61 protein-coding genes and 1 pseudogene (2 of these 62 only partly in view) are annotated in these 54,075 nt (G+C 66.1%); 33 read left to right on the forward strand and 29 right to left on the reverse strand.

The window, feature by feature from the left end; all coding sequences use genetic code 11:
* Positions 1-867, forward strand: the 3' portion of a protein-coding gene (locus FG91_RS06950) for a DNA recombination protein RmuC (RefSeq protein WP_037513588.1). The gene continues 489 nt to the left of window position 1, outside the view; the window shows 867 of its 1,356 coding nt (coding positions 490-1,356); the start codon falls outside the window, past its left edge; its stop codon occupies positions 865-867.
* Between the two features lie 94 nt (positions 868-961).
* Here FG91_RS06950 and FG91_RS06955 read toward each other — a convergent pair whose 3' ends face one another.
* Genes FG91_RS06955 through FG91_RS06990 form a run of 8 tightly spaced genes read right to left on the reverse strand, consistent with a single transcriptional unit; the run spans position 962 to position 6,570 of the window.
* Positions 962-1,222, reverse strand: a complete 261-nt coding sequence (locus tag FG91_RS06955; protein WP_200878414.1) for a hypothetical protein — start codon at positions 1,220-1,222, stop codon at positions 962-964.
* 52 nt (positions 1,223-1,274) lie between these two features.
* The gene (locus tag FG91_RS06960; protein ID WP_037513589.1) at positions 1,275-2,090 is read right to left on the reverse strand and encodes a TrmH family RNA methyltransferase; all 816 of its coding nucleotides are present in this window, start codon (positions 2,088-2,090) and stop codon (positions 1,275-1,277) included.
* A gap of 4 nt (positions 2,091-2,094) precedes the next feature.
* Positions 2,095-2,373: an HPr family phosphocarrier protein gene (locus tag FG91_RS06965; RefSeq protein ID WP_037513592.1), complete on the reverse strand. Its 279-nt coding sequence runs from the start codon at positions 2,371-2,373 to the stop codon at positions 2,095-2,097.
* The gene (locus FG91_RS06970) at positions 2,370-2,798 is read right to left on the reverse strand and encodes a PTS sugar transporter subunit IIA (protein ID WP_037513594.1); all 429 of its coding nucleotides are present in this window, start codon (positions 2,796-2,798) and stop codon (positions 2,370-2,372) included. The genes FG91_RS06965 and FG91_RS06970 overlap by 4 nt, the downstream gene beginning before the upstream one ends.
* 14 nt (positions 2,799-2,812) lie before the next feature.
* Complete coding sequence (gene rapZ, locus FG91_RS06975; RefSeq protein ID WP_037513595.1) at positions 2,813-3,751, reverse strand: RNase adapter RapZ; 939 nt, start codon at positions 3,749-3,751, stop codon at positions 2,813-2,815.
* A 10-nt stretch (positions 3,752-3,761) separates the two neighbouring features.
* Positions 3,762-4,208, reverse strand: coding sequence for an HPr kinase/phosphorylase (locus FG91_RS06980; RefSeq protein ID WP_052187377.1), 447 nt, complete (start codon positions 4,206-4,208; stop codon positions 3,762-3,764).
* A gap of 54 nt (positions 4,209-4,262) precedes the next feature.
* The gene (locus FG91_RS06985; protein ID WP_037513596.1) at positions 4,263-5,894 is read right to left on the reverse strand and encodes an ATP-binding protein; all 1,632 of its coding nucleotides are present in this window, start codon (positions 5,892-5,894) and stop codon (positions 4,263-4,265) included.
* On the reverse strand, positions 5,860-6,570 hold the full coding sequence (locus FG91_RS06990) for a response regulator transcription factor (RefSeq protein ID WP_037513598.1): 711 nt from the start codon (positions 6,568-6,570) through the stop codon (positions 5,860-5,862). The genes FG91_RS06985 and FG91_RS06990 overlap by 35 nt, the downstream gene beginning before the upstream one ends.
* A 279-nt stretch (positions 6,571-6,849) precedes the next feature.
* Between FG91_RS06990 and FG91_RS06995 the strand changes: the two genes are divergently transcribed.
* The gene (locus FG91_RS06995) at positions 6,850-8,451 is read left to right on the forward strand and encodes a phosphoenolpyruvate carboxykinase (RefSeq protein WP_037513599.1); all 1,602 of its coding nucleotides are present in this window, start codon (positions 6,850-6,852) and stop codon (positions 8,449-8,451) included.
* 49 nt (positions 8,452-8,500) lie between these two features.
* Positions 8,501-8,950, forward strand: coding sequence for a hypothetical protein (locus tag FG91_RS07000; protein ID WP_052187378.1), 450 nt, complete (start codon positions 8,501-8,503; stop codon positions 8,948-8,950).
* Here FG91_RS07000 and FG91_RS07005 read toward each other — a convergent pair.
* The 3 genes from FG91_RS07005 to FG91_RS07015 all read right to left on the reverse strand — a co-directional run bounded on the left by FG91_RS07005 (position 8,947) and on the right by FG91_RS07015 (position 12,253).
* The gene (locus FG91_RS07005) at positions 8,947-9,873 is read right to left on the reverse strand and encodes a DUF2268 domain-containing putative Zn-dependent protease (protein WP_235211973.1); all 927 of its coding nucleotides are present in this window, start codon (positions 9,871-9,873) and stop codon (positions 8,947-8,949) included. The two genes, FG91_RS07000 and FG91_RS07005, sit on opposite strands and share 4 nt — an antisense overlap.
* 11 nt (positions 9,874-9,884) lie before the next feature.
* Positions 9,885-11,729, reverse strand: a complete 1,845-nt coding sequence (locus tag FG91_RS07010; RefSeq protein WP_037513600.1) for a DUF885 domain-containing protein — start codon at positions 11,727-11,729, stop codon at positions 9,885-9,887.
* A 125-nt stretch (positions 11,730-11,854) separates the two neighbouring features.
* Entirely contained in the window at positions 11,855-12,253 is a 399-nt protein-coding gene (locus FG91_RS07015; RefSeq protein WP_037513601.1) for a DUF3597 domain-containing protein, read from the reverse strand.
* A gap of 179 nt (positions 12,254-12,432) precedes the next feature.
* Here FG91_RS07015 and FG91_RS07020 point away from each other — a divergent pair, with 179 nt between their 5' ends.
* Positions 12,433-13,014, forward strand: a complete 582-nt coding sequence (locus tag FG91_RS07020) for a DUF937 domain-containing protein (protein ID WP_037513602.1) — start codon at positions 12,433-12,435, stop codon at positions 13,012-13,014.
* A gap of 34 nt (positions 13,015-13,048) precedes the next feature.
* On the opposite strand, the gene FG91_RS07025 is transcribed toward FG91_RS07020, so the two are convergent.
* From FG91_RS07025 to rplU, 3 genes are all read right to left on the reverse strand, one after another.
* Positions 13,049-13,645, reverse strand: coding sequence for a GNAT family N-acetyltransferase (locus FG91_RS07025; RefSeq protein ID WP_037513603.1), 597 nt, complete (start codon positions 13,643-13,645; stop codon positions 13,049-13,051).
* Positions 13,646-13,885: 240 nt separating this feature from the next.
* Positions 13,886-14,155 carry a 50S ribosomal protein L27 gene (gene rpmA / locus FG91_RS07030; protein WP_037513604.1) on the reverse strand — a complete coding sequence of 90 codons (270 nt, stop codon included), beginning with the start codon at positions 14,153-14,155 and terminating at the stop codon, positions 13,886-13,888.
* A 52-nt stretch (positions 14,156-14,207) separates the two neighbouring features.
* Complete coding sequence (gene rplU / locus FG91_RS07035; protein ID WP_037513605.1) at positions 14,208-14,687, reverse strand: 50S ribosomal protein L21; 480 nt, start codon at positions 14,685-14,687, stop codon at positions 14,208-14,210.
* Between the two features lie 228 nt (positions 14,688-14,915).
* On the opposite strand from rplU, the gene FG91_RS07040 reads away from it, so the two are divergent.
* Positions 14,916-15,425, forward strand: coding sequence for a hypothetical protein (locus tag FG91_RS07040; RefSeq protein ID WP_037513606.1), 510 nt, complete (start codon positions 14,916-14,918; stop codon positions 15,423-15,425).
* A 90-nt stretch (positions 15,426-15,515) separates the two neighbouring features.
* Here the strand turns inward: FG91_RS07040 and pspF are convergent, their stop codons facing one another.
* Complete coding sequence (gene pspF, locus FG91_RS07045) at positions 15,516-16,547, reverse strand: phage shock protein operon transcriptional activator (protein WP_037513607.1); 1,032 nt, start codon at positions 16,545-16,547, stop codon at positions 15,516-15,518.
* A 179-nt stretch (positions 16,548-16,726) separates the two neighbouring features.
* Between pspF and FG91_RS21985 the strand changes: the two genes are divergently transcribed.
* The 10 genes from FG91_RS21985 (at position 16,727) to FG91_RS07090 (ending at position 20,400) form a co-directional block, all read left to right on the forward strand.
* A complete protein-coding gene (locus FG91_RS21985) occupies positions 16,727-16,897 on the forward strand; it encodes a hypothetical protein (protein ID WP_156419602.1) in 171 nt (56 codons plus the stop codon).
* 111 nt (positions 16,898-17,008) lie between these two features.
* Positions 17,009-17,671, forward strand: a complete 663-nt coding sequence (gene pspA, locus FG91_RS07050) for a phage shock protein PspA (RefSeq protein WP_037513608.1) — start codon at positions 17,009-17,011, stop codon at positions 17,669-17,671.
* Positions 17,672-17,683: 12 nt separating this feature from the next.
* Positions 17,684-17,962, forward strand: coding sequence for an envelope stress response membrane protein PspB (gene pspB / locus FG91_RS07055; protein WP_037513609.1), 279 nt, complete (start codon positions 17,684-17,686; stop codon positions 17,960-17,962).
* A 1-nt stretch (position 17,963) separates the two neighbouring features.
* On the forward strand, positions 17,964-18,344 hold the full coding sequence (pspC, locus tag FG91_RS07060) for an envelope stress response membrane protein PspC (protein WP_037513610.1): 381 nt from the start codon (positions 17,964-17,966) through the stop codon (positions 18,342-18,344).
* Between the two features lie 30 nt (positions 18,345-18,374).
* Positions 18,375-18,674 (forward strand): hypothetical protein, encoded by a 300-nt coding sequence (locus FG91_RS07065; protein WP_037513611.1) that lies wholly within the window; start codon positions 18,375-18,377, stop codon positions 18,672-18,674.
* A gap of 13 nt (positions 18,675-18,687) precedes the next feature.
* Positions 18,688-19,005, forward strand: coding sequence for a hypothetical protein (locus FG91_RS07070; RefSeq protein ID WP_037513612.1), 318 nt, complete (start codon positions 18,688-18,690; stop codon positions 19,003-19,005).
* A gap of 23 nt (positions 19,006-19,028) precedes the next feature.
* Complete coding sequence (locus FG91_RS07075) at positions 19,029-19,292, forward strand: hypothetical protein (RefSeq protein ID WP_037513613.1); 264 nt, start codon at positions 19,029-19,031, stop codon at positions 19,290-19,292.
* A gap of 31 nt (positions 19,293-19,323) precedes the next feature.
* Complete coding sequence (locus FG91_RS07080) at positions 19,324-19,587, forward strand: hypothetical protein (RefSeq protein ID WP_037513614.1); 264 nt, start codon at positions 19,324-19,326, stop codon at positions 19,585-19,587.
* 23 nt (positions 19,588-19,610) lie between these two features.
* Positions 19,611-19,859 (forward strand): hypothetical protein, encoded by a 249-nt coding sequence (locus FG91_RS07085; RefSeq protein WP_037513615.1) that lies wholly within the window; start codon positions 19,611-19,613, stop codon positions 19,857-19,859.
* Positions 19,860-19,989: 130 nt separating this feature from the next.
* Positions 19,990-20,400: a SufE family protein gene (locus FG91_RS07090; RefSeq protein ID WP_037513616.1), complete on the forward strand. Its 411-nt coding sequence runs from the start codon at positions 19,990-19,992 to the stop codon at positions 20,398-20,400.
* A gap of 99 nt (positions 20,401-20,499) precedes the next feature.
* Here FG91_RS07090 and FG91_RS07095 read toward each other — a convergent pair whose 3' ends face one another.
* From FG91_RS07095 to FG91_RS07120, 6 genes are all read right to left on the reverse strand, one after another.
* Positions 20,500-23,154, reverse strand: a complete 2,655-nt coding sequence (locus FG91_RS07095) for a TonB-dependent receptor (RefSeq protein WP_037513617.1) — start codon at positions 23,152-23,154, stop codon at positions 20,500-20,502.
* Between the two features lie 271 nt (positions 23,155-23,425).
* Positions 23,426-24,697 carry an ATP-dependent Clp protease ATP-binding subunit ClpX gene (gene clpX, locus FG91_RS07100; RefSeq protein ID WP_037513618.1) on the reverse strand — a complete coding sequence of 424 codons (1,272 nt, stop codon included), beginning with the start codon at positions 24,695-24,697 and terminating at the stop codon, positions 23,426-23,428.
* A 169-nt stretch (positions 24,698-24,866) separates the two neighbouring features.
* Positions 24,867-25,517, reverse strand: a complete 651-nt coding sequence (gene clpP, locus FG91_RS07105; RefSeq protein WP_037513619.1) for an ATP-dependent Clp endopeptidase proteolytic subunit ClpP — start codon at positions 25,515-25,517, stop codon at positions 24,867-24,869.
* 154 nt (positions 25,518-25,671) lie between these two features.
* Positions 25,672-26,010 carry a ferredoxin FdxA gene (fdxA, locus tag FG91_RS07110; protein ID WP_037513620.1) on the reverse strand — a complete coding sequence of 113 codons (339 nt, stop codon included), beginning with the start codon at positions 26,008-26,010 and terminating at the stop codon, positions 25,672-25,674.
* 115 nt (positions 26,011-26,125) lie between these two features.
* Positions 26,126-26,485 carry an RNA-binding S4 domain-containing protein gene (locus FG91_RS07115; protein ID WP_037513621.1) on the reverse strand — a complete coding sequence of 120 codons (360 nt, stop codon included), beginning with the start codon at positions 26,483-26,485 and terminating at the stop codon, positions 26,126-26,128.
* Positions 26,485-29,268, reverse strand: coding sequence for a helicase-related protein (locus tag FG91_RS07120; RefSeq protein WP_037513735.1), 2,784 nt, complete (start codon positions 29,266-29,268; stop codon positions 26,485-26,487). Before FG91_RS07120 ends, FG91_RS07115 begins: the two co-directional genes overlap by 1 nt.
* 302 nt (positions 29,269-29,570) lie before the next feature.
* Between FG91_RS07120 and FG91_RS07125 the strand changes: the two genes are divergently transcribed.
* The 4 genes from FG91_RS07125 (at position 29,571) to FG91_RS07140 (ending at position 35,105) form a co-directional block, all read left to right on the forward strand.
* The gene (locus FG91_RS07125) at positions 29,571-31,088 is read left to right on the forward strand and encodes a M23 family metallopeptidase (protein WP_235211970.1); all 1,518 of its coding nucleotides are present in this window, start codon (positions 29,571-29,573) and stop codon (positions 31,086-31,088) included.
* Between the two features lie 216 nt (positions 31,089-31,304).
* The gene (hemB, locus tag FG91_RS07130) at positions 31,305-32,303 is read left to right on the forward strand and encodes a porphobilinogen synthase (RefSeq protein WP_037513623.1); all 999 of its coding nucleotides are present in this window, start codon (positions 31,305-31,307) and stop codon (positions 32,301-32,303) included.
* Between the two features lie 4 nt (positions 32,304-32,307).
* Complete coding sequence (locus FG91_RS07135) at positions 32,308-34,560, forward strand: spermidine synthase (protein WP_037513737.1); 2,253 nt, start codon at positions 32,308-32,310, stop codon at positions 34,558-34,560.
* Positions 34,557-35,105 carry a gamma carbonic anhydrase family protein gene (locus tag FG91_RS07140; RefSeq protein ID WP_037513624.1) on the forward strand — a complete coding sequence of 183 codons (549 nt, stop codon included), beginning with the start codon at positions 34,557-34,559 and terminating at the stop codon, positions 35,103-35,105. The genes FG91_RS07135 and FG91_RS07140 overlap by 4 nt, the downstream gene beginning before the upstream one ends.
* A gap of 197 nt (positions 35,106-35,302) precedes the next feature.
* Here FG91_RS07140 and FG91_RS07145 read toward each other — a convergent pair whose 3' ends face one another.
* The 6 genes from FG91_RS07145 to FG91_RS07170 all read right to left on the reverse strand — a co-directional run bounded on the left by FG91_RS07145 (position 35,303) and on the right by FG91_RS07170 (position 41,272).
* Complete coding sequence (locus FG91_RS07145; protein WP_037513626.1) at positions 35,303-35,875, reverse strand: urate hydroxylase PuuD; 573 nt, start codon at positions 35,873-35,875, stop codon at positions 35,303-35,305.
* 81 nt (positions 35,876-35,956) lie between these two features.
* Positions 35,957-36,628, reverse strand: coding sequence for an inner membrane-spanning protein YciB (locus FG91_RS07150; protein ID WP_037513627.1), 672 nt, complete (start codon positions 36,626-36,628; stop codon positions 35,957-35,959).
* Positions 36,625-37,551: a signal recognition particle-docking protein FtsY gene (gene ftsY / locus FG91_RS07155; protein WP_037513628.1), complete on the reverse strand. Its 927-nt coding sequence runs from the start codon at positions 37,549-37,551 to the stop codon at positions 36,625-36,627. The genes FG91_RS07150 and ftsY overlap by 4 nt, the downstream gene beginning before the upstream one ends.
* Complete coding sequence (locus tag FG91_RS07160; protein ID WP_037513629.1) at positions 37,548-38,786, reverse strand: MiaB/RimO family radical SAM methylthiotransferase; 1,239 nt, start codon at positions 38,784-38,786, stop codon at positions 37,548-37,550. Before FG91_RS07160 ends, ftsY begins: the two co-directional genes overlap by 4 nt.
* Positions 38,783-39,589: a diaminopimelate epimerase gene (dapF, locus tag FG91_RS07165; RefSeq protein WP_037513630.1), complete on the reverse strand. Its 807-nt coding sequence runs from the start codon at positions 39,587-39,589 to the stop codon at positions 38,783-38,785. Before dapF ends, FG91_RS07160 begins: the two co-directional genes overlap by 4 nt.
* Before the next feature lie 51 nt (positions 39,590-39,640).
* Positions 39,641-41,272, reverse strand: coding sequence for a putative bifunctional diguanylate cyclase/phosphodiesterase (locus FG91_RS07170; RefSeq protein ID WP_037513739.1), 1,632 nt, complete (start codon positions 41,270-41,272; stop codon positions 39,641-39,643).
* Positions 41,273-41,520: 248 nt separating this feature from the next.
* On the opposite strand from FG91_RS07170, the gene ffh reads away from it, so the two are divergent.
* From ffh to FG91_RS07190, 4 genes and pseudogenes are all read left to right on the forward strand, one after another.
* The gene (ffh, locus tag FG91_RS07175) at positions 41,521-42,969 is read left to right on the forward strand and encodes a signal recognition particle protein (protein ID WP_037513631.1); all 1,449 of its coding nucleotides are present in this window, start codon (positions 41,521-41,523) and stop codon (positions 42,967-42,969) included.
* 41 nt (positions 42,970-43,010) lie between these two features.
* Positions 43,011-43,448 (forward strand): annotated as a pseudogene (gene rpsP, locus FG91_RS07180) (30S ribosomal protein S16); the annotation flags it as partial.
* A gap of 213 nt (positions 43,449-43,661) precedes the next feature.
* Positions 43,662-44,156 (forward strand): ribosome maturation factor RimM, encoded by a 495-nt coding sequence (gene rimM / locus FG91_RS07185; protein ID WP_037513634.1) that lies wholly within the window; start codon positions 43,662-43,664, stop codon positions 44,154-44,156.
* A 58-nt stretch (positions 44,157-44,214) separates the two neighbouring features.
* Complete coding sequence (locus FG91_RS07190) at positions 44,215-45,732, forward strand: serine hydrolase domain-containing protein (protein ID WP_037513635.1); 1,518 nt, start codon at positions 44,215-44,217, stop codon at positions 45,730-45,732.
* 81 nt (positions 45,733-45,813) lie between these two features.
* Here the strand turns inward: FG91_RS07190 and FG91_RS07195 are convergent, their stop codons facing one another.
* Positions 45,814-46,014, reverse strand: a complete 201-nt coding sequence (locus FG91_RS07195) for a hypothetical protein (RefSeq protein WP_037513636.1) — start codon at positions 46,012-46,014, stop codon at positions 45,814-45,816.
* A 101-nt stretch (positions 46,015-46,115) separates the two neighbouring features.
* On the opposite strand from FG91_RS07195, the gene FG91_RS07200 reads away from it, so the two are divergent.
* Entirely contained in the window at positions 46,116-47,048 is a 933-nt protein-coding gene (locus FG91_RS07200) for a LysR substrate-binding domain-containing protein (protein WP_037513637.1), read from the forward strand.
* Here the strand turns inward: FG91_RS07200 and FG91_RS07205 are convergent.
* The gene (locus FG91_RS07205; protein WP_037513638.1) at positions 47,045-47,629 is read right to left on the reverse strand and encodes a bifunctional transcriptional activator/DNA repair enzyme AdaA; all 585 of its coding nucleotides are present in this window, start codon (positions 47,627-47,629) and stop codon (positions 47,045-47,047) included. The two genes, FG91_RS07200 and FG91_RS07205, sit on opposite strands and share 4 nt — an antisense overlap.
* A 125-nt stretch (positions 47,630-47,754) precedes the next feature.
* On the opposite strand from FG91_RS07205, the gene FG91_RS07210 reads away from it, so the two are divergent.
* The 9 genes from FG91_RS07210 to FG91_RS07250 form a co-directional block, all read left to right on the forward strand.
* Positions 47,755-48,165, forward strand: a complete 411-nt coding sequence (locus tag FG91_RS07210) for an SRPBCC family protein (RefSeq protein WP_037513639.1) — start codon at positions 47,755-47,757, stop codon at positions 48,163-48,165.
* Positions 48,166-48,203: 38 nt separating this feature from the next.
* The gene (gene trmD, locus FG91_RS07215) at positions 48,204-48,941 is read left to right on the forward strand and encodes a tRNA (guanosine(37)-N1)-methyltransferase TrmD (RefSeq protein ID WP_037513641.1); all 738 of its coding nucleotides are present in this window, start codon (positions 48,204-48,206) and stop codon (positions 48,939-48,941) included.
* Between the two features lie 5 nt (positions 48,942-48,946).
* A complete protein-coding gene (gene rplS / locus FG91_RS07220) occupies positions 48,947-49,324 on the forward strand; it encodes a 50S ribosomal protein L19 (RefSeq protein ID WP_037513643.1) in 378 nt (125 codons plus the stop codon).
* A gap of 98 nt (positions 49,325-49,422) precedes the next feature.
* On the forward strand, positions 49,423-50,034 hold the full coding sequence (locus FG91_RS07225) for a DUF1287 domain-containing protein (RefSeq protein ID WP_081940468.1): 612 nt from the start codon (positions 49,423-49,425) through the stop codon (positions 50,032-50,034).
* A gap of 47 nt (positions 50,035-50,081) precedes the next feature.
* Entirely contained in the window at positions 50,082-51,107 is a 1,026-nt protein-coding gene (locus FG91_RS07230; RefSeq protein ID WP_037513646.1) for an aspartate-semialdehyde dehydrogenase, read from the forward strand.
* A 149-nt stretch (positions 51,108-51,256) separates the two neighbouring features.
* Positions 51,257-52,066: a dimethylarginine dimethylaminohydrolase family protein gene (locus tag FG91_RS07235; RefSeq protein WP_235211971.1), complete on the forward strand. Its 810-nt coding sequence runs from the start codon at positions 51,257-51,259 to the stop codon at positions 52,064-52,066.
* A gap of 142 nt (positions 52,067-52,208) precedes the next feature.
* Positions 52,209-52,838, forward strand: a complete 630-nt coding sequence (locus FG91_RS07240) for a DUF2238 domain-containing protein (protein WP_037513647.1) — start codon at positions 52,209-52,211, stop codon at positions 52,836-52,838.
* A gap of 2 nt (positions 52,839-52,840) precedes the next feature.
* Entirely contained in the window at positions 52,841-53,446 is a 606-nt protein-coding gene (locus FG91_RS20925; protein ID WP_052187381.1) for a hypothetical protein, read from the forward strand.
* 6 nt (positions 53,447-53,452) lie between these two features.
* On the forward strand, positions 53,453-54,075 hold the 5' portion of the coding sequence (locus FG91_RS07250) for a DUF4336 domain-containing protein (RefSeq protein ID WP_037513648.1). It continues 109 nt past the right edge of the window; the window shows 623 of its 732 coding nt (coding positions 1-623); the start codon lies at positions 53,453-53,455; the stop codon falls past the right edge of the window.

The following is a 54,075-nucleotide window of genomic DNA, read 5'->3' on the forward strand; positions in this document are numbered from 1 at the left end:
CAGATCGCGGCGATGCGCGAGGGCACCGAACGTGTGTCGAGCGAGGCCGCGAAACTCGTCAACGCGCTGCGCAACGCGCCGAAGGCGCGCGGGCGCTGGGGCGAACAGCAGCTCAAGAATGTACTCGAAAGCTGCGGCCTCTCCGAACATGCCGATTTTCAGACCGAGGTCAGCGTCAACGACGGCGACGGCGGGCGACTGCGCCCCGATGTGGTGGTGAAGGTGCCCGGCGGGCAGAGCCTCGTGATCGACGCCAAGGTCTCCTTGAACGCCTATCAGGACGCGTTCGGCGCGGTCGACGAGCGTGAGAAGGCGGCGCACCTCGCGGCGCATGCCGCGGCGATGAAGGCGCATGTGAACACGCTCGGCGCCAAAGCCTATTGGAACCAGTTCGACGATACCCCCGACTTCGTCGTGATGTTTGTCCCCGGCGAGCATTTCCTCGCCGCCGCGCTCGATCAGGACCATGAGCTTTGGGATTATGCGTTCGACCGCAAGGTGCTGCTCGCGACCCCGACCAACCTCATCGCGATCGCGCGCACCGTCGCGGCCGTGTGGCGGCAGGAAAAGCTCGCCAATCAGGCGCGCGAGATCGCCGCGCTCGGCAAGGAGCTTTACGCGCGCATGTCGGTGATGGGCGCGCACATCGCCAAGGTCGGGCGCAACCTCGATCAGGCGACGGGGGCGTACAACGCCTTCGTCGGCAGCTTCGAAAGTCAGGTGCTGACGCAGGCGAAGCGCTTCGAGGCGCTCGATATCGAAACCGGCGACAAGGAAATTCCGGTGCTGCTCGTTGCAGAGCAGTCGGCGCGCCCGCTGGCGAAGTTGGCGGCGGCGCCGGCGGCGGTCAACGACGCGGGCGAATAGCAGAAAAGCAAACGTCGCCCCTGCGAAGGCAGGGGCCGCTATCGGCGTAGCGCATGGTTGCCTGCGGCCCCTGCCTTCGCAGGGGCGACGAGCCCTAAATCACCCGCCGCAACACCGCGGTCCGCCCGTTCGTCAACGCTTTGGCGCCGGGGTTCGGCACCATGATCTTGGTCTCGCCATAGTCGCCGTCGTAATTGAGCCGCGACGGCGTGATCTCGAGCGTCCAGCCGGGCTCGGTGCCGAGCGCCATATAGGCGGCGGGCTGATCGCCGGGCCCTTGCGGCGGCGTTTCGGCGGCGGGTGCACAGGCGGCGAGCGCGAGAAGCGAAGCGGCGGGGAGGGCGATCCTGATCATGCGGCATCTCCTGAACGCTATATGCTGATCGATCGATGAACCGCGCGGACGGCTATTGGTTCCGCTGCTGGTTCAGCACCTCATATGCCATCACCGCGGTCGCGACGGCGGCGTTGAGGCTGTCAGCCTTGCCCATCATCGGCATCTTCACGCGCACATCGGCCGCCTCGGCATATTCGCTCGGCATGCCCTGCGATTCATTGCCGGTGAGGATGAAGGTCGGCGCGGTGTAGCGCACCGCCTGATAATCCTGCGTGTCGTCGCCGAGCCAGGTCGCGACGAGCTGGCCGGCGCCTTGCCGCAGCCAGGGGAGAAATTCCTCCCACCGCGCGACCACCAGCTTCTGGGTGAAGATCGCCCCCATGCTCGCGCGCACCGCCTCGACCGCATAGGGATCGGTCGATTCGTCGAGCAGAATCAGCCCGCCCGCGCCGACCGCGTCGCCGGTGCGCAGCATCGTGCCGAGATTGCCGGGGTCGCGCAGCCGTTCGGCCACAAGCCAGATCGGCGCGGCATCGCGGTCGAGATCGGCGAGGGCGGTTTTCGGTTCGGCATAAATGCCGACGACGGTTTGCGGATTATCCTTGCCTGACAATTTCGAGAGGATTGCCCCCGTCGTGTCGATCACCTCGCCGCCCGCCGCGAGCGTGTCGGCGGCGAGCGCCGCGGCGAGGGGGTGTGTGTCGCCCTCGGGCCCGAGGAACAGCCATTGCGGAAGCACGCCCGCCTCGCGCGCCTCGGTCGCGATGCGCAGCCCTTCGGCGAGGAACAGCCCCTCGGCGCGGCGATGGCGCTTTTCGCGCAGCAATCGCATCCGCTTGATCAGCGGATTCGACAGGCTTTCGATTTGGGAACGGCGACCGGTCATCCGGTCAATCCTCGCCGAAGCTGTCCTTGACCAGCCCGACGAGTTTCAGCAGCGCCGCGTCGGCGCCGTCGCCGCGCGTGTGGATGGTGATCGAATCGCCCTTTGCGGCGCCGAGCATCATCAGGCCCATGATCGAAGTTCCGTTGACGCGCGATCCGCCCTTTTCGACCTCGACCGAGACGCTTTCGGGCAGGCGGCTGACGAACGTCACGAACTTGGCGCTCGCGCGCGCGTGCAGGCCGCGCTGGTTGGTGATTTCGACCGTCTCGGAATTTTCGTTCAAGGGCCCACTCCCAGCATTTCCGACGCGACCGAAATATATTTCTGGCCGGCTTCCTTCGCGGCGATCACCGCGGCGCGCAGCTCCATCGTCTTGCGCGCGCTTTCGAGGCGGATCAGCATCGGCAGGTTGACGCCCGCGATCACTTCGGTGCGCCCCGATTCGAGCAGGCTGATCGCAAGGTTCGACGGCGTGCCGCCGAACAGGTCGGTGAGCATCACGACGCCGCGGCCTTCGTCGACCTTGCGAATCGCGTCGGCGATTTCCTTGCGGCGCATTTCCATATTGTCGTTGGGGCCGATGCACACGGTCGCGATCGCCCTTTGGGGACCGACGACATGCTCCATCGCGCGCACCATTTCCTCGGCGAGGCGGCCGTGGGTGACGAGCACCATTCCCAGAAGCGGCAGAGCCTTATCGTTCGGCATGCAGTCGTCGACCCTTATGTTTTGCCGCCGGGCGCGGAAGCCGCGGGCGGGGGCCTGCCCTCAAGCCCATCTTGCGGGGCAGAGTCAAGATTGCGGTGGGTCAGCGTTGGCTCATATCCGGATTCGCGTAGCGTTTGGGCAACACGCGCCGCGACATGGACCGACCGGTGGCGGCCGCCGGTGCAACCAAAAGCAATGGTGACATAGCTTTTGCCCTCGGCGCGGTAGCGCGGCAGCAGGGTCAGGATGAGTTTCTCGATCTGCGCGACGCTGTCCTCATAGGCGGGGTCGGCGATGACATAGGCGGCGACATCGGCGTCGAGCCCGGTGCCGGGTTTCAGCTTCGGGTCCCAGTGCGGATTGCGCAGATAGCGCATGTCGAAGACGAGGTCGGCGTTGCGCGGCAGCCCGCGCGCGAAGCCGAAGCTCATGACGTTGAGCACGGGCTCGCCGTCGCCGGCATCGCCGAAGCGCTGGCGGATTTCCTGCTGCAAATCATTGCTGCTGTAGTTGGTCGTATCGACGACATGCTCGGCCCAGCGGCGGAGCGGCTCCATCATCTCGCGCTCGCGCGCGATGCCGTCGGCGGCGGGGCGGTCCTCGGCCATCGGGTGGCGGCGGCGCGTTTCGGAAAAGCGGCGTTCAAGCTCGGCGCCCGCGCAGTCGAGGAACAAAGTCTGGATGTCGCGGCCGCCCGCTTCGCGCAAATCCTTGATCCGGCGCACGAGCAGCGCGGGACGGAAACCTCGACTACGACTGTCGATCCCGATCGCGAGCGGGCGACCCGCTTCGCTGCGCTGCATCGGCGCGTCGATCAGCGTTTCGAGCAGCGCGAGCGGCAGATTGTCGACCACCTCCCAGCCGAGGTCTTCGAGCACCTTGAGCACGGTCGATTTGCCCGCGCCCGACAGGCCGGTAACCAGCAACAGGCGCGATTCGGCGGCCGGACTCATCGTCGAAACATCATGCGCCGGGCGCCAGCCGTTCGAGTGCGAGCAGGATCTTGATCGGCGCCGACGCCTCGAACGCCGACAGCAGCAGCGCGGGCAGCGGGCGGCCCGCGACCGTCTCGAACTGGTTGATCGACGGCATGCGATCGTAACGGTCGGTCAGGCGCACCGCGAGCGCGAGCGGCACGGGCGCCGTCCATGCGCGTTCGATGATCCCGATGCCGCGGACTTCCAGCTTGCCCGCGAGATTTTCGGGCGGGCGGCACCACAGGCGATCGCGCTCGAACCAGATATCGCAGCGATCGTCGGCGACCAGCTTGGCGCCGCGGTCGATCAGCCGCAGCGCGAGGTCCGACTTGCCCTGTCCCGAATTGCCGAGGATCAGCACGCCGCCATTGCCCGCCGCGACGCAGCTGGCATGGATATTGACGATATCGGTTCGGGTCCGGCTCGGAAGCATGGCGCATGGCTTACCGGCGACGATGCGGTGCCGCAAGGCGATAGGATGACGGCGTCAGCCTGCCGCGTGCCCGCCTTCGCGCGCGGGGAGGGTGATGAGCAGGCTCGCGCCGGGTTTGCCGTCGTCGCGATCCTTGGCGCTGATCGTCCCGCTATGCCCCTCGACGATCGTCCGCGCGATCGCGAGACCCAGCCCGCTGTGGCGGCCAAAGGCTTCGCCGGTGGGGCGTTCGCTGTGAAAACGGCGGAAAATGGCGTCGCGCTGCGCGGGGTCGATCCCGGGGCCATCATCGTCAACCTTGATGTGAACCTCGTCGCCGAGGCGCGTTGCCGAGACGCACACGAGCCCGGCGTCGGGCGAAAAGCTGATCGCATTGTCGATCACATTGTCGATCGCGCGTTCGAGCCGGTGGCCGTCGCCCATCACGACCGTCGTGCCTTTGCGCGGGCGCGCGAAGGCGACGCGCGGCTGCGGCACATTCGCATCAACGCGCGCCGCGCGCGCCGCGAGCATCGATTCGATCATGATGCCGACATCGATCGGTTCGAACAAAGTGCGCGACAATTGCGCGTCGACGCGGCTCGCCTCGCTAATGTCATTGACCAGCCGGTCGAGCCGGCGGACGTCCTCGTCGGCGATGGCAAGCAATTGCGCGCGCTGCTCGTCGGTCTTGACGCGCCCCAGCCCCTCGATTGCCGAACGGACCGAGGCGATCGGATTCTTGAGTTCGTGCGTCACGTCGGCGGCAAAATGCTCGCCCGCGTCGATGCGTTCGCGCAGCGCTTGCGTCATGTCGCTGAGCGCGCGCGCGAGCGTGCCGATCTCGTCGCGGCGGCTCGGCAGGCGCGGGACGACGACTTCGCGTGCGCGGCCGAGCCGGACGCGCACCGCGGCGCGCGCGAGGCGGCGCAAGGGGCGGACGATCGTGCGCGCGAGGAACAGCGAGAGCAGCACCGAAGCCATCAGCACCATCGCGACGACGACCGCGATGCGGAACCGCTCGGCGCGCACGGTGCGCGTGATGTCGCGCGCGTTGAGCGTCATCAGCACCGTCTGCGGCGTCTCTAGGTCGACGACGCGCGCGGCGCTGAGCAGCGGGGTGCGTTCGGGGGCAAAGCGGAAGCGGCTCGCGGCGACCCCGCCGGTCTGGGCCTCGACGACTTCGGGCCAGGACTGCGCCCGGTCGACGCGGGGTTCCTCGAAATCGGGATAGGTCGGCGCGCCGACGACCCAGTCGATACCGCGGTCCATCGCGCGCGCGGCATCGCGTTTCCATGGCTGGAGATCGGGATCGCGCAGCGTATAGGTCGGCGGACCGTTCTGGAAACTGTCGGAGATGCGCCGGCCGTCGGGGGCATAGAAACGCAGCCGCGATTCGGTCGCCGTAGCAAATTCTTCGATCAGCCGCGTCCGCTCCTCGGGGCGTGCCGCCTCGAGCGCGCTGTCGAGCATCGCGAGCTGGTCCTTCATCACCTCGATGCGCGTATCGACCAGGCGGCTGCGGTAGGTGTCGAGATAATAGAAGCCGCCTGCGAGCAGCGCGATTGCGAGGATGTTCACCGCAAGGATGCGCGTCGTCAGCGACCAGCGCGCCGACCAGACGAGCGGCGATTCCTCCTGCTCGGCGACGCTGCCGTCGGGCTTGTTCGCGTCAGCTTTCATCGGCAAAGCGATACCCCGCGCCATAGAGGGTGGCGATCGCGTCGAATTCGGGATCGACCTCGCGGAACTTGCGGCGCAGGCGCTTGATGTGGCTGTCGATCGTGCGGTCGTCGATATAGACGTCGTCCTGATAGGCGGCGTCCATCAACTGGTTGCGGCTGCGCACGATGCCGGGGCGGCTGGCCAGCGTTTCGAGGATCAGGAATTCGGTGACCGTCAGCGTGACGTCCTTGCCGTCCCATGCGACCTTGTGGCGCGCCGGGTCCATGCTCAGCCGGCCGCGGGTGATCGGTTCGGCGACAGGCTCGTCGCCCTCTTCGGCCGCGCTTTTGTTGAGCTCGACGCGGCGCAATATGGCGCGAATGCGCGCGATCACTAAGCGCTGCGAAAAGGGTTTGGCGATATAATCGTCGGCGCCCATCGCCAGTCCCAGCGCCTCGTCGATCTCGTCATCCTTGCTGGTCAGGAAAATGACCGGAAGCTGGCTCTTTTCGCGCAAGCGGCGCAGCAGTTCGAGCCCGTCCATGCGCGGCATCTTGACGTCGAACACCGCAAGGTCGGGCGGATTGTCGATGAGCGGCTTCAGCGCCGCTTCGCCGTCCGAATAGACGCGCGTCACGAAACCCTCGGCCTGCAGCGCGATGGAAAGGGATTGCAGAATGTTGCGGTCGTCGTCGACCAGCGCGATAGTTGCCGTCATGCTCTTTCCGTTGGGCGGGCCCGGACAAGCGATTAGCCTATCCGGGGCGCAGCGACAACCGCGCGCATGGTCACCGGTTTCCCGCTTTGCGCGTTCGTCGCAAGTGCGGCGCGGCCCCGCTTTAATCTTTTGACCTCCCCCGCCAAGCGAGCTAACGCGGCCGGGATTTCGGAATCGGCGGTCACGTCGGCACCCATGCAAATGCGGGCCAACCCATTAGTGCGCTAAGCATTGCATAGGTATGCAACGACGCCGCCGGACAAGGAAAGGCGAAGGCAGATGACCAAGATATTGATCGGCGCGAACACCGTCGAGACGAAGGCGGAGGTCGCCGAAAACTGGGGCACCCCGGCGCTGATCGAGGATGCCGTGCGCCATGGCGAAGGCCTGCTCGCCAAGGACGGCCCGCTGGTCGTCGAAACCGGCAAGCACACCGGGCGCAGCGCCAAGGACAAGTTCATCGTCCAGGACGCCGAGACCGCCGACACGATCTGGTGGGGCAAGACCAATGTCCCGATGACCCCCGATCATTTCGCGGCCTTGAAGGCCGACTTCTTCGCGCACCTCGCCGAGCGCCCGCGCCTCTATCGCCAGCAGCTGTTCGGCGGCTCGCAGCCCGAGCATCGCGTTGCGGTCCAGGTCGTCACCGAATTCGCCTGGCACAGCCAGTTCATCCGCACGCTTCTCGTCCGCCCGACGGCCGAGGAGCTGGCGGCGTTCGCGAGCGAATATACGATCATCGACCTGCCGAGCTTCCGCGCCGATCCCGCGAAGCACGGCACGCGCACCGAAACCGTCGTCGCGGTCAATTTCACCGAAAAGCTGATCCTGATCGGCGGCACCGCTTATGCCGGCGAGATGAAGAAGTCGGTGTTCGGCATTCTCAACTATCTGCTCCCCGTCGATGGCGTGATGCCGATGCACTGTTCGGCGAACATCGGACCCAAGGGCGATACCGCGGTCTTCTTCGGCCTGTCGGGCACCGGCAAGACGACGCTCTCGGCCGATGCCTCGCGCACGCTGATCGGCGACGACGAGCATGGCTGGTCGGACACCGCGGTCTTCAACTTCGAGGGCGGCTGCTATGCGAAGATGATCCGCCTCTCGCCCGAGGCCGAGCCCGAGATTTTCGCGACGACGAAGCGCTTCGGCACCGTGCTCGAAAATGTCGTGATCGACGCGCAAACGCGCGAGCTCGATTTCGACGACAACAGCCTCGCCGAGAACAGCCGCGGTTCGTACCCGATCGATTTCATTCCGAACACGTCGGAGCATAATATGGGTCCGGTGCCCAAGACGGTGATCATGCTCACCGCCGACGCCTACGGCGTGCTGCCCCCGATCGCGAAGCTGACCCCCGATCAGGCGATGTATCATTTCCTCTCGGGCTATACCGCGCGCGTTGCGGGGACCGAGATCGGCGTGACCGAGCCCGAGGCGACCTTCTCGACCTGCTTCGGCGCGCCGTTCATGCCGCGTCACCCGTCGGTGTACGGCAATCTGCTCAAGGAGCGCATCGCCAAGGGCGGCGTCCAGTGCTGGCTCGTCAACACCGGCTGGACCGGCGGCATGGCGACGATGGACGGGATCAAGCGCATGCCGATCAAGGCGACGCGCGCGCTGCTCAACGCCGCGCTCGACGGCAGCCTCAATGACGCCGAATTCCGCAAGGACCCGAATTTCGGTTTCATGGTCCCCGTCGCGGTTCCGGGCGTCGACAGCGGCCTGCTCGATCCGCGCGAAGCGTGGGCCGACAAGGCGGCCTATGACCGCACGGCGCAGGTGCTCGTCGGACAATTCATCGACAATTTCGCGCAATTTGCGGACCATGTCGACGAAGGCGTCCGCCAGGCCGCACCGCAGGCCGCCGTCGCAGCATAATTGACCCGGATATCTTCCGGGTGGCAGATCACCCGGAAGGACCGGACCCATGACCACCGAATATAAACCGCGCCTGTTCGCGCGCGACGACGAAATCCGCATGCTCGGCGAGGGCCTGCTGGCGTGCGCGCTACCGCGCGAAGCGTGGACGCACGAGGCGCATCTCGGCGCGTGCCTCTGGCTGCTGACCGAGCGACCCGACGTCGATATCGATGCCGAGATCGCCACCATCATCCGCCGCTTCAACGAAAGCGTCGGCGGCGTGAACGACGACCATGGCGGCTATCACGATAGCATTACCCGCGCCTATGTCGCAGGCGTGCGCCTGTTCCTGTCGGAGACGGCGGAGACCGGGCTCGCGGCGCGCGTCAACGCGCTGCTACGCTCCGACGTGGGCCGCCGCGACTGGCCGCTGCGCTTTTACAGCCGTGAGCTGCTCTTCTCGGTCGCGGCGCGGCGCGCGTTCGTCGAACCCGATCTGGCGCCGCTGCCCTCCTAAAGCTTCATTCCGGGCGTCCAGCCGCTCTCCGCGAGGAAGGCGGCGGGATCGCGCATCTCGATAATCGCCTTGATCGCCGCGGCCTTGTCTGGGGTCCGGTCGTAGTAGCTTTTCGCCACGCGATAGCCGACCCAATAGCCAAGGTCGCCGGGCCATCCGTCGGTGCCTCGCTGGTTGTAGAGCCAGCGCGACCCCATCGCCTTGCCGTCCTTTTCGGCAAGAAAGGCCGTCTCCAGCTCCTTCTCGCGCCCCTTGGCCCATTGATGGAGCAGCGGATAGCCGACCGAACCCGACATCTGTTCGGCGACAAATTCGGCGGCGCCTTCGACGAGCGCGGCGCGCAGCACCGATTCTTCGCGATCCTCGATTTGCGCGATCGGCTGCTGCGCGTGGACATATTCATGCGCGATGACATGGACGAAGCGGTCCTCGTCGTCGGCTTCGATGAATTTTGCGGCGCACAGGGCTTCGAGGCCGATATAAAGCCCCTTCGCATTGGCGGTCCCCGCCGTCGTGGCGCGGCCGATGGCGATGGTGATCGGCGGGAATTTCGCCGCGGGATAAAGCCGGGCGAGGCGATCGGTCGCGGCGACGAGGCGGGTGCGAACATCGGGAAGCTTGGTCGCGCAACCGCGCGCGTCGTCAAAGACCTGGCGTTTGTCGCGCAGCGCGACAGCGAGCTTTTCGGGGGTGATCCGGCGCATCACCATGAATTCCGCCAGTCCCGGCGTGGGGGCGGCGAGATAGCGCGTCGCCACCACATCGGGCTGACTTGCGAGTGCGGGGTCATCATAAAGCGCGTAAAAGCGATCGATGTCGCTCGTCACGATGGCCACGCGCGCGCCGCCGTGCGGCGGGGCCGATTCGGATGCCTGCCCCGGAATCGCCGCGAGCAGCGCCACGCCGAACAGGCTTTGCATCATGCGCCGCACCGTCACGCCTTCTTCTCCGCCACATAGGCCGCGACATTTTGCGCCAGCACGTCGAGCGGGACATTGCCGCCCTCGACGACGACATTGTCGAAATCGCGGAGGTCATATTTTGCGCCGAGCGCCTTTTGCGCGAGCCCGCGCTGGCGGACGATCTCGCTATGCCCGACCTTGTAGCCGCACGCCTGTCCGGCCCAGCTGCAATAACGGTCGACCTCGCTCGCGACCTCGAGCGGGTTCGATCCATTCTCCTTGACGAAGAATTCGACTCCCTGCTCGCGCGTCCAGCGTTTCGCGTGGAGGCCGGTGTCGACGACGAGGCGGCAGGCGCGGAACGCCAGCGACTGGAGGTAGCCCAAACGCCCGACCTCGAAATCGTCATAAAGGCCAAGCTCATCGGCGAGCTGTTCGGCGTACAGCGCCCACCCTTCCGAATAGGCGTTGAACGCCAGCATCGTACGGATCAGCGGCATCTGGTTGGCATATTCGCCCTGCCACACATGGCCCGGAATCGCCTCGTGCATCGTGAGGTCGGGGAGAGAATATTTGCTGTGGAGCTCGGTGGTGCGCAGGTTGATCCAGAATTTGCCCGGAACGCTGCCATCGATCGACCCCGCGCCGCCATAGGCCGCGGGCGCGCCGGGTTCCTCGGCGAGCGGCAGGCGCTTCACCTCGACATTGCCCTTCACCAGCGTGCGGAAGGCGCGCGGCAACTCGGCGCGGATCTTGCCGAGCCAGGTCTGGATATAGGCGTGGATTTCGGCGCGGCCGGCATCATTGTCGGGGAATTTAAAGCGCGGGTCCTTGGCGAGCGCGTTCATCCGGTCGCCGACCGAGCCTTGGGTATAGCCGAGTTTCTTGAGGATCGGGTCCATGCGGCCGTGGAGTTCGGCGAGTTCTTCGCGGCCCATCGCGTGGATTTCGTCGGGCGTCATGCGCGTGGTCGTCGAGGCGCGGAGCCCCCACGCATACCATTCGTCGCCGCCCGGCCGTGCCCACATGCCCGCGTCCATCGTCGCCTTCGCGCGCTGCGCCTTCATCGCGGCGAGCTGGCGTTCAAGCGCCGCCGCGACGGGACCCTGGACGATCTTCGCCGAGCGCGCGCTCCAGTCGCCCGCGACCTTCGCCGCGCCGGTGCGGCGGACGAGGCTTTCGACCATCGAGCCGCCCGCCTTGGCATCGGCGAGGCTCGCCTCCATCTGCTTCACCGCCTTGTCGATCAGGAAGGCGGGGGCGACCAGCCCCTGTCCGCCCGCGGCCTTCAGCCGGTCGGTTTCGCCGTCGAGCGCGCCGGGAAAAGCATTGAGGCGCGACAGATAGGCTTCGGCGTCGGCGGCATTCTTCACCGGATGGTCGCTATCGAGGAATTTGGGGACGTCGAGATAGGCGCCGACATTCTGGATCACGACATAGGGCGTGTTGCGCCAGCCGCCGACCGCGACATCGCCATAGGGCAGGGCAAAACCGTCGAGCGCGACGCCATAGGCGCTTTCGACGACCGCAAGGCTGGTGCGCGTGCTGTGGTCGAGCCCGGCCTTGTCGAACGCGCGCACGCGCGCGAGGTCGGCCTTCAGCGTGTCGGCGACGGCTTTCTGTCCCGCGGCCGACCGGTCGCCGAGACGCCCGCGCATCGCGGCGCGCGCGCCGGTGTCGATGCCGAGCGAGGTCGCGCCTTCGGGCGACAGCGCGAGGAGATTGTCGGCGACCGAATCGAGCAGTTTCTGGGCGCCTGACTTCGGTGGCGACTGCAGCGCGGCTGCGGGGCCGACGAGAGCAAGTCCCGCGGTGCCCGCACCGAGCGTGGCGAGCGTCTGGCGGCGGCTGACGGGGGTGGAAAGCGGATTGGACACGGACGGCTCCCTGGCGACTTGTTTCTTGTGAAACCTGTCTAGGCGCGGGCGCGCGCGGGTCAACGAAAAGGGGCCGGGAAAGCCTCTGCCTTCCCGACCCCTCGTCGAAAATTATCGGCCGTCTATCAGTCGGTAAGGTCGGCGGGCACCTTGCCGCCGTTCGCCGCGAGCTCGCGCATCACCGCCTTGTGCAGCCAGATGTTCATTTCGGCGCTGCCGTCGAGCTCGCCGGTGTAGCCGAGTTCCTGCGCGAGTTCCTTGCGGTTGGCGAGACTCGAATCGATCCCGAGCAGCTTCATCAGGTCGACGATCGACGTGCGCCAGTTGAGATCCTGCCCGGCCTTGGCGGCCTCGGCGGTGAGGATCGCATCGACATCGACCGGCGCGGCGGCGGCCGCTGCCATGGCTTGCGTCGCGGCGTCGAGTGCGGAGCCGACGGGGTTGGGGGCTGCCGGGGCGGCGGGTTCTGCGGCGACGGCCTTCTTGCCGAAGATGGCGTCCTTGATCTTGCCGAAAATGCTCATTGTGTAGCTCCCACTAGAAAAGCGGCTCAACCCGGAAGAGGCGAGTCGAACAATCGCAAGCTAGGACTATGCATTTGAGAATGACAGTCAAAAGACCGACTCGTCCTTCGCCGGCGCGCTGCTATACTCATTCCAATCGGTGCGGTGTCCGATCTGCGCCGAAGCGGGAGTATGATGACATGAATCTCACCGATATTTTGGCGCAGGCCGGCGGCATCGAATCGATGGCGAACCAGCTGGGCATTCCGCCCGCGATGGCAAAACAGGGCGCCGACGCGCTGCTTCCCGCGATTCTCGGCGGGTTCAAGAAACAGGCGCAATCGGGCGGCGGCGTCGAAGGCCTCGGCGGGCTGCTCGGCCAGCTGGGCGGCGGCGGCCTACTCGACTCGGTGCTCGGACCGCAGACGACCCCGGTCGAACAGGGCAATGATGTGCTCGGCCAGATTTTCGGATCGAAGGATGTCAGCCGCACCGTCGCCGGACAGGCCGCGGCGCAGACCGGGATCGATTCGGGGATTCTCAAGCAGATGCTGCCGATGCTCGCGATGATGGCGGCAGGCTATATGGCGAAGCAGGGCGGGCAGGGCAGCGAGAGCGGCGGGCTTGGAGGCATGCTCGGCAATGTGCTCGGCGGCGCGATGGGCGGCGGTGCGGCGCCCGCGGCGGGCGGCCTCGGCGGTTTGGGCAAGATGCTCGACATGGACGGCGACGGCAATCCGCTCGACGACATCATGGGCATGGTCAACAAGATGCGTGGATAAGTGACGCCCCCTCCCGCAAGCGGGAGGGGAGCCTTCACGCCGCCATCAGGCGCAATTCCTCACGGAAATCCTCGTCCACCCCGATGCGGCTTCGCATCGGGGTGACGACAGCATCGGCATCGGCGTCGCCTTCTTCGAACAGCGCACACGCCGCCTCGCCGCCGCGCGCCAGGCTATAGCGCTGCGCGACCTGGCCGGTGGGCTTAAACCCGAGCTTGCGCAACACCGCACCCGACGCCGGATTGTCGAGGAAGTGGCCCGCCGACAGTTTCGGCAGGTTCATCGCGCGCGCGATATGGATGAGCTGGCGCCCCGCCTCGGTCGCGAATCCCAGGCCCCAATAGGGCCGCGCGATCCAGTAACCCATTTCGAGGTCGCCCTCGGGGCTCGGCGAAATGCCGCAGCCGCCGACGAGGCGCGGTGCGCCGCCGGTGCGGGCAAAGATCAGGAAACGCGGCTGGTCGGGATCGACGGGAAGGCTCAGGAACTTCTGGGCTTCTTCTTCGCCATAGGGCCAGGGTGCGGTCGCGAGATTGCGGACCACCGCTTCCTCGCCGATCGCCCGGGCGAGCGCCGGGGCGTCTTCCTGCCAGCCGGGCCGCAGCAACAGTCTTTCGGTACGCGCGAACATCTTTTCAAACTCCCAATGCCTGTCGCCTTGGCGCCAGATGGTGACGCTTTGACGACATTCGATATGGAGGGAGATGGATGGCCCCGTTTTCACGCCCGATCGTCACAAGTGACGGATTTTGGACAAGAAAAAAGGGAGTACGGGGGTGACCCGTCTCCCTCTTTTCGAACTTTGTTTCCGCTGGAGGCGGAAAGGACCGTTCCGGGTCATCCCTTGGTGGACGACCCTGGAAGATCGTCCTTATTCGGCGGCTTCCGCCATGGCGTCGACCGACACATATTTGCGGCCAAGCTTGCCATCGTGGAATCGGACTTGGCCGTCGGCGGTTGCGAACAGCGTGTGGTCCTTGCCCATGCCAACGTTGACACCCGGGTAAACCTTGGTGCCGCGCTGACGCACGATAATGTTGCCGCCGATCACTTCCTGACCGCCGAACTTCTTCACGCCAAGGCGGCGGCCGGCTGAGTCGCGACCGTTGCGCGAAGAACCGCCTGCTTTCTTATGTGCCATGACTGATGCTCCTTAATTCGTTCGTTCGAGAGGCCGAGCGGCGTTGCCGCGCTCAGGCTTCCTTCTTGGGGGCTGCCTTCTTGGCAGCGGGCTTCTTTTCGGCGGCGGCTTCAGCCTTGGGAGCAGCGGCCTTCTTGGGCGCGGCTTCCTTGGCGGGCGCAGCAGCCTTGGCTTCGGCGGCCGGAGCGGCCTCTGCCTTCGGAGCGGCTTCCTTCTTCGGCGCGGCCTTCTTGGCATCGCCGACGGCGAGGATGCGCAGCAGCGTCAGCGACTGGCGGTGACCGTTGCGGCGACGGTAGTTGTGCCGGCGGCGCTTCTTGAAGACGATGACCTTTTCGCCGCGCGTCTGGGCGATGATCTCGGCCGAAACGACGAGGCCGTCGGCGCTCTTCACTTCGCCGCCGTCACCGGCCAGCAGGATGTCGCCCAGCGACACGGTGTCGCCAGCTTCGCCGTCGATCTTTTCAACGGCGATCTTGTCTCCAGCGGCGACGCGATACTGCTTGCCGCCCGTGCGCACGATTGCGAACATGGTCTTCCATCCAATCAGAAACTAAAACACCCACGCTGCCAGTCACCCGCCAAAGCAGGCGATTTTTCCGGCATGCGGGAAAGTCAGCGCCACTAGCGAGCCAAGCCGTCGCTGTCAACCGCCAAATCCCGTGCTTTTCATCCAAAAGCGCGGGGCTGCACCGATTATCGCGCGCGCCGCCGATTCGGTGCTTGCTGCGCCGTCGGTGCGCCCATATCAGGGGCGGCGATGACGCGCGCCTTTCTTTTTGCTCCGCTGCTCCTGTCGCTGCCGGCTTGCGCCGCGACGCAGGCCAACGACGGGCCCTCGCTGGCGAAGCGCGCGGTAGAGGGGCGATTCGATGTCGCGCCCCCCGCGGTCGTCGTCGCGCCCCCGGGGCCGCTGCCCACCGACGTTGCCGGACGGCTTCAGCGCTGGGAATCGGATGGTGCCGCCGGCCAGCAGGCCTTCGCCGCCGAACGATCTGCGACCGCGTCGGCGGTTTCGGCGGCCGCGGGCGCGCCCGTCGCCAGCGAACGCTGGGTCGTCGCGCAACAGGCGATCTCGCGTCTCGCCGCAGCACGCGCGCCGCTCCCCGCGGCGCTCGCCGATATCGATCGCCTCTATGTCGAGCGCAGCGTCGACGAGCAGATCGACGGGCTTCCCGACATCTATGCACTGCGCGACCGGCTCGCCGATCTGGCCTCGACGCAGGATGCGGTGCTGGAAGCGTTAAGCGCGCAGTTGCCGGGGCAATAGGTTACACCGTCATCCCAGCGAAAGCTGGGATCTCTGGCGCCCATAAAGGACGATGGCGGTCCCAGCTTTCGCTGGGACGACGTTCGCGTGCTACTGATTCAATCCGTGCTTTTTCAGCGCGTGGCGAATCTGGTCGTAACTCAATCCCAGCGCCTCGGCCGCGACCTTCTGGTTGAAGCGGCAGCGCGCCATCGTGTCGGACAAAATCTGCTTTTCATAAGCGTCGACCGCCGCGCGCAGATCGCTGACCGGGCCGGAGGGCGGGGCGGCGGCGGTTTGCGCGGCGTCGTGCGCCGGCGCCGGGGCGGACGCCTCGGGCCGTGCGGGGACCTTGCGCGATACCGGCTGCCACGGGCTCGCAAAAGGGTCGAAGCTCAGCGCGTCGACGGGCTTTTCGGCGTCGGCCCAGCGATAGATCGCGCGCTCGATCACGTTCCTCAGTTCGCGGACATTGCCCGGCCAGTCGTGCCCCTCCATCGCCGCGAGCGCGCGCGGGCCGAAACCCGGCCATTCGTCCCAGCCGAGCACCGCCGCCATGCGCTGCCCGAAATATTCTGCGAGCACCTCGATGTCGCCTTCGCGCGCGCGCAGCGGGGGCAGGGTGATGACCTCGAACGACAGCCGATCGAGCAGGTCGGCGCGGAAACGATTATCCTCGGCGAGCGCGGGCAGATGCTCGTTGGTCGCCGCGACGATGCGCACGTCGACGCGGATCGGGCGCGACGATCCAACGCGCGTGACCTCGCCATATTCGACCGCGCGGAGCAGCCGCTCCTGCGCGCCCATCGACATCGTCGCGAGTTCGTCGAGGAACAAAGTGCCGCCGTCGGCCTCCTCGAACCGCCCCGCGCGGGTGCGCGTCGCGCCGGTGAAGGCGCCCGCCTCGTGCCCGAACAATTCGGACTCGATCAGCGTCTCGGGCATCGCGGCGCAGTTCATGATCACATAGGGGCGATCCCAGCGCGTCGACAGGCGGTGGAGGCGCTCGGCGATCAGTTCCTTGCCGGTGCCGCGCTCGCCGATCACCAGCACCGGGCGGTCGAGCGAGGCCGCGAGGCTCGCGCGTTCGACCGCGTCCTGAAACGCCGCCGATTGGCCGATAAATTGGGTCTCGCGTTCCATTCCCAATCATTGGCAAATTTTCCCGCTCATTGGCAAGTCAAATCGATTGGGGGTGCGATTCTGGCGTGAATTTCGGCGGTTTTCCGTGGGTGCGCGCAATTGGCACGCCCTATGCATTGTTTCAGACGAACCGGCGCAGATCGCACCGGTGCAGCGAAAACTACAGGGAAGGTTGATCCATGAAAACGATGTTTGCCCAGGCCGCCACTTTCGCGCTCAGCGCGGTCGGAGCGCTTGCCATCCTCGTCGGTGTGATCGACCAGCCCCAGGTTGCCGCCAGCGTCACCGGCACCCCCGCCGGCCCGCTGGTTGCCGCTGTCATGTCCCCGGCGGTCAGCGCTTTGGCCTGACCGGCACTGGTGCCGGGGCACTCTCCCCCCTTGCCCCGCCCCGGCACCAGCTTTTTTCCAACGACACCCAAAAAAATACCGGGTCTCAAGATTTTCGACAGGAGTTTCAAAATGGGTATTTTTTCACGAACCCGCGACATCATCGCCGCCAATGTCACCGACCTGCTTGACCGGGCCGAAGACCCCGAAAAGATGATCCGCCAGATCATCTTCGAGATGAACGAAACGCTCGTCGAAGTTCGCGCCTCCGCCGCCCGCACGATCGCGGACCAGAAGGAAATGCGCCGCCACATCGCCAAGCTCGAAAGCCTGCAGGACAGCTGGAAGGAAAAGGCCGAACTCGCGCTGTCGAAGGACCGCGAAGACCTCGCCACCGCCGCGCTTGTCGAAAAACAGAAGGCCGGCGACATGGCCGAGAAGCTCAAGGCCGAGATCGCCGTCCTCGACGACGCGCTGACCGGTTACGAGGCCGACATCGCCAAGCTGCAGAAGAAGCTTTCGGAAGCCCGCGCGCGCCAGTCGAGCGTCGTCAACCGCCTTGAAAGCGCCGAGAATCGCTACAAGCTGCGCGAGATGACCAACGGCGACCGGGTCGAAGACGCCTTCTCGCGCTTCGAGATCCTCGAACGCCGCGTCGACGAAGCCGAAGGCCGCGCCGATGCGCTCAGCCTCGGTTACAAGAAGTCGCTCGACGAAGAGATCGCCGAACTGCAGGCCGCCGATAAGGTTGCCGACGAACTCGCCGCGCTGAAGGCCGCGCAGGGCAAGCAGTAAGGAGCCGGACCGATGGAAGAGATCATCATCGTCCCGATCGTCATCGGAACCCTCTTCCTCGGTCTGCCCTGGCTGATCCTCCACTACATCACGAAGTGGAAACAGGCCAAGACGCTGACCGGAGAAGACGAACAGCTGCTCGACGAACTCTATGATACCGCACGGCGGCTCGAAAACCGCCTGCACACCGTCGAACGCATCATCAGCGCCGACCATCCCGACTTCCGCCCCGCGGTACGCAGCGATGAAGAGCTGGCGCAACTCGAAAACCATACGAACCGGAGGAACTGAGATGTCTGCCAGCCGCACAAAATTCTACCTCGACAAACAGAACGCCAAATGGAGCGGCGTGTGCTCGGGAATCGCGGACTATAGCGGGATCGACGTCCTCTGGGTTCGCGTCGGCGCGGTCCTCCTGACCCTGATGGGCGGCTTCCCCTGGACGCTGATCGCTTACTGGATGGTCGCCTGGATGGGCACGCCGAAACCGTTCGCGCTCTATGGTTCGACCGAGGAAGCGAAATTCTGGCAGGGTGTGCGTAGCAACCCGACCGCATCGACCCGCGACATCAAGTCGCGCTTCCGCGACATCGACCGCCGGCTTGCCGACATCGAGCAATATTACACCAGCCACAACCGCCGCCTTGCCGACGAGATCGACGCACTGCGCTGAGCGAACTGGGGCAAACAGGGAGGAAGATACATGAATTTCGGTGGCACCACTTTTGTCCTCGCCATCATCGCATTGTCGATCGGCGGCTGGATGTTCACCACCTGGATCCGCGCCAAGCACGGCTATCCCGTTGAGAATGAATGGGGCGGCACGGTTCATCGAACCGACCCCGACGCTGATCGAAAAATCGCCCTGCTGACCGATGACAACGCCAAGCTGGCGGGGCAGGTCAGCCGGCTGGAAGAGCGGATTTCGGTGCTCGAACGCATCGCGACCGAAAATAATGGTCAGGCGGCGGAGCTCGCCAGCCAGATCGACCGCCTGCGCTGAGAGGATAGAAGCAATGGAACTCGACCTTCTGAACGCCATCGCCCCCGTGGTCGCCGTTGTCGGCCTGGCCGGGGTCGCAGGCTGGGTCTTCACCACCTGGCTCCGCGTCAAGAACGGCTATCCGCTCGAAAACAGCTGGGGCAAGGCGGTTTACCCCAAGACCAGCGACGAGGCGATGGAACGCGTCAAGCTGATCAGCCAGGAAAATGCCCAGCTGCGCGCCGAACTCGGTTCGGTGAAGGATCGCCTCGCGGTGATCGAGCGCATCGTCACCGACGAGAGCCACCGGCTGAGCCACGAGATCGAAGCGCTGCGGCGCCCCTCGAACTAAGCGCCGAACTGAGAGGAACGAACATGGAAGTCATCTTCATTCTCGCCATCGTCGTCGGACTGCCCGTCACCTTGGCCATCGGCTATGCCGCTTATGAGCGGACCTTGAAATTCAAGGAAAAGCAGTTCCAGGCGATCACGCACGAAACCGCCGAAAAGGCCGCGCAATATGCGGCGCAAACCGAACGGCTGGAGGCGCGCGTCCGCGTTCTCGAGCGCATCGTTACCGACAAGGGAATTGATGTCGCCGACGAGATCGAAAAACTGCGCGACGCCCCGCTGAACTAAAAAACAAAGATATACGGAAAGGAACCTCCCCATGGGCCCGTTTGAAATGGTTGTCGGCATCGTCCTGATCGTGACCATCGGCAGCATTATTCGCGCCAAGCACGGCATCCGCCGCGATCACAAGGGCGGCGAATATTTCGTCGCCACCGACAATGGCGAGACCAAGGCGCTGCAAGCCGAAATCCGCGCGCTCAAAGAGCGGATCCAGGTGCTCGAACGCATCGCCACCGATCACAACCGCGCGGTCACGCTCGATCAGGAAATCGAGAAATTGCGCGACAACAGCAAAATCTGAATGCCGGAAAAGGAGCAACGCTCATGGCTTTCATCACCCCCGACCTTACCGCTGCGGCCATCGCGCTCACCGCGCTGAGCATCGTCAGCCTGGTCGCGCTGCGCGGCTGGCGCGACTGGATCCAGCTCAAGCGCGACGAACTCGCCGCGGGCCACCACGCGCCGCTGGCGCAGGATCCGGGCGTCCCGCACGCGGGGTCGCGGATCGAGATCGCCGACCTCAAGGAACGGCTGCGCAAGCTCGAAGCCATCGCGGCGGGGGTCGACCTCTAATCACGCCAACCCGCGCGGCACCGGCCCGCTCCCCTGTCAGTCGCCATCCGTCCGGCGGCTGACAGGGGAGCGGGCCGATGTCGTTTCAGGGCTCTTTCAACTTGGCGCCATCTATGCGAGTGGCGCGGCCATGCGCAGCCTGACCGACATCTTCGACGAATATGATTTTCTCGACGGCGACGATCGCTATCGTCTGCTGATCGACCTCGGCCGGACGCTCGAGCCGATGCCCGACGCGCTCAAGACCGACGCGACAATGGTGCGCGGTTGTTCGGCCAGCGTCTGGGTCTATCCCGTGCCGCGCGACGATGGCCAGCTCCATTTCCTCGCCGACAGCAACGCCGCGATCACCAAGGGGATCGTCGCGCTCGTGCTTTCGGCGGTGCAGGACAAACCCGCGGCCGAAGTCGCCGACATGGACGTCGCGGCGGCGCTCGCCCCCTTCGACCTCACGCGCCAGCTGTCGTCGAACCGGACGCAGGGCGTCCCCAACATGATCGCGCTGGTGCAGGCCACCGCGCGGCGGATTGCCGCGGGCTGATTTTCCGGCGCCGTGCGGCGCGGCCTTCGCATTCGCTGACCCAAAGAAAAAGGGCGCGGGAGTTGCCTCCCACGCCCCTTTCTGTGTCCGTCCCTACGCTTAGAAAGCGACGGTGATCGTGCCGCTGATCGTGCGCGGCGCGCCGATCTGGACGTTCGGAACCGAACCCGGCGCGCCGAGGAAGGTGCCGGCGCCGAGGACGTTGCCCTGGTTCAGGCCCGACGTGTACTTGCCGACATAAAGCGTGTCGAACAGGTTGTAGACGTTGAGCTGGAAGAAGGTCTTGTCGCCCAGACCCGCCCATTCGAGGCCCAGGCGGGCGTCGAGGTTGACCAGCCAATAGGCGTTGGTCTGGGCCGGATAGAGGACCGTCGGCGCGGCGGCGGTGCCGCCCATGACCGGCAGGTTCGTGTCATAGATGTACCGGCCGCTCGAACGCTTGGCGGTGATGCCGAGTTCGACCGGGCCCAGCGTGCCGCGGGCCGAACCGCCGAAGGTATACTTCGGAGCGCCCGATTCGCGGTTGCCGGCGGTCGCGACGAAGATCGGCTGGCCGACCGTGGTGCAGCCTGCCAGATTGCCGGTGACCTGCGCCTGGGTGCATTCGCCGGCCTGGATGTCGTCCTTGATCTTCGACTTCATCCACGAACCGAAGACATAGAGCGACACTTCGGGGATCGGCGAATAGGCGACGCTGCCGTCGATACCATATTTGTCGACGCGGCCGAGGTTGCGATAGACGTTGCGATCGGTGTCGGGATCATAGGCCGAGGCCAGGCGATCGTTATACTTGGTGAACCAGCCCGAAACCTGCGCCTGGATCTGGCTCGACCGGTAACGAACGCCCAGGTCGAAGTTATCCGACGTTTCGGGGTTCGGCTTGGCCGACGGCGTGTTCGGCGCGAAGAAGAAGGAGTTGTACAGCGAGTCGGTGCCCGGAACCTGCAGACCCTTCGAATAGTTGGCGAACACCGAGGTGCGGGTGCCGAACTTGTACACCAGGCCGACGTTCGGCAGGATGTCGTCATACTTCAGCACGCGCTGCTGCGGACCCTGAACCGTCGGGTTGGCGGCCTGATAGGGGACGCTCTGTGCTTCGCTGAGGCAGTCGAGGTTGCCCGATTCGTTGGTCGTGAAGCAATAGTTGTTCAGGTCGCGCTTGAAGAAAGGCGCACGGATACCGAGCGTGGTGACGAGGTTGCCGTCGAGGAACTCGCCGCGATATTCACCCGAAACCTGCGTCAGGATGGCGTAGGACAGGCGGTTACGCTTCTGCACGGCGACGCCGTTGGCGTCGAACAGCGGATCGTTGACGGGGAACACGTCGAAGGGTTCGCCGTTGAACTGAACCGGCATCAGTTCGCCGGTCTGACGGTGACGCGCACGGTCATAGGTGAAGCCGGCGCGGACCGTGTGGCCTTCGGCGATGTCCCAGCGCAGGTTGGCGATCACGCCATAACGGTGCGTCTGCGTCTGGCTTGGCGCCAGCAGCGTCACACCGGCGAAGGGGACGTTGGTCGCCGACGCGGTCGAGCTGCATGCCTGGCCGGCGGTGCCGCCGGTGCGGCAGGTGTCGAGCACATCGCCGTCGCCGTTGAGGTCACGGCCGAAATAATAGTTGCCGCCGATGAAGCCGGTGTAGTTGACGCCGCCGATCGTACGGAAGCCTTCGCGGCCGGTGACGGTGCCGCCGCCGTTCGCCTTCACATATTGATAGCTGGGGTCGATGGTCAGGACGACGCCTTCGGCCAGCGTGAACTTCGACGAACCGCGGATGTTGCCGGTGTTCGACGGGTTGTAACGACGGTCGAATTCGGTGCCGCAGGTGTTGGTCACGTCCTGCGCGCCGGCGCTCGGTGCGTCGGTCTGGCACGGATAGTTGATGTTATATTCGCGCTCGTCGTTGTTGAACGGGAAGCGGTTGCCCGAACCCGAACCGACGACGCGGTTGGCGTCGAGGCGCAGCGGCACCGAGCCGAAGAAGTTGGTGCGGTTCTCGTTATAATGGCCGGCAACCGACACGAAGTCGCCGTCGCTGCCGATCGGCTGATAGAGACGCGCGTTGAACTGCTTCTTGCGGACGCGGCCATAGTTGTTGAACGGGTTGTCGTTCGAGGTCGACGAGGCCGAGAGGAAGGCGCGCGTGCCGAACGGCGTGAAAGCGCCGGTGTTGACGAGGCCGAAGAGGCGGAAGAATTTGAACTCGCCCGCCGAACCCGACACCCGGACGCCGAAATCTTCGGTCGGAACGATGGTGCGATAGTTGACCGTCGAACCCGAGGCCGCGGCGGTCGGGCTGTCGACGTCGGTCGAGCCGAGGTTGACGTTGACCTGTTCGATCAGCTCGGGATCGAGCTGCTGGTTCGAATAGACGGCATAGTTGCCCGAATCGTTGAGCGGCACGCCGTCGAAGGTCAGGCTGATGCGGTCTTCCGAGAAACCACGGATCGTCAGCTGGCCGCCCGACGAGCCATAGGCGTCGTTGTTGGTGAAGTTGACGCCCGGGATCAGGTTGATCGTGTCGAGGATCGTCTGGCCGGGGTTCTGGCGCGAGATGATTTCCTGGTTCAGGACCGACTTGGCCTTCGACGTGTCGGGCGATGCGATGCCGGCGACGTCGGTCGAGGACGAACCGGTGACGACGATTTCCTCGTCGAAATCGACCGAGCCGGTCGACTGGGCGAAGGCGGGCGTGGAAAGCAGCGCGACCGGAATCAGCGCAACGCTGGCAGCGAGCGTGTGACGGAATTTCATTACTGGATGTCCCCTATGGTGGTACGTTCGGCAGGCGCCCGAATGGGGCGCGCCTGACCTGCGAGCGCCCCTGAAGCCCGCATGTGGCACGATTGTGACAGCAATTGTGACAGTGCAAGCGGGGAGGGGCGCGCGGTTCACAGGAGGGTGAAAAAAGCGCGAATTTCCGTCATGCGCCCGGAATTATCCACAGGCGCCAGTGCGTTTTTTCCTAAAACTGTTGCTGCAATGCAACATAAAAGGGCGCCCCGAAGGGCGCCCCATGTGCGACTCAGGCGGCGTCGCCCGCGGCTTCCTTCGCCTTGTCGGCATAGACGCGCACCGGATCCTTGCGGCCTTCGACGACATCCTTGTCGACGACGATCTCGACCACGTCGGTGAGGTCGGGCAGGTCGAACATCGTGTCGAGCAGGATCGCCTCGACGATCGAGCGCAGCCCGCGCGCGCCGGTCTTGCGTTCGATCGCCTTCTTGGCGACCGCGATCAGCGCATCGTCGGTAAAGGTCAGCACGACCTCCTCGAGATCGAAGAGCTTGCGATACTGCTTTACCAGCGCGTTCTTGGGCTCGCCCAAAATCTTGACCAGCGCGTCGATGTCGAGATCCTCGAGCGTCGCGATGACCGGCAGGCGGCCGACGAATTCGGGGATCAGGCCGAACTTCAGCAGATCCTCGGGCTCGATATTTTTCAGCACTTCGCCCATGCGGCGCTCGTCGGGGCCCGCGACATGCGCGCCGAAACCGATCGACTTGCCTTGCAGGCGGTCGCCGATGATCTTTTCGAGGCCGCTGAACGCGCCGCCCGCGATGAACAGGATGTTCGTCGTGTCGACCTGCAGGAATTCCTGCTGCGGATGCTTGCGCCCGCCCTGCGGCGGAACGCTCGCGGTCGTGCCTTCCATCAGCTTGAGCAAAGCCTGCTGCACGCCTTCGCCCGACACGTCGCGCGTGATCGAGGGATTCTCGGCCTTGCGCGAGATTTTATCGATTTCGTCGATATAGACGATGCCGCGCTGCGCCTTTTCGACATTATAGTCGGACGACTGCAGCAGCTTGAGGATGATATTCTCGACATCCTCGCCGACATAGCCGGCTTCGGTCAGCGTCGTCGCATCGGCCATCGTGAAGGGCACGTCGAGGAAGCGCGCGAGCGTCTGCGCGAGCAAAGTCTTGCCGCTGCCCGTCGGGCCGACGAGCAGGATGTTCGACTTCGCGAGTTCGACGTCGTCGCCGCGGCCGCTGTTCGCGAGGCGCTTGTAGTGATTGTGCACCGCGACCGACAGCACGCGCTTGGCGGTGTTCTGGCCGATGACATAGGCGTCGAGATGCTGGCAGATTTCCAGCGGCGTCGGCACCGCGCCATCCTTGCGCGCGGCGATCCCGCCCTTGATCTCTTCGCGGATGATGTCGTTGCACAGCTCGACGCATTCGTCGCAGATGAACACGGTCGGCCCGGCAATCAGCTTGCGGACTTCGTGCTGCGACTTGCCGCAGAAGGAGCAGTAAAGGGTGCTCTTGCTGTCCGAGCCACTCAATTTCGTCATAAAACTTCCTATGGCGGGCCCAAAAGGGGCGCTGCCGTCTTTATCCTAGTCCCCGGTCACCCAATTACAATATGGCAATTGGGTGACACGGGTTCAATGTCCTGCCTAGCGCCAAGGCGCCAAGCGGACGTCAAGAAACGCGGTTACCGGTGTGTTGCCAGCCTGACGATCAGGGCGTCGGGCCTTCGCTCACATCCTTCGGCGCGTCGTCGCCGGGCAGGCCCGGACGGCGGTCGAACACCTGGTCGACCAGGCCGAATGCCTTCGCCTCGTCGGCCTCCAGGAACGTGTCGCGGTCCATCGCTTTTTCGATCTCTTTCAGCGGCTTGCCGGTGTATTTCACATACAGGTCGTTCATCCGCTTGCGGATGCGCAGGATTTCGCGCGCCTGGATTTCGATGTCCGACGCCATGCCGCGCGCGCCGCCCGAGGGCTGGTGGATCATCACGCGGGCATTCGACAGCGCGACGCGCATGCCGGGCTCGCCCGCGGCGAGCAGGAAGCTGCCCATCGACGCCGCCTGGCCGATGCACACCGTGCCGACGCGCGGGCGGATGTACTGCATCGTGTCGTGGATCGCCATGCCCGCCGTGACGACTCCGCCGGGCGAGTTGATGTACATATAGATGTCCTTCTTCGGATTCTCCGATTCGAGGAACAACAGCTGGGCGACGATCAGCGAGGCCATCTGGTCCTCGACCTCGCCGGTGACGAAGACGATCCGTTCGCGCAGCAGGCGCGAGAAAATGTCGAAGCTGCGTTCGCCGCGGCTCGTCTGCTCGACGACAACGGGAACAAGGGCTGCGAGCGGGTCGATCATTGGGAATTCGTCCTTATGTTATCGGGATGCCGCGCCGGAGAATCCGGCGGGCTGCCCCTCCATGATCCTACATCGTCGCCAAGCGGAGGTCTTTCAAGGGGGCAAAAAGAAGGGGCGGGAAAGTCCCGCCCCGTCCGGATTATCTGGTTTCGCCTCAGTCGCCCTCGCCGGGTTCGGGCGAGAAGAGCGTCTCGAACTTGTTCTCGACGCCCTTGAATTCGTCGGCGTCGGCGGGGGTTTCCTTCTTGACCGTGATGTTCGGCCATTCGGCGCTGAACTTGCTGTTCACTTCGAGCCACTTTTCCAAGCCGCTCTCGGTGTCGGGCAGGATCGCCTCGGCCGGGCATTCGGGTTCGCACACGCCGCAGTCGATGCATTCGTTCGGATTGATGACGAGCATATTCTCGCCCTCATAGAAACAGTCGACGGGGCACACCTCGACACAGTCCATATATTTGCACCGGACGCAGGCATCGGTGACGACATAGGTCATGGGCTTTCGGCTCCCTCAGATGACGGCAATCGGGCCGTCAGGCTCTCCATATGGGCTCGCCTCTATGCCGCGTGAAGGCGGTGCGTCAACGCTAAGCGACAGTTGCGAATCACTCTCACTGAATAGGACGATCGGGATGCGGCGGGTGCAAAGCATTTCCATCGGCGCCGATAGCCGATTGTTCGGGCGGCAACGCCCCGGGATCAAGCCGCTGATAACAGGCTTGCGCCTCGGGTGCGGGGCCACGGCGCAAGGGAAGCGAAAGCAGGCGGATCACCTCGATCCGCTCGCCGACCGGCAGAACGAGCGTCGACCCGGCGTGGACCGCGCACGACGAACGCGTGATGCGCCGCCCGTCGAGCCTGATATGCCCCGCCTCGACCATCGCCTGCGCGATGCTGCGCGAACGGGCGAGGCGCAGGAACCACAGCAGCTTGTCCAGCCTGATGCTTCCTGCGGCGCCCGGGCTTGCCATCAGTCTTTGCGTGCGTCCGCAAGGAGTGCGGCGAGGCCGGCGAAGGGGCTGTTCGGCGACGGGCCGCGACGGGGCTGCCGCTCGGGGCGGTCAGGGCGCGGCGGGCGTGGGGCGTCGACGCGGGGCTTGTCGGGCTTGCCGCGCTTGCCTTTCGCCTGGTGCGTCGGCGGGCGCCTTGTTTCGCCGTTCCCGGCGCGTGGCGGCGCATCGACACTCTTGCGCCGCGGATGCGGTTTGCGGCGCGGGCGCTTTTCGGCCGCCTTGCGCAGCCCCAACCAGCGCCAGCGCTGCAGCGCGGGTTCGCCAATGCTGCGGAAACCGAAGCTGCCGAGCAGCGCGCGGCGCGTCTCCTCGTCGAGCCCGAGCGAGGTCGCGAGCGCGGGGTCGATGATAAAGCCGGGCGGCGGCGCGGCGCTGACCCCCTCATGCTCGTCACTCGCATGATCGTCATGATGATCGTCGCGGCCGGCGAGCGGCGCGGTCGGCGGTGCCGACGCCTGCATCCGCGCGGCATGCGCCTGGCGCGCGAGCTTTTCGGCCATGTCGATGCGCAGCCAGCCCGACGAACAGCGGCGGAACCCCGCGATGACCAGCCCCGCATGACTGCCCGCCTTTTGCAGCACCGCGCCGTGCGGCGGCAGCGCGGGAACCGGCGCGCCCTGCTGTGCCGCCATCAGCGCCGCGCGCCAGCGCACCGCCTCGGGCTTGAGCAGCAGCGGGTGGAAGAGGTCGAGCGAGCCGATGGTGAAGCCGAGCTTGCGCAGCTGCGGACGCTCCTCGGGGGTGAGGGCATTGAGCTGATCCTCGACCGCAGCACGCCCGATCGTTCCGCTATTGTCGGTGAGCGCCGCGAGCAGCGCGCGCACGCGCGGCGGGGTGAACAGGTCGCCCGCCGCCTCGCCCATCGCGGCGAGCGGCCCGGCATGACGCGCGAGTTGCGCGGCGACGAAGCGCTGGAGCCGTTCGGAAATCGCCTGCACCTGATGCGGTTCGAGCCGCCGCAGCGACGGGTCGACCTGGATCGCCGGCTGGACGAGCGTCGGCCCGCGCGCAAGCGTCGCGATCGCGTGGCCATGCCAGGCGAGGCGCGGCGCGGTCCCCGGTTCGGCGATCAGCGACAAGGCGCTGTCGTCGCCCTCGGCGAGCGCGGTCGCGCGGCGCGCGAGTTCGGCGCGCAGATGCTTTTCGGCCGCCGCGAGCAGCATGCGGTGGTCGCTCGCCTTGGCGACCGGATCGACCTTGAACTGGAATCCTTTCAGCGTGCCGATCGCCTCGCCGTCGACCGCGACGGTGCCGTCGACGCCGACCGCGACGGGCAGCGCGGCATTGCGCTGCCCCGCGTCGCGCAGTAGCAGCGCCAGCCGCCGGTCGACGAAACGCTGTGCGAGCGCGGCGTGCAGCGCATCGGACAGACGCGATTCGAGCGCCTGCGTCTGCTCGGTCCACCCCGCCGCGCCCGCGATCCAGTCGCCGCGCTGCGCGATGAAGCAGAGCGTGCGCACCGCGGCGATGCGGCTCGCGAGCTGGTCGATATCGCCCTCGACATCATTGAGCCGCGCGAGGCGGCGCGCGAACCAGTCGGGGTCGATCATCCCGTCGCCGCTCGTGCGCCATTGCCACAGCTTGAACACCGTGCGGCTATGGTGTTCGGCGCCCAATTGTTCGAAGTCGGGGAGGCCGCAGACGTCCCACAGGCGCTGCACCGCGTCGAAATCGCCGCCGCGTGCACGCACTTCCATGTCGCCCGCCAGATGCTTGAGCACCGCGATGTCGACCGCCTCGGGCGCGGCACGCAGCATCGGCTGGTCCGGCGGCTGCGCGAGGTCGGACAAAAGCTGGTCGAGCGAGCCGAAGCCCGGGGTCGGGTTGCGCCAGAACAGGCTCGCGAGCGGCGGGAAATGATGCCCCTCGATCGCGTGGATTTCTTCGGGGGTGAAGCCGCCCTGCGGCAGGCCGACGGTGCCAAAGCCGCCGTCCTGCTGGTGGCGCCCGGCGCGCCCCGCGATCTGCGCCATTTCCGAAACCGTCAGGCGGCGGAGGCGCCGCCCGTCGAATTTCTGCAAGGAAGCGAAGGCGACATGCTGGACGTCGAGGTTGAGCCCCATGCCGATCGCGTCGGTCGCGACGAGATAGTCGACCTCGCCCGCCTCGAACATCGCGACCTGCGCATTGCGCGTCTTGGGGCTGAGTGCCCCCATCACGACCGCGGCGCCGCCCGAAAAGCGGCGCAGCATTTCGGCGATCGCATAGACTTCCTCGGCCGAGAAGGCGACGATCGCCGAGCGTTTGGGCAGGCGCGAGAGCTTCGACGACCCGGCGTAGCTCAAGGTCGAAAAGCGCGGCCGGGTGATGATCTCGGCCTCGGGCACCAGCCCCTTGACCAGCCCGCGGATGCTCGCCGAGCCGAGGATCATCGTTTCCTCGCGCCCGCGCGCGCGCAGCAGCCGGTCGGTGAAGACATGCCCGCGCTCGGGATCGGCGCCAAGCTGCGCCTCGTCGATCCCGACAAAGGCGACATCGCGCTCGACCGGCAGCGCTTCCATCGTGCCGAGCAGGTAGCGCGCATCGGGCGGCAGGATTCGCTCCTCGCCGGTGACGAGTCCCACCTGCGCTGGCCCCTTGATCGCAACGACGCGGTCGTAAACTTCGCGCGCCAGCAAGCGCAGCGGAAAGCCGATCATGCCGCTCGAATGGGCCGTCAGGCGCTCGACCGCCAAATGGGTTTTGCCGGTGTTGGTGGGGCCAAGGACAGCCTTGACCGGCTGGGAGGAGGATGACGTCATTTTCTTGGCCGCCAAGCTGGCATGCGCAAGGTCCGCGCGCAACAGCCGATCTTCGAAAGGAAGGGTAGAGGCCGATTTTTTCCACACTGTTGCATAATATCCCGGCCCCGCCACGCCTTGCCGCAACGCGCCGTGGCAAATCCGCCATTAAATTGACTTTAACGACCTTTCTTTACAGACAATGCCTCGAAAACATCATTCGGCAGCCGGGGATATGCGAGGCTGGCCGAGCGGGGGTCCGAAATTTGTTTCAGCGTCACGAACCCATCGCGGGGATGTCCGGCAACGCGGCCGCCCTCACGATGTCGCAAGCGATCCCGCTGCGGCGTGCCGATTCCGATGCCGAACCGCAGCTCGGCTGGCGCGACCGGCTCGCGCAGCTCGACCTCGTTCCCGACCTGGGCGATAATATCGGTTCGGGCGAATGGTGGCGCGGTCTTGCGACATTAACCCTGCTCTGCGGAACCGCGATCGCGACCTTCCCGGGCATCCAGCCGCTTCAAGTCGGCGGAACCCCCGCGCTCGACGCCGCCGATTTCAACGAAGCGCGCGCGCAGATGATCGTGCCGCTCGCATTCGGCGGGGACACCGGACGCCACATGGCGGCGACCGACGCGGTGCGCCCGCTGACGCAAACCCCCGAACGGCCGCAAATCGAACTTACCGCGACGCTCGGCAGCGGCGACGGCTTCGCGCGCCTGCTCGAACGCTCGGGCGTCGGCAGCAGCGAAGCACAGGCGCTGGCGAAGCAGGTGTCGGGCGCGGTGCCGCTCGCCGACATCGCGCCGGGCACGCGCATCGACCTGATCCTCGGCCGCCGCGCTGCGCGCACGATGCCGCGCCCGGTCGAGGCGCTCGCGATGCGCGCGCGCTTTGACCTGCGCATCGAAATGGAGCGGCAGGGCGGCCAGCTCGTCATGCGCCGCATCCCGATCGCGGTCGACGCGACCCCGCTGCGCATTCGTGGAAGGGTGGGCGACAGCCTCTACCGTTCGGCGCGCGCCGCCGGCGCGCCGCCGCAGGCGATCCAGTCGTATCTGCGCGTTGTCGGCAAACAGATTTCGGTCGGCAGCGACATTCGCGCCGGCGACGAGTTCGACATCATCGTCGATTACCGCCGCGCCGAAACGGGCGAGACCGAGACGGGCAAATTGCTCTACGCCGGGCTGATCCGCGGCGGAAAATCGAAACTCTCGATGCTCGAATGGAATGTCGACGGCCGGACCCAATGGTTCGAGGCGTCGGGCGTCGGCGAACAGCGCGGCGGCATGGCGCGGCCGACGAATGGCCGCGTGACCTCGACCTTCGGCATGCGCCGTCACCCGATCCTCGGCTACAAGCGCATGCACAGCGGCATGGACTTCGGCGGCGGCTATGGCGCGCCGATCTATGCGGTCACCGACGGCGTCGTGACAATCGCCGGGCGCCACGGCGGTTACGGCAATTTCGTCAAGCTCAACCACGGCAACGGCCTCGGCACCGGATATGGCCATATGAGCCGCATCGCGGTGCGCTCGGGCCAGCGCGTGCGTCGCGGTCAGGTGATCGGCTATATCGGCTCGACCGGCCTCTCGACCGGCCCGCACCTCCATTACGAGCTGTATCGCAACGGCCGCGCGGTGAACCCGTCGTCGGTGACCTTCGTCACCCGCGCGTTGCTCGAGGGCAAGGCGCTCGCCGACTTCCGCGCCCGCATCCGGTCGCTGACCTCGATCGCGCCGGGCGCCGCGCTGACCCCGATCGCGCCGAAACAGGTCGAGGGGCCGAAACTCGGCAGCCTCGCCGATGTCGCGTCGAAACGCGCCGAGGGCGGAATCTGACAACATCACCCCTCCACTTTAGGGGGGAGGGGCAGCGAGACTTGCGAACTTGTTCGCTAGTCGCAGCGGGGTGGGCAACGACGCCTCGCGCTCGGCCCACCCCGTTGCGGCTAGCCGGTAAATCGGCAAGCCTCACTGCCCCTCCCGCAGGCGGGAGGGGATGATTTCGCCCCAATATCCATTTGCCCCACGGCCAAGCGCGGCTATGCACCCCGCATGACCCAAGCCGCTTTCCCCGACCTGCGCCTGCGCCGCACCCGCCGCACCGGCTGGAGCCGCGCGATGGTGCGCGAAACCCAGCTTTCGCCCTCCAACCTGATCTGGCCGCTCTTCGTCTGCGACGGATCGGGCAGCGAAGAACCGATATCGAGCCTGCCCGGCGTATCGCGCTGGTCGGTCGATTTGCTCGTCGAACGCGCGAAGGATGCGGTCGCGGCGGGCATCCCGTGCCTCGCGCTCTTTCCCTATACGCAGCCCGACCGGCGCAGCGCCGATGGCGGCGAAGCGCTCAATCCCGACAATCTGATGTGCCGCGCCACGGCCGCGATCAAACAGGCGCTCGGCGACGACATCGGCGTCCTCACCGACGTCGCGCTCGACCCCTATACCAGCCACGGGCAGGATGGGCTGATCGACGATGCGGGCTATGTGCTCAACGACGAAACGGTCGAGGTGCTCGTCGGGCAGGCGCTCAACCAGGCGCGCGCGGGCGCCGACATCATCGCGCCAAGCGACATGATGGACGGCCGCATCGGCGCGATCCGGCAGGCGCTCGAGGCCGAGGGTTTCGGCCATGTCCAGATCATGAGCTACGCCGCCAAATATGCCTCGGCCTTTTATGGCCCGTTCCGCGACGCGGTTGGCTCGCGCGGGCTGCTCAAGGGCGACAAGAAAACCTATCAGATGGACCCCGCGAACAGCGAGGAAGCGCTGCGCGAGGTGGCACAGGATCTCGCCGAGGGTGCCGACAGCGTGATGGTCAAGCCCGGGCTGCCCTATCTCGACATCGTCCGCGCGGTGAAGGACAATTTTGCCGTGCCCGTCTACGCCTACCAGGTGTCGGGCGAATATGCGATGATCGAGGCCGCGGCGGCGGCGGGCGCGGGCGACCGCGATGCGCTCGTCCTCGAAACTTTGCTCGCCTTCCGCCGCGCGGGGGCGTCGGGGGTGCTCAGCTATCACGCGCTGCACGCGGCACGGCTGCTTGGCGCCTGACAGCGTGACCGCTTCCAATTCGCCGCGCCGCTGGCTGTTCGTGCTGACGATCCTCGTCGGCAGCTTCCTGCTCTTCCTCGTCCAGCCGATGGTCGCGCGCATGGTGCTGCCCAAATTGGGCGGCGCGCCGGCGGTGTGGAACAGCGCGATGCTAGTCTATCAGGCGCTGCTGCTCGGCGGTTACGCCTATGCGCACTGGCTCGGGCGATTCACTGTGCGGCGTCAGGCGGTCATCCACCTCGCGCTCTTCCTTGTCGCGGCGCTTTGGCTCCCGATCGGCATCGCGCAGATCGCGGCCCCCGGTCCGGGGCAGGAGGCGCTGTGGGTGCCCCTGCTCCTGCTCGCGTCGATCGGCCCCGTCTTCTTCGTCGTTTCGGCGCAGGCGCCGCTGATGCAGCGCTGGTTCGCCGCAGATACGCGCGCGGGCGATCCCTATTATCTTTATGCCGCCTCGAACCTCGGCAGCTTCGCGGGCCTCATCAGCTATCCGGCGCTCGTCGAGCCGACAATGCCGCTCGCGGCGCAAAGCTGGGGCTGGACGGCGGGCTATGCGCTGCTCGTGCTGCTCGTCGCGGGGGCCGCCGCGGCGCGCTGGCACGGCGCCGCCGAGGCGCATGCCGCCGTCACCGACGAACCACGCCCGAGCCTGCGCCGCCAGCTCCACTGGCTGCTGATCGCGGCGGTGCCGTCGGGGCTGATGCTGTCGACGACGACGCACCTCACGACCGACATCGTCGCGATGCCCTTGCTCTGGGTGCTCCCGCTCGGCCTCTATCTGCTCAGCTTCGTGATCGCCTTTTCGACGATGGAGCGGCCGACGCAGATCATCACGCTGATTGCGCCGGTCGTGCTGCTCGCGGTCGGCGGGCTCGGGCTGCTGAGCTCGGGCGGCGGGTCGATGATGGTCGCGCTCGCCAGCCTCGCGATGCTCTTCGTCGTCGCGACGGCGCTCCACGGCTATCTCTATCATCTCCGTCCCGCTGCGCAGCATCTGACGCTCTTCTATCTCATCATGTCGGCGGGCGGCGTGCTCGGCGGGCTGTTCGCGGCGCTGTTCGCGCCGCTGATCTTCGACTGGGTCTATGAGCATCCGCTGCTGATCCTCGCCGCGGCGATGCTGCTGCCGCTCCCCGCGCTGTTGCCGTGGGACAAATGGCTGGGGCTCGAAGCGAAAACCGCGCGCATCGCGGCGGCGGTGCTCGTCCTGATCGCGGCCTTTGGCGCCTGGCATATGGTCGGTGCCTGGACGGGCGCGCTCGACGACGCCGTTGCGGCGTGGGGCATCGCGATCTTCGTCATCGGCATGCTCGTCATCGGCTGGCGCTGGGCCTATGTGCCCGTGCTCGCGCTGCTCATGATCGGCGTCGGGGGCTGGGACACGATCCAGGAAAGCTTCACCGACGCGCGCGTGCGCAGCTATTTCGGCGTCTATACCGTCACCGATTACCCGGCATCGAACCAGCGCCGCCTTGCGCATGGCACGACGCTCCACGGCCTCCAGCGCACCGACGCCGCGCACCGGCGCGATCCGACGACCTATTATGGTCACCAGTCGGGTGTCGGGCTGACGCTCGACAAGGCCGCGTCGCTCGCCGGCCCGAATGCGTCGATCGGCATCGTCGGGCTGGGGGCGGGCACGCTCGCCTGCTATCGTAAGCCCGGCCAGCACTGGACGATCTTCGAGATCGATCCGGTGATGGTCGACATCGCGCGCGATCCGTCGAAATTCACCTTCCTGTCCGATTGCGCGGGCGACACGCCGATCGTCATCGGCGATGCGCGGCTCCAGCTTGCCAACCAGCCCGCGGGACACTTCGACGTCATCGTCATCGACGCTTTCTCGTCCGACGCGATCCCGCTGCACCTGCTGACCGAAGAGGCGATCGGCATTTATGCGCGCGCGCTGAAGCCCGATGGCATATTGCTCATCCATATCTCGAACCGCTTCTTCGATCTGGAGCCGGTGCTGGCGGCGGAGGCGAAGGCGCGCGGCTGGACGAGCGCGATCCGCATGGACCCGGGTCCGGTCGGCGACGAATATGGCGACCTGACCGGATCGAACTGGGTCGCGCTGACCGCGACGCCGCAGCGGATGCGGCAATTGACCGGCGGCATCCGCCCGCGCAAGGATTCGCGCGACCTCGACACCTGGGTGCCGCTCGACGCGCCCCCCGGTTTCGAACGCTGGACCGACGATTATGCCTCGACGCTGCCGGTCCTGATCTGGAAGAATATCATCGGAGGCCGCGACGAATGAACGACATCAGCATCATCAGCGTCAATGGCAAGACGCCGCAGATCGACCCCAGCGCCTTCATCGCGCCGGGATGCCGCATCATCGGCGATGTCGTGATCGGCCCCGACGTCAGCATCTGGTATAATTGCGTGCTGCGCGCCGATGTCAGCCGCATCGTCATCGGCGCGCGCTCGAACATCCAGGACGGCAGCATCGTTCATTGCGACGGCCCGATGCCGCACCGCCCCGAAGGCTTTCCGACGATCATCGGCGAGGATGTGCTGATCGGCCATCTCGCGATGGTGCACGGCTGTACGCTCGCCGACCGCGCGTTCGTGGGTCTCAAGGCAACGGTGATGAACGGATGCCGCATCGGCAGCGACGCGATGCTCGCGGCAGGCGCGCTCCTGACCGAGAACAAGGAAATCCCCGATCGCGAGCTGTGGGCCGGATCGCCCGCGCGGCGCGTGCGCGAGATCGACGATGCGCAGGCCGCGGGCATGCAGCTGGGCGTAGCGCATTATGTGATGAACGGCCGCATGCACAAGGCGGCGATCGAGGGTTGATGGCCCGCCAACCCTCCCCCTTGATGGGGGAGGCAGCGAGACTTGCGAACTCGTTCGCTAGTCGCAGCGGTGGGGGTGTGGCCTCGGCCCGAAACGGGCGGCGCTACGACGCATCATCACCCCCATCCAACTTCGCCTAATCGCTTCGCGATAAGGCTGCGTATCCTTCCCCCATCAAGGGGGAAGGATGAGCCGGCTTAGCTGAAGTTCACCATCGCATAGAGCATCGGGATCGACAGCAGGGTGTTGGTCCGCGAAAAGATCATCGCGGTCTTCGCGGCCTTCGCCTTGGTCGCATCGTCGGCCTCGACGATACCCAGCGCCTTCTTCTGGTTCGGCCAGATCAGGAACCAGACGTTGAACGCCATGATGAGGCCGAGCCACATGCCGACGCCGATCAGCTTGTACGGGTCCTGAAGGCCCAGCGCGGGCGCCAGATATTTGGCGTGGCCCGCGATCGCGAGGCCGAGCAGCACGGTGACGAGCGCCGCCCAGCGGAACCAGAACAGCGCGGCGGGCGCGATATGCTTGCCGACCGCAGGTTTCAGTTCGGCCGGGATCTTCGGCATCGTCGGAATCTGGACGAAGTTGAAATAATAAAGCAGGCCGATCCACAGCACGCCGAAGAAGGTGTGCAGCCAGCGCATGATCGCATTGCCCGCGGCGACCCCGTCCTCGAAATTCTGGCCATTGAGGCACAGCATCAGGACGATCGCGAGCACGAGGCCCGCGCCGAGCACGGCGTGCAGGTTTCCGAAAAATTTATCCATGGCAGTTCCCCCTGTTTATCGCGGCGCCGCGTGCGACCCGGAGCCGGTGACGCAGCTATGCCAGTCCGAGGGAGAAATGCATCAATTTTTGTCGGCGGCGGCCTCGTCGGGCACGGCGAGGCCGTTCTTCAGCATCACCGGAACCTGGCTGAAGGTGAAGAGGAAGGAGAGGGCGGTGACGCCCCAGACCTTGATCGTCAGCCACAGGTCGAAGCTCATCTGCTTCGCCTGGATCATCTCGTACATCACATGATTGGCGATACCGAGCGCGGCAAAGAAGATGCCCCAGTTGCGCGAGAGCAGCAGCCAGCCGCGGTCGGTCAGCCCCTCGAGCGCCGATTGCAGCAGATATTTGAGCATCGGCTTTTTGAACCAGTAACCGCCGAGCAGCAGCGCCGCGAAGGCGCCATAGATGATCGTCGGCTTCATCACGATGAAGCGCTCGTCGTGGAACCAGATCGTCAGCGCGCCGAAGCCGAGGACGAGGATGCTCGACATCCACAGCATCGGCGAAATCTTGCCGAGCTTCCATTTCGATACGACCATCGCGATGACGATCGCGACCATGAAGGCGACCGTGCCCTTGATCGCGGCGGTGGTCGCGGCGAACGCGCCTTCGCCTCCGGAGGAGAATTTATAGGCGAGGAAGAAGACGAGCAACGGCCCGAAATCGATCACGAAGTTGAGCCAGCCATGCTTCGCCGGCGGCGGTGCCGGGACCGACTCGGGGCCAGTGGGAAGCACGTCGCTCATCTTATGTTTCCTGCAATAATGCCCGCGATCTCGTCGGCATCGAACGGGCGAAGGTCGTCGATGGTTTCACCGATGCCGATCGCGTGGATCGGAAGCCCGTGACGCTCGGCGGCGGACACAAGCACGCCGCCGCGCGCCGTGCCGTCGAGCTTGGTCATCACGAGCCCGGTCACCCCCGCGACCTCGCGGAACACGTCGATCTGCGACAGCGCATTCTGCCCCGTCGTCGCGTCGAGCACGAGCACGACATCGTGCGGCGCGGCGGGGTTGAGGCGGCCGAGCACGCGCTTGATCTTGGCGAGCTCGTCCATCAACTCGCGCTTGTTCTGAAGCCGCCCGGCGGTGTCGACGATCAGCACGTCGATGCCGGTCGCGGTCGCCTGTTTGACCGCGTCGAACACGATGCCCGCCGAATCGCCGCCCTCGGGGCCCGCCATGATCGGCACGCCGAGCCGTTCGGCCCAGACCTTCAATTGGCCGATCGCGGCGGCGCGGAAGGTGTCGCCCGCGACGAGCATCACGCCATAATCCTGTTCCTGGAACAGGTGCGCGAGCTTGGCGATGGTCGTGGTCTTGCCCGACCCGTTGACCCCGATCACGAGGATGACCTGCGGGCGCGGAAAGGCGTCGATGTCGAGCGGTTCGGCGACGGGGCGCAGCACCGCGGCGATTTCCTCGGCGACGACCTTGCGCAGTTCCTCGGTGCCGTTCGCGGCGATGTCGCGGCGCTCGGCGAGGCGGCTCCGGATGCGCTCGGCCATCGCGGGGCCAAGGTCGGCGGTGATCAGCGCCTCCTCGATGCGGTCGAGATCATCCTCGTCGAGCCGCGCCTTGCCGGTCAGCCCCGCGAGATTTTCGCCGAGCCGCTCCGACGTGCGGCGAAATCCGCCGAGCAGCCGTTCGCTCCAGCTTTGGCCGGTCATGCCGCGATATCCTTTGCTTCGATAGGGGTGGCGATCATCCGGTCGCCGTCGCGCGCGTTCAGGCGCACGTCTATGATGGTGCCGGGCGCCGCGAGTGCGGTCAGCGCCACGGCGGCGAAATTTTCGGCATGGCCGCTAACACCATCGCGCTCGACGAGCATCGATGCGGTGCGGCCGACCTGCGTTTCGAGCCAGTCCTGCCGCCGCCGCGCATTGGCGTCGCGCAGGGTCGCGGCGCGCTCGCGGGCGATCGTGCGCCCGACCTGCGGCATCCGCGCGGCGGGCGTCCCGGCGCGCGGGCTGTAGGGAAAGATATGCCCGAAGACGATGTCGCAATCGTCGATCAGCGCCAGCGAGTTCGCGAACATCGCGTCATCCTCGGTCGGAAAGCCCGCGATCAGGTCGGCGCCGATCGCGATCTCTGCGCGCGCGGCCTTCAATCGCTCGATCAGGCGCACCGCGTCGGCGCGGCGGTGGCGGCGCTTCATGCGCGTCAGCACCATGTCGTCGCCCGCCTGCAGCGACAGGTGGACATGCGGCATCATGCGCTTTTCCTGCGTTAGCAAGGCGAATAGCGCGTCGTCGATCCGGTCCGGGTCGAGCGACGAGAGGCGGAGGCGCTCGACCGGCAGCGCCAGCAACGCCTCGACCAGCGCGGCGAGTGTCGTGCCGCTGTCGTCGCCATAGCTGGCGAGATCGACCCCGGTCAGGATGATTTCGCGCTGCCCGCGTGTCAGCGCGGTGCGCGCGGATGCGACGACAGCATCGACGCTCGCCGACCGCGCCGTCCCGCGCGCGAGCACCGTCGCGCAAAAGGTGCAGCTATGCGAACAGCCGGTCTGGACCCCGAGGAAAGCTCGCGCATGATCGGCGCCGGAAAGGGCGGGGGCGTAGGGGCGGGCGCCGACCGTGACCGCTCCGCCGCCGTAGCTCTGCGTAAGCCCCTTCGCATCATTGGAAACGACTCTTGCGCCCATCGCGGCGAAGGCAGCGCGTTCGAGTTCGGCGGCACATCCGGTCACGACAACCTCGGCGCCCGGCCGCTCGCGCAGCGCGCGCCGCACCGCCTGCCGCGCCTGCCGCACGGCTTCGTCGGTCACCGCGCAGCTGTTGAAGATGATCGTATCGCGCACGCCCGCGGCGCGCGCGGCCGCGCGAACCCCTTCGCCCTCGGCGATGTTCAGCCGGCAACCGAAATTGACGACCTCGACCGGGTCGGCGAGGGAAGCGCTCATCCGAACTGCGCCCAGTCGGTCTCGCCCTCATAGACGCGCGTCGCGGCGCCGCTCATCACGATCGGCTCGCCGGGCGCCCAGCGGATGACGAGGTCGCCGCCGGGCAGCGACACCGTCACCGGCGACTGGACGAGGCCCGCGCGGATCGCGGCGACCGCGGTCGCGCACGCGCCGGTCCCGCACGCCTGCGTCAGCCCGACGCCGCGTTCCCAGACGCGCAGCTGCAGCTGGTTTTCGCCGTCGAGGCTCGCGACATTGACGTTGACGCGCTCGGGAAACAGCGGGTCGGTCTCGATCCGCGGGCCCAGCTCGTCGAGCGCGACGGCGTCGGCTTCGGGCACGAAAAAGACGATGTGCGGATTGCCGACATTGACCCCGGCGCCATGCTCCAGCTCGTCCCACGCGACGGGCATGTCGCGCGTGTCCATCGGCATCGCGAGCGGAATATGCTCCCAGTCGAATTCGGGCTCGCCCAAGACGACTTCGGCACCGCCATCCGCAGGCGTGACGCGCAGCATGCCGCCGAGCGTCTCGATCACCGCGGGCTTGCCGATCAGCGTCGCGACGCAGCGCGTCGCATTGCCGCACGCCTCGACCTCGCCGCCGTCGGCGTTGAAGATGCGCATTTTCACGTCCGCGCTGGCCGAGGGTTCAAGCAGGATCAGCTGGTCGCACCCGATGCCGTGACGGCGGTCGGCAATCGCATGCGCGCGCGCCGGCGTCATTTCGACGCCATGCTCGCGCGCGTCGATCACGACAAAGTCGTTGCCGAGGCCGTGCATCTTGGTGAAGCGATCTGCCATAGTCCGCGCATGTAAGGGCGCGGGCGCGCGAAGTCTAGCGATGCGGCGGGATCAGGCCGACTTGCGCAGCTGCTCGTCGTCGCTGGCATCGGGGCCGGCGGGCGGCACCATCGGTACGCGCAGCAGGCCGCGGTCGGCGAGCAGCCGTTCGGTGTCGGCCGCCGACGAGGCGCGGCCGAAATACCAGCCCTGTCCCTTCGAACAGCCGAGGCGCGTCAGTTCGATCGCGGTCGCCTCATCCTCGACGCCCTCGGCGGTGATCGGCATCGCGAGGCTTTCGCCGAGCCGCACGATCGCGACGACGATCGCCTGCGCATCGGGGCTGCCGCGCATCGCGGCGACGAAGCTGCGGTCGATCTTGATCCGGTCGAACGGCAGCGCGCGCAGGTGCGACAGCGAGCTGTAGCCGGTGCCGAAATCGTCGAGGCTCAAGGATACGCCCTGATTCTTGAGGCTGGTGACGATCGATCGCACCAGCGGCAGATTCTCAAACAGCGAGCTTTCGGTGATCTCGACCTCGAGCTGCGCGGCGGGAAAGCCGACCTCGACCAGCAGCTTGGTGAGCTTCTGGCTGAACCACGGGTCTTTCAGCTGCTGCGGCGAGATGTTCACCGCGAGCATGATCGTCGGATCCCAGCGCTTGGCGATTTCCATCGCTTCGCGGATCACCTGCAGCGACAATTCGCCGATCAGGCCGCTTTCCTCGGCGACCGGGATGAAGCGTTCGGGCGGGATCATGCCATATTCGGGCGATTCCCAGCGCATCAGCATTTCGAAACCGATCAGGCGCCCGCTCGCGATATCGACCTGCGGTTCGAAATGCGGGACGAACTCGCCGCGCGGCATGCCGTCGCGAATGCCGGTTTCGATCTGGTTGCGGACCTGCACCGCCATTTCCATGCCGGTTTCGAACCAGATGTGGCGGTTCCGGCCTTCATCCTTGCCATGATACATGGCGATGTCGGCCTGGCGGACCATCGTTTCCATCGTCACGCTGGCATCGCTGGCGAGCGATATGCCCAGCGACGCGCCAATGCGGATCTGTTGCGCGTCGTGCGTGATCATATTGTCGAGCACCATGACGAGCTCGGCGGCCAGCGCGTCGATGTCGGCGCGCGCGGCGGGTTCGAACGTCAGCATCGCGACGAATTCGTCGCCGCCGAGCCGCGCCTTTGTCGCATTGGGCGGCAGGACCGCCGAGATGCGTTCGGCGGCGACCTGCAGCACGCGGTCGCCCGCGGCATGGCCGTGAATGTCGTTGACCGTCTTGAAATGGTCGAGATCGAGCAGGAACAGCGCGACCTGCCGCTTTTCGGCGATCGCGCCCGCGATCATCCGCTGCCCGGTCGCGAGCAGCGCGCGGCGGTTGAGAAAGCCCGTCAGCGGGTCGGTGTCGGCCAGGTAGCGCGCGCGTTGTTCGGCCTCGGTGCGTTCGCGGATTTCGCGATTGAGGTCTTCATAGCGGCGCCAGCCGAAAAGGATCAGCGCGACATTGAGGATCATCGCCGCGGCAAGCGCGCGGTCGGGCCCGCCGCCGATGCCGATCAATGCGCGCACGGCCGCCTGCATCACATTGCTGCCCGTGCCCACGAACAGCAGGATCGCGGCGACGACGATGCCCCCGGCTATGATGTCGCGTTTGGCGCCCTCGCTGCGGTCGAATTGCTTCGGCGTCGCTGTCATATGAAAATTCCCCACCATCGCCCGCTTTATGGGGCGAAGCGGTGAAATTTGGGTTAAATGCAGAATGGCGCCGCTCGCTTGCCAGTGTGCGCATATTTGTGTAGAGGCCGCCGCGTCCGCGCGCATCTTGCGTTCGGGCATATCGATGTCCGCGACGGAAAGTCTGTCCACGGATAGCCGCTGGTTGGCGAGGTTTCGCTCACCGGCGTCTTTTGCGTTGCGGGCTCGTAAGCAAGGATTTGAGGCGCATGTTCGACAGTCTGAGCAATCGGCTTGGCGATGTTTTCGGGAAGCTCCGCGGTCGCGGCGCGCTGACCGAGGCCGACGTGCGCGCGGCGATGCGCGAAGTGCGAATCGCCCTGCTCGAAGCCGACGTCGCGCTTCCCGTCGTGCGCACCTTCGTCGATCAGGTCACCGAACTCGCGATCGGCCAGAATGTCCTGCGCTCGGTCACCCCGGGGCAGCAGGTCGTCAAGATCGTCAGCGACGCGCTGACCGAAATGCTCGGTTCCGAAACCGCCGAGCTCGAAATCGCCGTCACCCCGCCCGCCGTGATCATGATGGTCGGCCTGCAGGGCTCGGGTAAGACGACGACGACCGCGAAGATCGCGAAGCGGCTCAAGGAAAAAGAGCGCAAGAAGGTGCTGATGGCGTCGCTCGACGTCAATCGCCCCGCCGCGCAGGAACAGCTCGCCGTCCTCGGCACCCAGATCGACGTCGCAACCTTGCCGATCGTCGCGGGGCAGCAGCCGGTCGAGATCGCGCAGCGCGCGATGCAGGCGGCGAAGCTGCAGGGCTATGATGTCCTGATGCTCGACACCGCGGGCCGCCTCCACGTCGACCAGCAATTGATGGACGAGATGCAGGCGGTGTCGCGTACGGCGAACCCCGCTGAAACGCTGCTCGTCGTCGACAGCCTGACGGGTCAGGACGCAGTGCAGGTCGCGCAGCGCTTTACCGACCAGGTGCCGCTCACCGGCGTCGTGCTCACCCGCATGGACGGCGACGCGCGCGGCGGTGCCGCGCTGTCGATGCGCGCCGTCACCGGCAAGCCGATCAAGTTCGCGGGCACCGGTGAAAAGCTCGACGGGCTCGAACTCTTCCAGCCCTCGCGCATCGCGGGCCGCATCCTCGGCATGGGCGACGTCGTCAGCCTCGTCGAACGCGCCGCCGAAACGATCCAGGCCGAAGAGGCCGAGGCGATGGCGGCGAAGATGGCCAAGGGCATCTTCGACCTCAACGATTTGCGCACCCAGCTCAACCAGATGCGCCGCATGGGCGGCCTCGGCGCGCTCGCGGGCATGATCCCCGGAATCAAGAAGGCGCAGGCGCAGATGGCGGCGGGCGCCGCCGACGACAAGATGCTCATTCATTTCGACGCGATCATGGGCTCGATGACCCCCAAGGAGCGCGCGAAGCCCGAAATCCTGACCGCGAAGCGCAAGATCCGCATCGCCAACGGGTCGGGCACGACGGTGCAACAGGTCAACAAGGTGCTGAAGATGCACCAGGAAATGGCCAGCGCGATGAAGAAGATCCGCAAGATGGGCGGGCTCAAGGGGCTCGGCGCGCTGTTCGGCAAGGGCGGCGGCATTCCCGGCATGGGCGGTATGGGCGGCGGCGGTGGCCTCCCGGGTCTCGGTGGAGGCGGATCGATCCCGCCCGAGCTCGCCAATCTGATGAATAAAAAGAAATAACTCGACGAAACTCCAAACATTAAACTCTGAAGGAAAATATCATGGCAACCTCCATTCGCCTCGCACGCGGCGGTTCGAAAAAGCGTCCTTACTACAAGATCGTCGTCGCTGATTCGCGCAGCCCGCGCGACGGCCGCTTCATCGAGCGTATCGGCAGCTACAACCCGCTGCTCGCCAAGGACAATCCCGAGCGCGTGAAGCTCGACGCCGACCGTGCGAAGCATTGGGTTTCGGTTGGCGCGCAGCCGACCGACCGCGTCGCCCGCTTCCTCGACGCCGCGGGTGTCCTCGAACGCGCTGCCCGCAACAACCCGAACAAGGGTGTCCCCGGTGAAAAGGCCAAGGAACGCGCCGAAGAAAAGGCCCAGAAGCTGGCTGACGCCGAAGAAGCCGCAGCCGCTGCTGCCGCCGCTCCGGCCCCGGAACCCGAAGTCGAAGCTCCGGCTGAAGAAGCTGCCGCTCCCGAAGCCGCTGAATCGGATGCAACCGGTTCGGTGAAGAGCGAAGAAACCGCCGAAGCCGTTGCCGAAGCCGTCGCCGACGAAACCCCGGCCGACGCGACCGCCGAAGACGCGACCGCGATCGCCGAAGAAGTCGCCGAAGGCGGCCCGGTTGCCGAAGCCGAAGAAGCTCCGGCCGCTGAAGAAGCGCCCGCTGCTGAAGCTGGCGAAGAAAAGGCCGAAGGCTAAACCTTGGCCGACGCGTCGCGCCCCGTCACCCTCGCCGCCATCGCCGGCGCGCACGGGGTGCGGGGCGAGGTGCGTCTCAAATTATTTGGCGAAGGCGCGGAGTCTCTCCGCGCCTTTTCCGTTTTCGACGCGGGCGACCGCAAGCTTACGTTGAAATCGGTGCGCCCGGCCAATCAGGGCGCGGTCGCGACCTTTGCCGAAATCACCGACCGCAGCGGCGCCGAAGCGCTGCGCGGCACCGTGCTCACCGTCCCGCGCTCGGCGCTGCCGCCCTTGGGCGAGGGCGAATATTACCACCACGACCTGCTCGGCCTGCCGTGCGTGTCGACCGATGGCACGGCGATTGGCCATGTCGCCGCGATCGACAATTTCGGCGCGGGCGACATCCTCGAAATCGAAAAGCCCGACCGCAAGCGGTTCATGGTGCCGATGACCGCACAGGCGGTGCCGGCATGGACCGACGAGGTCGTGACCGTGAACGCGGCGTTCGTCGAATAGCCGATTGTCCTGACCCGCCAGTCTGATAGCCCCGTCGCAAATGACCGGGGAGATTGTCATGCGCTGGAAATCGGGTTTCGCTTTTGCTCTCATGCTTACAGGCGCGGTTCCCGCCACGGCGCAGGAAACGGCCCCCCAAACCCTCGACCAGCTCGCCCCCGAAATCGACGCGCTTTTCGCCAAATTTCAGGCCGAACAGCATGTTCCGGGCGTCGTCTATGGCGTCGTCAAGGACGGCAAGCTCGCCTATGTGAAGGGCCTCGGCGTCCAGAATATCACCGACAAAGGTGCGGTGACCCCCGATAGCCTGTTCCGCATCGCCTCGATGACCAAGGCGTTCACCGCGCTGTCGATCCTGAAGCTGCGCGACGAAGGCAAGCTCCGCCTCGACGACCTTGCCGAACAACATGTGCCCGAAATGAAGGGCTGGACCTATCCGACCAAGGACAGCCCGCGTATCCGGGTGCGCGACCTGCTCCAGCATGTCGGCGGCTTTGTCACCGACGATCCGTGGGGCGACCGCCAGCAGGTGCTGCCGCAGGAGGATTTTACCCGGATGATCGCGGCGGGGGTGCCGTTCAGCCGCGTGCCGCAGAGCCAACATGAATATTCGAACTTCGGCTATGCCTTGCTCGGCCGGATCGTCGCCAATGCTTCGGGCATGCCGTACACGGCCTATGTCCAGCGGACGATCCTGACCCCGCTCGGCATGGCGAGCAGCGGCTTTGACGCGCCGAAAGCCCCGAAAGCGCGCTACGCGCTCGGCTATCGCTGGGAAAACGATCGCTGGACCGCCGAGCCCGAGATGGTCGACGGCGCCTTCAACGCGATGGGCGGGCTGCAGGTCAGCGCGAACGACTATGGCAAATGGGTCGCCTTCCTGCTCTCGGCATGGCCCGCGCGCGACGATGCCGACACCGGCCCGGTCAAGCGTGCAACGGTGCGCGAGATGGCGCAGGGGCTGAACTTCACTTCGGTGGTCAATCGGACCGGGGCGAGCGGCGGCGCCGCGTGCAAGCTGTCGAGCGCCTATGGCATGGGCTGGCGCGTCGCGCAGGATTGCGACCTCGGCCTGACGCTCGCGCATGGCGGCGGCTATCCGGGCTATGGCAGCCATGTGATGCTGATGCCCGATCATGGCGTCGGCGTCTTCGCGCTGTCGAACCGCACCTATGCCGGACCGTCGGGCCCCGCGTGGGACACCGCGGTCGCCATGGACAAGGCGGGGCTGCTCGAAACGAGCGCCGTGCCGGTGTCGCCGGCGGTGGCGGACGCCTATGCGGCGGCCAGGGCGGCCTATGCCGCGGGCGACCTCGGCCCGCTGCAGGGCAAGCTCGCGATGAACTTCCTGCTCGATCGCTCGGCCGAGAACTGGAAGGCCGAATTTACGAAGCTGACGGCCGAGGTGGGGGCGTGCCCGACCGACGAACCCCTCGCGCCGACTGGCGCGATGTCGGCCGCCTTCCGCCTCAATTGCGAAAAGGGCAAGCTCGACGGGATATTACTGCTCGCGCCGACGGCGCCCGCCACGATTCAGGCGTTGCGGTTCCGCGTCGTGCCGCCCGAGGTGCGCTGATGTCGACGGGGTGAGGCCTTAGCAAGGGACAGCCTCACCCCGTTTCGCCCTGGACCTTTGAGAGGGGAGGGCAGGGGAAATTTATCGCACCCGGCGCGGGCGGATGCCGCAGCGCGCGGCGGCGCGGGTGAAGACGCTGTCTTCGCCGGGCGCGCTCGGCAAGGCGATCCATTCGCCGAGGCGGCGGAACGGGGTCGCGAGCCAGTGGAGGCCGCGGGCGATATCGGCGCTGAAATGATCATGACCGTCATTCCAAACGCGCATGAACTGCTCGTCTTTCATCGTTCATCTCCTTTCGCTTGATGTAACCTAGATGCACCTCATGGCGCCCCGCCGCCAACAAAAGGCGTAGACCATATTATAAGCTGAGCTTATAAGGCGGTATGTCCCGCCTGCCGCCCCTCGCCGCCGTGCGCACCTTCGAAGCCGCTGGCCGTTTGCAGAATTTCTCGCGCGCTGCCGAGGAGCTGGGGCTGACGCAGGCCGCGGTCAGTTATCAAATCCGCCAATTGGAGGATCGACTCGGCCGCGCGCTCTTCGTGCGCGAAAAGGGCCGCGTGCGCCTCTCCGAAACCGGGCAGCGGCTGCTCCCCGCGATCAGCAACGCCTTCGCGACGATGGGCGACGCCTTCGCCGCGCTCGGCAGCGACGAGGCCGATGTGCTGACGATTAACGCCGCGACCAGCTTCGGCGGCACCTGGCTCAGCGCGCGCATCGGCAGCTTCCAGCTCCAATATCCCGAACTCGCGGTGCGCATGGCGATGAGCAACGATCTGATCGACTTCGACGCTTCGAACGTCGACGTCGCGATCCGCATCGGCAAGGGGGTGTGGCCGGGGCTGCGTGCCGATTTCCTGATGCGCCAATATCTCGCGCCGATCGCCTCGCCGGCCTTTATCGAAGAACATGACATTCGCGAGCCCGCCGACCTGCTGCGCGTCCAGCGGCTCGCGCCGAACGACAGCTGGTGGGCCGAATGGTTCGCCCTGGCCGGCGTGGCGAGGCCGCCGGCGTCGACACGGCGCGGGATCGAACTCGACAGCCAGTTGCAGGAAGGCAGCGCGGTACAGGCGGGTTTTGGTGTCGCGATGATGACCCCGCTCTATTGGCAGGGCGAGCTCGCGAGCGGGCGGCTGGTCCAGCCCTTCGACACGCTCTATGTTTCGGCCTCGTCGGGCATGTGGCTCGTCCACCGCGACAACCGTGTCGGCGTGCGCAAGATCGAGCGCTTCCGCGAATGGCTGCACGCCGAAATCGAGAAGGATCGCCACCTGTTGTCCGACGCGCTATTGGAGCCGCCGCCCGAACCGCGCTAACGCCTCGCGCGGCGCTTCAACATGCTCGGCGCCCGGCGATAGACCTGCTGGAAGGCCGCATTGAACGACCGCACGCTGCCAAAGCCTGCCGCCAGCGCGATGTCGGTCATGCCAAGGTCGGTGGTATCGATCAGTCGCTTGGCGCGCTGGATGCGCGCCGTGCGCGCGGCGGCGAGCGGTGTGGTGTCGAGATGGCGGCGGAACAACCGCGTCAGATGGCGCGCGCCGATGCCGAGCCGCGCCGCCAGCGCCTCGACGTCTGCCTGGTCGAGCGCGCCGTCCTCGATCAGCCGCAGCGCGCGATCGACGGTCGCGCGGGTGCCGTTCCACGCCGGCGAGCGCGGCGCCGTCTCCGGCCGGCAGCGAAGGCAGGGGCGAAAGCCCGCGCGCTCGGCCGCCGCCGCGCTGCGATAATAGCTGACGTTGCGTGAGAGCGGCTGGCGCACCGGGCAGACCGGTCGGCAATAGATGCCGGTCGATTTGACCGCGATGAAGATGACCCCGTCATAGGCCGGATCGCGCGCATAGCGCACCCGTTCGCACAGCGCGAAATCGAGGTCGGGTTCGTCGGGCGGCGTCATGCGCTCTTTATACGGGAATCCGCCGTGCTTGTCCGGGGGTGTCGGTGACCGCGTCCGATTCCTGCCAGCGATGGTGCGGCGGCGCCGCTATCATCGGCGGCATATCCAGAGCAGGAGCAAGCCCGATGGCCTCGATCCACCACGACATCTTCATTGCCGCCGACCCCGCCACGATCTGGGACGCCGCGCGCGACGTCGGCCGGCTCCACGACCGGCTCGTCCCCGGGTTCGTCGCCGCCACCGAAATGATCGAAGGCGACGGCGCGCCGGTGCGCCGCGTCACCTTTGCGAACGGCGCGGTGGCCGACGAAACGATCGTCTCGGTCGACGATGACCGCCGCCGCCTCGTCTGGGCGATCAAGGCGTTCGAACATCATAATGGCGTGCTCGAAGTCGCCGGGGCGGAAGGCGGCGCGCGGGTGCGCTGGACCGCCGACATCCTGCCCGATGCGCTCGCGCAGCAGGTCGCACCGATGATGGCTGAGGGGCTGGCGCGCATGAAGGCGCATATGGAGCGCGTGCGCGTCGACAGCTGACGCTTGCCAAGCGGGGTCGGTGGGCGGCATGGGGTAGCATGACCTTCACCGCCGTCCCCCTGACGCTTTACCCCGACATGTTCCCCGGCCCGCTGGGGCACAGCATGGCGGGGCGCGCGCTCGAAAGCGGGACGTGGCACTGCGCGCCGGTGCAGATCCGCGATTTTGCGACCGACAAGCATCGCACCGTCGACGATACGCCCGCGGGGGGCGGCGCGGGGATGGTGCTCAAGGCCGATGTGCTGGGCGCGGCGATCGACCATGCGGTGGCGGCGCATCCGGACCTTCCGATCCTCGCGATGACCCCGCGCGGCACCCCGATCACGCAGGCGCGCGTGCGCGCCCTTTCGGCGGGTCCGGGCGCGATCATCCTCTGCGGCCGGTTCGAAGGATTCGACGAACGCATCTTCGACGCAAGGCCAATCGAAGAGGTGTCGATGGGCGACATCATCCTGTCGGGCGGCGAGATGGGGGCGCTGCTGTTGCTCGACGCTTGCATTCGGTTGCTTCCCGGCGTAATGGGCGCGGCTTCAAGCGGGGACGACGAATCGTTCGAAAACGGTTTGCTCGAATATCCGCACTATACCCGGCCCGTAAATTGGGAAGGGCGCACGATCCCCGAAGTGCTGCGATCGGGGGATCATGCGAAGATCGCGGCCTGGCGGAAACAACAGGCGGAAGATCATACACGGTTACGCAGGCCGGACCTTTGGGAGCGCCATGAGGGCGCTCGGGACCGACCTGCCTCTGGCGCGCGGCGAAAAGAAAAGGACTAGAGGACATGAACCTCATCCAGACGATCGAAGCCGAAGAAATCGCCAAAGCGGCGAAGACCATTCCGACCTTCCGTCCCGGCGACACGCTGAAAGTCGGCGTGAAGGTGGTCGAAGGCGAACGCACCCGCGTCCAGAATTTCGAAGGCGTGTGCATCGCACGCTCGAACAAGGGCATGGGCTCCAACTTCACCGTGCGCAAAATGTCGTTCGGCGAGGGTGTCGAGCGCGTGTTCCCGCTCTATTCGCCCAACATCGACTCGATTACCGTCATCCGCAAGGGTGCCGTGCGTCGTGCGAAGCTTTACTATCTTCGTGGCCGCACTGGTAAATCGGCGCGTATTGCGGAGCGCCGCGAATACCGGTCGGAAGCCGGCGAAGGCTAAGGAGAGCTTCTCCTCTACAAAGCCGAAACAGCTTTCAAAAACGACCGGTTCCGCCAACAGGCAGAGCCGGTCGTTTTCTTTTGGGCAAAGCGAATTTCATGCAGCAGTCCGTCCTCCCGTTCCAGCCGACGCGGCGCGCCTTTCTTGGCGCGGTGCTCGCATTCGGCGTGTCGGGCGAGGCGATGGCGCTCACCAATGCGCAGCGCATCGTCGCGGCGGCGCGGCGGCAGGTCGGCGTGACGCTTTCCTATGATCCCGCCTACACGGTCCTGCGTTTCCCGAACGGCGACGTCGACCGCGCGAAGGGCGTGTGCACCGATGTCGTGATCCGCGCCTTTCGCGATGCGCTCGGCCACGACCTGCAGGCCCTTGTAAACGCCGACATGCGCGCCAATTTTGCAGCCTATCCCAAAAACTGGGGGCTCGGCCGCCCCGACCGCAATATCGACCATCGCCGCGTGCCCAACCTCGCGATCTATTGGCGGCGGCAGGGCGCCTCGCTGCCAGTAACGACCAATCCCGCCGACTGGCGCCCGGGCGACATCTTCACCGCGATGGTGAACGGCCGTCTGCCGCACACCGGCATCGTGTCCGACCGCAAGGATACGACGGGCGTGCCGCTCGTCCTCCACAATATTGGCGGCGGCACGCGCGAGGAGGATGCGCTGTTCGACCATAAGCTGACCGGCCATTTCCGCTGGAAAGTCTGAATTATCGTAACGTTTTCAACCGAGTTCTTGCCTTGAGGAGTGAGTAAATGGGTTATCGTATCGTAGTCGCCGGAGCCACGGGCAATGTCGGGCGCGAAGTGCTCGCCATTCTCGCCGAGCGCGAATTTCCCTACGACGAACTGGCGGCGGTCGCATCGTCGCGCAGCCAGGGCGATGAGGTCGAAATCGGCGATACCGGTAAAACCGTGAAGTGCCAGAATATCGAGAATTTCGACTGGGCCGGCTGGGACATGGCGATCTTCGCGATCGGCAGCGACGCGACCGCGATCCACGCGCCGAAGGCCGCCGCGGCGGGCTGCGTCGTGATCGATAATAGCTCGCTCTACCGCATGGACCCCGACGTGCCGCTGATCGTGCCCGAAGTGAACCCCGACGCGATCGACGGCTATACCAAGCGCAACATCATCGCGAACCCGAACTGCTCGACCGCGCAGATGGTCGTCGCGCTGAAGCCGCTGCACGACGCGGCCAAGATCAAGCGCGTCGTCGTATCGACCTATCAGTCGGTGTCGGGCGCGGGCAAGTCGGGCATGGACGAGCTGTGGAACCAGACGCGCCAGATCTTCGTCGGCGACGAAAAGGACATCCAGAAGTTCACCAAGCAGATCGCCTTCAACGTCATCCCGCACATCGACAAGTTCCTCGACGACGGCTCGACCAAGGAGGAATGGAAGATGGTCGTCGAGACCAAGAAGATCCTCGATCCGAAGATCAAGGTCACCGCGACCTGCGTCCGCGTCCCCGTCTTCGTCGGCCATTCGGAAGCGATCAACATCGAGATGGAGGATGAACTGTCGGCCGAGGACGCGCAGCGCATCCTGCGTGAGGCGCCCGGCGTCGTGCTCCACGACAAGCGCGAGGACGGCGGCTATATCACCCCCGTCGAATGCGTCGGCGACTTCGCGACCTTCGTGTCGCGCGTGCGCGAAGACCCGACGGTCGAAAATGGCCTCAACCTTTGGTGCGTCAGTGATAACCTCCGCAAAGGCGCAGCGCTGAACGCGGTGCAGATCGCCGAACTGCTCGGCCGCCGGCACCTCAAGAAGGGCTGAATCCAGATCCTCCCTGTCGCGCAGCGATGGGGAGGGGGACCGCCGCGAAGCGGTGGTGGAGGGGTTGCGACGTCGCGTCACTACCCCTCCGTCAGCGCTTCGCGCTGCCACCTCCCCATGCCTGCGGCACAGGGAGGATCGCCGTGGCGATGGCGAAGCATTCAAGCTATGCCGCTGGCATGACCAGCCCCTATGCCTTCACCCACGCCCTCTGCCGCGCCCCCGCCCCATCGGCGGTGAGCGGCATCCGCGCCAACGGCGGCCCCGACCCCGATTTCACCGGCCTTACTGCCGAGCATGCAGCCTATGTCGGGGCGCTCCGCGAACTCGGTCTCGCCGTCGAAGTCCTCGAACCGCTCGACGATTTCCCCGACGCGCTGTTCACCGAAGACGTCGCGCTGACCTTTCCCGAAGGCGCGATCCTGCTCCGCCCTGGCGCGCCAAGCCGCGCGGGGGAAGTGGCGCATATCCGCGAGGCGCTCTCGGCGCGCCACGCCACTTTGCTCGAATTGACCGGCCCCGGCCATGTCGACGGCGGCGATGTGCTGCGCCTTGCCGACCGCGTGATTATCGGCCTGTCCGACCGCACCGACCGCGCGGGCGCCACCGAACTCGCGGCTTTGCTCGAACGGCTGGGTTATCGCGCCCAGATCGCGGTGACGCCCGCGGGCGTGCTCCATTTCAAGACCGGCTGCAGCCTGATCGACGAAAGCACGATCCTCGCCGTACCCGCGATGCGCGACTGCCCCGAATTTGCGGGCCTCGAAGTCGTGCTGACCCCGACCGGCGAAGAGGGGGCGGCGAATATCCTCCGCGTGCGCGATACCGTTCTCATCGGCGCGCGGTGGCTGGCGACGCAGGCGATGCTGGCAGCGCGCGGCGTGCCTTTCCGCCCGCTGCCGACCGACCAGATCGCGCGCATCGACGCGGGGCTCAGCTGCATGTCGCTGCGCTGGTGACGCATCGAAAATCGCTGTCCTACAATATCTTGCTGCATTAGGTCTTCGACATGATGCAAGCACCGACCTCGCGCCCGATACATGCATTTGCGAGTGAAGTTAGGCAGTTTTCCGCCATTCCTGTCTCGGCGGATTTCGGTCGATGACGACTGCTCCGGCGCGCCCCGAAGCGCAAAGGCCGCTGATCGGCCTGCTCCTTGCCCTCCTCCTCCTCGCGCAGATCGACCAGCCCTATCCCGAAGTTGCGCTGCTCCAGCATATCCCGACGATGCTGCTGATCGTCGCCTCGCCCTGGCTGCTCCGCCACTGGCCGCTATCGACGCCAGCCGTCGCGTGCATCGCGCTCTTCATGGCGCTCCACACGCTCGGCGGGCGCTACGCCTACAGCAATGTCCCCTATGACGATTGGGTGCGCGCGCTGACCGGAACGAGCCTCTCCGACGCCTTTGGCTGGACGCGCAACCATTATGACCGCCTCGTCCATTTCACCTTCGGCGCGCTGTCGGTGATCCCCGTCGCCGAGATCGCACGGCGTTGGGGCGGGCTTGGCCCGCGCGGTGCGGCGTTAACCGTGCTTGGCTGGGTCCTCGCCATCTCGTGCCTCTATGAAATCTTCGAATGGCTGCTCACCATCGTCGCGGCGGGCGAAACCGCCGACCGCTACAATGGACAGCAGGGCGACATCTGGGACGCGCAAAAGGATATGGCGCTCGCGCTGCTGGGTGCGATAGGGGTGATGGCGATGGGGCCGATCATCGGAAACAGGAGATAGGCATGCGCAAGTTCACGACCCTCGCGATGGTGGCGCTTCTCGCCGCGTGCAAACCCGCCGCCGACAAGGCCCCCGCCGACGCCGATCCCGTCGCCCCGGCGGTGCCCGAGGCGAAGGCCGACGGGCCGAACGCGGCGACCACCGCGGTCAGTCTCGACGGCGAGGGGCTGCGCTTCGTCGACACGAACAGCGGCAAGACCAGCCTGCTCGCCTTCGGCGTCCCGCGCGCGCAGGCGGAGGCCGCGCTAGCCAATGTCGCGGGCAAGGAAGACGACCGCAGCACCAACGAGGAATGCGGCGCGGGCGCGATGGAATTCACCCGCTACGACGCGATGACGCTCAATTTCCAGGGCGGCAAGTTCGCCGGCTGGTTCCTCGGCAACGAACCCGGCGCCGACAGCTATTCGACGATGAGCGGCATCGCCATCGGCACAACGCGCGCCAAGGCAAAGGAATCGGTGTCGATCGTCGACCTAGAGGACAGCACGCTGGGCGAGGAGTTCAGCATCGGCACCGGCGACAACCTCATCGGCGGCATGTTCGCGGCGCCCGGCGACGCGGCAAAGATCGACGCGCTGTTCGCGGGGGCGAACTGCTTCTTTCGCTGACATCATATGACCAGCTTCATCCCCTACGCGCCGCTCAACGTGCCGAAGCCGTTCGGCGAGGATATCTGGATCGTCGACGGGCCGGAGATCCGCATGGATTTCGGACCCGGCTCCTTTCCCTTTCCGACCCGGATGACCGTCGTGCGGGTCGATGGCGCGTTGTGGATCCATTCGCCGATCGCACCCGACGAGGCCCTGTTCGATGCGATAGACCGGCTGGGGACGGTCGCGTGGCTGGTCGCCCCAAACAGCATTCATTATTGGTATGTCGCCGACTGGCAAGAACGCTATCCGGGCGCGCGGACCGCGGCGGTGCCGGGGCTCGACACAAAGGCGAAGCGGCCTTTCCGCATCGATGCGTGGCTCGGCGATGCGATCGACGGCTGGCCCGAACCGGTCGACACCATCCTCGTGCCCGGCACCACGGTGACCGAGGCGGTTTTCTTCCACCGTCCCTCGCGCACCGTCCTGCTCACCGATCTGATCGAGAATTTCGAGCCGCAGCGGGCGCGCAGCGCGCTGACCCGCTCGATCATTCGCCTCGCGGGCGTCGCGCATCTCAGGGGGAGGACGCCGCCCGACATGCGGCTGACCTTCTGGCCAAAGCGGAGCGCGGTGCGGGCGGCGGT

The organism is Sphingopyxis sp. LC81, assembly GCF_000756375.1.
Lineage (GTDB): Bacteria > Pseudomonadota > Alphaproteobacteria > Sphingomonadales > Sphingomonadaceae > Sphingopyxis.

Excerpts from the sequence above, each read along its gene's own strand:
- FG91_RS06955 (WP_200878414.1), bottom strand. The coding sequence starts at position 1,222 with ATGATCAGGATCGCCCTCCCCGCCGCTTCGCTTCTCGCGCTCGCCGCC.
- FG91_RS06960 (WP_037513589.1), bottom strand. The coding sequence starts at position 2,090 with ATGACCGGTCGCCGTTCCCAAATCGAAAGCCTGTCGAATCCGCTGATC.
- FG91_RS06970 (WP_037513594.1), bottom strand. The coding sequence starts at position 2,798 with ATGCCGAACGATAAGGCTCTGCCGCTTCTGGGAATGGTGCTCGTCACC.
- rapZ (WP_037513595.1), bottom strand. The coding sequence starts at position 3,751 with ATGAGTCCGGCCGCCGAATCGCGCCTGTTGCTGGTTACCGGCCTGTCG.
- FG91_RS06980 (WP_052187377.1), bottom strand. The coding sequence starts at position 4,208 with ATGCTTCCGAGCCGGACCCGAACCGATATCGTCAATATCCATGCCAGC.
- FG91_RS06985 (WP_037513596.1), bottom strand. The coding sequence starts at position 5,894 with ATGGCGCGGGGTATCGCTTTGCCGATGAAAGCTGACGCGAACAAGCCC.
- FG91_RS06990 (WP_037513598.1), bottom strand. The coding sequence starts at position 6,570 with ATGACGGCAACTATCGCGCTGGTCGACGACGACCGCAACATTCTGCAA.
- FG91_RS06995 (WP_037513599.1), top strand. The coding sequence starts at position 6,850 with ATGACCAAGATATTGATCGGCGCGAACACCGTCGAGACGAAGGCGGAG.
- FG91_RS07000 (WP_052187378.1), top strand. The coding sequence starts at position 8,501 with ATGACCACCGAATATAAACCGCGCCTGTTCGCGCGCGACGACGAAATC.
- FG91_RS07005 (WP_235211973.1), bottom strand. The coding sequence starts at position 9,873 with ATGATGCAAAGCCTGTTCGGCGTGGCGCTGCTCGCGGCGATTCCGGGG.
- FG91_RS07015 (WP_037513601.1), bottom strand. The coding sequence starts at position 12,253 with ATGAGCATTTTCGGCAAGATCAAGGACGCCATCTTCGGCAAGAAGGCC.
- FG91_RS07020 (WP_037513602.1), top strand. The coding sequence starts at position 12,433 with ATGAATCTCACCGATATTTTGGCGCAGGCCGGCGGCATCGAATCGATG.
- FG91_RS07025 (WP_037513603.1), bottom strand. The coding sequence starts at position 13,645 with ATGTTCGCGCGTACCGAAAGACTGTTGCTGCGGCCCGGCTGGCAGGAA.
- rpmA (WP_037513604.1), bottom strand. The coding sequence starts at position 14,155 with ATGGCACATAAGAAAGCAGGCGGTTCTTCGCGCAACGGTCGCGACTCA.
- rplU (WP_037513605.1), bottom strand. The coding sequence starts at position 14,687 with ATGTTCGCAATCGTGCGCACGGGCGGCAAGCAGTATCGCGTCGCCGCT.
- FG91_RS07040 (WP_037513606.1), top strand. The coding sequence starts at position 14,916 with ATGACGCGCGCCTTTCTTTTTGCTCCGCTGCTCCTGTCGCTGCCGGCT.
- pspF (WP_037513607.1), bottom strand. The coding sequence starts at position 16,547 with ATGGAACGCGAGACCCAATTTATCGGCCAATCGGCGGCGTTTCAGGAC.
- FG91_RS21985 (WP_156419602.1), top strand. The coding sequence starts at position 16,727 with ATGAAAACGATGTTTGCCCAGGCCGCCACTTTCGCGCTCAGCGCGGTC.
- pspA (WP_037513608.1), top strand. The coding sequence starts at position 17,009 with ATGGGTATTTTTTCACGAACCCGCGACATCATCGCCGCCAATGTCACC.
- pspB (WP_037513609.1), top strand. The coding sequence starts at position 17,684 with ATGGAAGAGATCATCATCGTCCCGATCGTCATCGGAACCCTCTTCCTC.
- pspC (WP_037513610.1), top strand. The coding sequence starts at position 17,964 with ATGTCTGCCAGCCGCACAAAATTCTACCTCGACAAACAGAACGCCAAA.
- FG91_RS07065 (WP_037513611.1), top strand. The coding sequence starts at position 18,375 with ATGAATTTCGGTGGCACCACTTTTGTCCTCGCCATCATCGCATTGTCG.
- FG91_RS07070 (WP_037513612.1), top strand. The coding sequence starts at position 18,688 with ATGGAACTCGACCTTCTGAACGCCATCGCCCCCGTGGTCGCCGTTGTC.
- FG91_RS07075 (WP_037513613.1), top strand. The coding sequence starts at position 19,029 with ATGGAAGTCATCTTCATTCTCGCCATCGTCGTCGGACTGCCCGTCACC.
- FG91_RS07080 (WP_037513614.1), top strand. The coding sequence starts at position 19,324 with ATGGGCCCGTTTGAAATGGTTGTCGGCATCGTCCTGATCGTGACCATC.
- FG91_RS07085 (WP_037513615.1), top strand. The coding sequence starts at position 19,611 with ATGGCTTTCATCACCCCCGACCTTACCGCTGCGGCCATCGCGCTCACC.
- FG91_RS07090 (WP_037513616.1), top strand. The coding sequence starts at position 19,990 with ATGCGCAGCCTGACCGACATCTTCGACGAATATGATTTTCTCGACGGC.
- FG91_RS07095 (WP_037513617.1), bottom strand. The coding sequence starts at position 23,154 with ATGAAATTCCGTCACACGCTCGCTGCCAGCGTTGCGCTGATTCCGGTC.
- clpX (WP_037513618.1), bottom strand. The coding sequence starts at position 24,697 with ATGACGAAATTGAGTGGCTCGGACAGCAAGAGCACCCTTTACTGCTCC.
- clpP (WP_037513619.1), bottom strand. The coding sequence starts at position 25,517 with ATGATCGACCCGCTCGCAGCCCTTGTTCCCGTTGTCGTCGAGCAGACG.
- fdxA (WP_037513620.1), bottom strand. The coding sequence starts at position 26,010 with ATGACCTATGTCGTCACCGATGCCTGCGTCCGGTGCAAATATATGGAC.
- FG91_RS07115 (WP_037513621.1), bottom strand. The coding sequence starts at position 26,485 with ATGGCAAGCCCGGGCGCCGCAGGAAGCATCAGGCTGGACAAGCTGCTG.
- FG91_RS07120 (WP_037513735.1), bottom strand. The coding sequence starts at position 29,268 with ATGACGTCATCCTCCTCCCAGCCGGTCAAGGCTGTCCTTGGCCCCACC.
- FG91_RS07125 (WP_235211970.1), top strand. The coding sequence starts at position 29,571 with ATGTCGCAAGCGATCCCGCTGCGGCGTGCCGATTCCGATGCCGAACCG.
- hemB (WP_037513623.1), top strand. The coding sequence starts at position 31,305 with ATGACCCAAGCCGCTTTCCCCGACCTGCGCCTGCGCCGCACCCGCCGC.
- FG91_RS07140 (WP_037513624.1), top strand. The coding sequence starts at position 34,557 with ATGAACGACATCAGCATCATCAGCGTCAATGGCAAGACGCCGCAGATC.
- FG91_RS07145 (WP_037513626.1), bottom strand. The coding sequence starts at position 35,875 with ATGGATAAATTTTTCGGAAACCTGCACGCCGTGCTCGGCGCGGGCCTC.
- FG91_RS07150 (WP_037513627.1), bottom strand. The coding sequence starts at position 36,628 with ATGAGCGACGTGCTTCCCACTGGCCCCGAGTCGGTCCCGGCACCGCCG.
- ftsY (WP_037513628.1), bottom strand. The coding sequence starts at position 37,551 with ATGACCGGCCAAAGCTGGAGCGAACGGCTGCTCGGCGGATTTCGCCGC.
- FG91_RS07160 (WP_037513629.1), bottom strand. The coding sequence starts at position 38,786 with ATGAGCGCTTCCCTCGCCGACCCGGTCGAGGTCGTCAATTTCGGTTGC.
- dapF (WP_037513630.1), bottom strand. The coding sequence starts at position 39,589 with ATGGCAGATCGCTTCACCAAGATGCACGGCCTCGGCAACGACTTTGTC.
- FG91_RS07170 (WP_037513739.1), bottom strand. The coding sequence starts at position 41,272 with ATGACAGCGACGCCGAAGCAATTCGACCGCAGCGAGGGCGCCAAACGC.
- ffh (WP_037513631.1), top strand. The coding sequence starts at position 41,521 with ATGTTCGACAGTCTGAGCAATCGGCTTGGCGATGTTTTCGGGAAGCTC.
- FG91_RS07190 (WP_037513635.1), top strand. The coding sequence starts at position 44,215 with ATGCGCTGGAAATCGGGTTTCGCTTTTGCTCTCATGCTTACAGGCGCG.
- FG91_RS07195 (WP_037513636.1), bottom strand. The coding sequence starts at position 46,014 with ATGAAAGACGAGCAGTTCATGCGCGTTTGGAATGACGGTCATGATCAT.
- FG91_RS07200 (WP_037513637.1), top strand. The coding sequence starts at position 46,116 with ATGTCCCGCCTGCCGCCCCTCGCCGCCGTGCGCACCTTCGAAGCCGCT.
- FG91_RS07205 (WP_037513638.1), bottom strand. The coding sequence starts at position 47,629 with ATGACGCCGCCCGACGAACCCGACCTCGATTTCGCGCTGTGCGAACGG.
- FG91_RS07210 (WP_037513639.1), top strand. The coding sequence starts at position 47,755 with ATGGCCTCGATCCACCACGACATCTTCATTGCCGCCGACCCCGCCACG.
- trmD (WP_037513641.1), top strand. The coding sequence starts at position 48,204 with ATGACCTTCACCGCCGTCCCCCTGACGCTTTACCCCGACATGTTCCCC.
- rplS (WP_037513643.1), top strand. The coding sequence starts at position 48,947 with ATGAACCTCATCCAGACGATCGAAGCCGAAGAAATCGCCAAAGCGGCG.
- FG91_RS07225 (WP_081940468.1), top strand. The coding sequence starts at position 49,423 with ATGCAGCAGTCCGTCCTCCCGTTCCAGCCGACGCGGCGCGCCTTTCTT.
- FG91_RS07230 (WP_037513646.1), top strand. The coding sequence starts at position 50,082 with ATGGGTTATCGTATCGTAGTCGCCGGAGCCACGGGCAATGTCGGGCGC.
- FG91_RS07235 (WP_235211971.1), top strand. The coding sequence starts at position 51,257 with ATGGCGAAGCATTCAAGCTATGCCGCTGGCATGACCAGCCCCTATGCC.
- FG91_RS07240 (WP_037513647.1), top strand. The coding sequence starts at position 52,209 with ATGACGACTGCTCCGGCGCGCCCCGAAGCGCAAAGGCCGCTGATCGGC.
- FG91_RS20925 (WP_052187381.1), top strand. The coding sequence starts at position 52,841 with ATGCGCAAGTTCACGACCCTCGCGATGGTGGCGCTTCTCGCCGCGTGC.